Raw genomic sequence first — 56,077 nt, forward strand, 5'->3', positions numbered from 1 at the left:
CCGGTCGGATGCAGGTCAAATGCCTTGCCCCGGCCCGGGCGCGCCCACATATACGCATGACGCAATATCAAAAGGAGACGCGGCATGATGGATCTGACCGCCACGCCCGAGACCCATATCATCGACGGCACCGACGCGACCTTTATGGCCGACGTCGTCGACGCCTCGATGACCACCCCCGTGATCGTGGATTTCTGGGCCCCATGGTGCGGGCCGTGCAAATCGCTGGGCCCGGCGATCGAGGCTGCCGTGACCAAGGCCGGAGGCCGGGTCAAGCTGGTCAAGATCGACACCGATGCCAACCAGCAGGTCGCGGCGCAATTGCGGGTGCAATCGCTGCCGACGGTGTATGCGTTCTGGCAAGGCCAGCCGGTTGACGGATTTCAGGGCGCGCTGCCGCCGTCCGAGGTCGATGCCTTTGTCACCAAGATCGCCGATATGGGCGGAGAGCCCGAGGATGACGGTCTGGCCGGTGCGATCGCTGCGGCACAGCAGATGCTGGACGAGGGGGCTGCGGCGGACGCGGCCGAGACATTTGCCGCGATCCTGCAGGAGGACCCGCAGTCTGCCCCCGCCTATGCCGGTCTGGTCAGTGCCTATCTGGCGCTGGACGACGTGGATCAGGCCGAAGCCATCTTGAACGGTGCCCCCGCCGAGATCAGCCATGATCCCGCGCTTGAGGCGCTGGCAGCACGGATCAACCTGCTGCGCGCGGCGGCCAACGCAGGCCCCGTTGCAGATTTGCAGGCCAAGGTCGCGGCAGATCCCGCAGATCATGCGGCGCGTCTGGAACTGGCCACCGCACTGTCTGCCAAGGGCGAGACTCAGGCGGCGGTGGATCATTTGCTGGAATCGTTCCGGCTGGATCGTGAGTGGAATGATGGCGCGGCCAAGGCCCAGCTGTTTCAGCTGTTCGATGCGCTGGACCCCAAGGACCCGGTTGCGCTGACGGGGCGGCGCAAATTGTCGTCGATGATATTTGCCTAAGGTGCGGTGCAAGCTAGGTCGTCTGACATGATGAACCCATCCGATCTGCCTGACACGATCCCGATTTTTCCGCTGCCGGGCGCATTGCTGCTGCCGCGGGGGCGGATGCCGCTGCACATCTTTGAGCCGCGCTATCTGGCAATGATCGAGGATGCGATGAAAACGTCGGACCGTCTGATCGGGATGGTCCAGCCGTTCGAGGGCCCCGGCAAGGCAAGCAGACTGCACAGCATCGGCTGCGCGGGGCGTCTGAACGCGTTCAACGAAACCGACGACGGGCGGTACATGATCACGCTGGCCGGCGTATCGCGGTTTCGCATCACCAAGGAGGTCGAGGGGTTCCAGCCCTATCGGCGCTGCAATGTGAAGTGGGACGGTTTCGCCCGCGACCTGGGCCCGGCCGAACATGATGACGGTTTTGAACGGGATGTGTTCATGGACATGCTGTGCCGTTATTTCGAGGATCAGGGCCTGAAAACCGACTGGGACCAGCTGGGCGATGCCGAAGACGAATTGCTGATCAATTCGCTGTCGATGCTGTGCCCCTTTCCCCCCGAGGACAAACAGGCCCTGCTGGAAGCACCGTCGTTGACGACGCGGCGCGAAACGCTGGTGACGCTGATCGAATACGCCCTGCGCGGCGGAAGTGCGGAGATGATGCAATGACGGTGTTTGACGGCCGTATGCTGGAGGCGCTGATCTGCCCGCAGACCCAAGGCCCGCTGAGCTATGACGCGCAGACGCAAGAGCTGATCAGCAAACGTGCAGGCTTGGCGTTTCCGATCCGCGACGGTATCCCGGTGATGCTGGTGGACGAGGCCCGCAAGCTGGATTGAGGCTGGCCCAGCGATCAGACCAATCGATCCTGAATGTACAACCCACGGAAGAACACCCTCATGTTGGGCCACCAGTGGGTAAATTCGTCTTGTTCCCATCCGTCCAGCGGATCATCGACATATTCCGAAAAGAAGACGCTGCACACTTTGGGATCGTCCCCCTCGCGGTAGTCGAGGACCATCGCCTGACAGTCACGGCAGGCGATGGCGATCAGGCGCGGATCAAGACGCTGCCAGTCGTGACCCGGCATCTCTTGCACCATGAAATCCCGCAAAGGGGCTGCATCCTCTAGCCGAAGATATTCATGGCCCGCGTGAATGATGCCTTTTGGGTCGTTCAGGCGCGGGTCATCCGGATCGCCCCAGTACAAACGATCGCTCCAGCCGCCGTTGAAATGTGTGTAAACCTGACGCCAGGGCTCTGGCAGGCGGACGCCCAAACGCGTCTCCTGAGCCGCGATCCGTGCCTCGGTCAAACGCGCATCAGGGGTTTCACCGACGGGCCTGAGAAAAACGCCCTGTCGTCGCAATTTCGGATCGGTTTCATTCTCAAAAATCGTGTGCTGGCTGAGGTGGGATTGGAAAATGTTTTGCGGCTGGGCAGATATCACCGGCTGCTGAAGGGACCGGCGGTCCCTTGGTGTCAAAAATTCATCATCAGGCACGCGTGCATCTAGCAGACGTCGATATTGATGTTCCGTGTCGGATGACATGCAGTCCCCTCACCGTGGGCAATAGGCCGGATGTTAACCAGGCAAGGCCTGCGCAGCCACTTGCAAAGGTGCATATTTTCAGGATTTCGGTTCCCCAGAACAAAGACACCCCGCATGCATCTGCGGGGTGTCTTGAAATCAGAGTGCGACTGGCGGACCAACCCGTCAGCTCGACAGGCGGTAGCCGCCTTGTTCGGTGACCAGCAGGCGGGCGTTGCCGGGGTCGGGTTCGATTTTCTGGCGCAAGCGGTAGATGTGGGTTTCCAGCGTATGCGTGGTGACCCCCGCGTTATAGCCCCAGACCTCGTGCAGCAGCACGTCGCGCGGCACCACACCGTCAGAGGCGCGGTAAAGGAATTTGAGGATGTTGGTTTCCTTTTCGGTCAGACGCACCTTGCGGTCGTCCTCGGTCACCAGCAGTTTTTGCGCAGGCCGGAACGAATAGGGCCCCAGCTGGAATACCGCATCCTCTGATTGTTCGTGGGTCCGCAGCTGGCTGCGCAAGCGGGCCAGCAGCACGGGAAACTTGAACGGTTTGCTGACGTAATCGTTGGCGCCCGCATCCAGCCCGTAGATCGTGTCGGCGTCGCTGTCCTGTGCGGTCAGCATGACGATGGGACATTTCACACCCTGCTTGCGCATCAGGCGGCACAATTCGCGGCCATCGGTGTCGGGCAGGCCCACATCAAGGATCACCAGATCATAGAGCTGTTCCTTGACCTTGGTCATGGCGGATGCGCCGTCGTCGGCCTCGAACACGTCGAAATCCTCGGTCATCAAGAGCTGTTCGCCCAGGGCCTCGCGCAGATCGTCGTCGTCATCGACAAGCAGAATTTTCTTTAACTGTGCCATCTTCTACTCCGGTATTACTCAACGTCAGGTGTGGTCCGTCACAAGAACAACAACCAATGCTGCAAATAGTTCACACGGACGTGTGAATTGATGCCCCAATGTTTCAATCTGCCGCAGTTCATCCTAGATCACCAAGGGAACAGAGGATTGCGCGCGATGTCATTGGCACCGGACAATACGGAACGTCTGGCACGGGCGCGTGCCGATCTGCGCATGGGTGTGCCTGTGGTCGTGGCAGGTGCGGGGGTCATGCTGGCCGCCGAAACGCTGGACCCCACCCGACTGGGCGCGCTGCGTGATCTGGGGGCGGCCGTCGCCTTGACCGACTGGCGGGCCAAGACGCTGAAAGTTGCAGCCTATGACGGCGACGTGGCGCGGATCGTTTTGCCATCGGATGCAAATGTGTCGTGGGTGCGAGCGCTGGCCGATCCCAGTGGTGATTTGCGCCACCCGATGAAAGGACCGTTGCGCGGGCTGCGAGAGGGATCACCGCTGCTTGCGCGGGTTGCCGTGGCACTTTGCAAATCGGCGCGGTTGCTGCCCGCGGCGGTTATTGCCGCGCTGGATGACGCGGCAGGCTTTGCCCAGACCCACGGGCTGACGGTGGTGGATGCCGATGCGGCACTGGCCACACAAGAGGCCGCGCTGCGGTCCATCACCAGCGCCCGCCTGCCGATTTCGGTATCAGAGGCAGGCCGGCTGCACGTGTTCCGCCCCGATGACGGTGCAGAGGAACACTACGCCGTCGAAATCGGCAATCCGGATCGCAATGCGCCCGTGCTCGCGCGGTTGCATTCGGCCTGTTTCACGGGCGACCTGCTGGACAGTCTGAAATGCGACTGCGGCCCGCAACTGCGCGCCGCACTGGCCCAGATGGGGTCCGAGGGTGCGGGCGTGTTGCTGTATCTGAACCAGGAGGGCCGCGGGATCGGTCTGGCCAACAAGATGCGGGCCTATGCGCTACAGGATCAGGGGTTCGACACGGTCGAGGCAAACCACCGGCTGGGATTTCACGACGATGAACGCGATTTCCGCATCGGGGCCGCGATCCTGAAACAGATGGGGTTCGGGGCGGTGCGGTTGCTGACGAACAACCCCGCCAAGATCGCCCGGATGGCGGATTCCGGTATACACGTGGCCGAACGGGTCGCCCTGAAGGTGGGCGAGAACGCCCATAACCATGCCTATCTGGCGACCAAGGCGGCAAAATCCGGCCACTTGCTGTGACAGCGGCCGATCTGGTCGTGATGCCGACGCATGTGCGGTTTCGGGGGCGGCGGTTTCCCCGCACCATCGGACGCGGCGGCCTGACCCCTGCGGCGACCAAGGCAGAGGGCGACATGGCCACGCCGCGCGGCGTGCACCACATCGTCGACATGCTCTATCGGGCGGACCGGATGGCGCAGCCTGCGCCCTGGGCCCGCCCCATCGGGCCGCATGATCTGTGGTCGGATGACCCGGCGCATCCCGATTACAACCATCTGGTGCGGGCACCCTATACGCACAGCTGCGAATCCCTGCGCCGCGCCGACCCGATGTATGACCTGATTCTGGTGACGGACTGGAATTACCCCGCTGCCGTGCCGGGACGCGGGTCCGCCATTTTCTTGCATCAATGGCGCGGTCCGGGTCGCCCGACCGCAGGCTGTGTTGCCTTTCGGCGCGATCACCTGCGCTGGATTGCGGCACGGTTAGAGCCTTTCAATCGGCTTGTTATCGCTTAACGCTGGACCTTGGCTGCATAAATTTGCCAAACGAAAGGACATGCGATGAAACCTCAAGGCCAGTTTATGACCGACGCGCAAATCAGCGACCTGCCCTACCGCCCCTGTGTGGGTGTGATGCTGGTCAATACCCGTGGCCATGTCTGGGTCGGCAGCCGGTTGGACCGGGATGCAGACGCATGGCAAATGCCACAAGGCGGGGTCGACCCGGGAGAGACCTGCCGCGACGCGGCCCTGCGCGAGCTGTGGGAAGAAACCGGCGTATCCGACCGTCTGATCACCATCGAGGGTGAAACGGCAGGCCTGATCCGCTATGACCTGCCGCATGATCTGGTGGGCAAGGTCTGGGGCGGCAAATACCGCGGTCAGGAACAGAAATGGTTCCTGTTCCGGTTCCACGGCGAGGACAGCGATATCGACATCGCAACCGAGCATCCCGAATTTTCGGAATGGAAATGGATGCCGCGCGACCAGCTGGTCGCCAATATCGTGCCGTTCAAACGGGCGGTCTATGAACAGGTGCTGGCTGAACTGGGTGCCAAACTGTGAAAGCGATCACCGTGGCGCTGATGCTGGCGGGCACGCAGGCTGCCGCGCTCAGCTGTATTGCGCCCGACCCGCTGGATGCATTTGACCGCGCCAACGCCAGCACCGCCCCCTACCTGCTGCTGACGGGCCGGATCACGCTGAACCAGCCTGCGCCAGACCCGATCACGAAACCCGGTGTCTTTGCCGGGCGGATCGAGGGGGTGGGCCTGTCGCAGACGGGATTCGACGTGCCCTTTGCCGAGGACGTGCGCGTTGCCGTCAGCTGCGCGGGTCCGTGGTGTGGCAGTATTCCAACCAAGGAAGACGTGCTGGTTTTCGTCAACGCCGAGGGTGACGTGCCGACGATCGAGATCGGGGCCTGTGGCGGATGGATTTTCGCGGCACCCGATGCGGCCTTGCAGGACAGGCTGACCGCCTGCCTGAACGACGGGATGTGCGCGCCCGCCGACTAGGGGCACCTTGCACCCGGCGCCCAAGGGCGCGATTGTCCGGCCATGACACAGACATTGCTTTCATTCGGACACGGCTATTCGGCGCAGGCGCTGGAACGGCTGCTCTTGCCGCGCGACTGGCGCGTGATCGGCACCACCCGCAACGCGGACAAGGCCACAGCCTTTCTGTCGCGCGGGGTCGAGCCGCGCCTCTGGCCGGGGGCCGACATGATCCCGGCGCTGGATGCCGCAACGCATCTGCTGATTTCCGCCGCACCCGGCGACGACGGTGACCCGGTGCTGGCGGAACTGCACGACGCGATTGCCGCGCGCGCAGGTCAGTTTGAATGGGTCGGCTATCTGTCCACCACCGGGGTCTACGGCGACCACGGCGGCGACTGGGTGGATGAGAACGCCCCCCTGACCCCCGCCACAAGACGCGGACAAGCGCGGGTCACGGCAGAGGCGGCATGGTCTGCCATTCCCGGTCTGCCGCTGCATATCTTTCGGCTGGCGGGGATCTATGGCCCCGGCAGGGGTCCGTTCGCCAAGGTGCGCAACGGCACGGCACGGCGCATCATCAAGGACGGTCAGGTGTTCAGCCGCACCCATGTCGCGGATATCGCGCGGGTGCTGGCGGCATCCATCGCCCGGCCCAACCCCGGTGCAGCCTACAACGTCTGCGACGATGACCCGGCCCCGCCGCAGGACGTGATCGCCTATGCCGCCGAACTGCTGGGCCTGCCGGTGCCAGAGTCGGTCGCATTCGAGGATGCGGAGATGACGCCAATGGCCCGCAGTTTCTATGCCGAGAGCAAGAAGGTCCGCAACGACCGCATCAAGGACGAACTGGGGGTCGAACTGCTGTTCCCCGACTATCGCAGCGGGTTGCGCGCCTTGCTGGCGCAAGAGGGCTGAGCCTTGAAAACCGCGCGACTGCTGGGCATATCGACGCAAACCACGTGAAGGTCCATCATGTCCCTGCGCACCACCCTTGCCCATCAGCTTGACCGTCGGCTGGTCCAGAATTTCATTCTGGGGGTCATCATTTTCAACGCGGTGCTGCTGGGGCTGGAAACATCCGCGCCCGTCATGGCGCAGGCCGGGCCGCTGATCCTGTTTCTGGATCAGCTGTGTCTGGCGATCTTTGTCGTGGAACTCGCACTCAAACTGTTCGTGCGCGGGCGCGATTTCTGGCGCAGCGGCTGGAACATCTTTGATTTCGTGATCGTGGGCATCGCCCTCATTCCGTCGTCACAGGGGCTGTCGGTGCTGCGCGCGTTGCGCATCCTGCGGGCGCTGCGGGTGATTTCGGTCGCGCCGTCACTGCGCCGCGTGGTCGAAGGTCTGGTGACGGCCCTGCCCGGCATGGCGTCGGTGTTCCTGCTGATGGGTATCCTGTTCTATATCGGCGCGGTCATGGCCACGAAACTGTTCGGCAGCGCGTTCCCCGAATGGTTCGGCACGCTGGGGCACAGCCTGTATTCCCTGTTCCAGATCATGACCCTCGAGAGCTGGTCCATGGGCATCGTGCGGCCTGTGATGGAGGTCTATCCGCTGGCCTGGATGTTCTTTGTTCCGTTCATTCTGGTCACGACATTCGCGGTGGTGAACCTGCTGGTGGGTCTGATCGTGAATTCGATGCAGGACGCCCACGCCGAAGAAGGCAACGCCGCCACCGACGCCTACCGCGACAGCGTCATGGCCAAACTGGAAGACATCGAACGCCGGATCGGCGAACTATCGGACAGGAAATCATCCTGACCCTGAAACTGGTTAAGGTGATTGGCAGATTTTTGGGCTGCGGTGTTCAATCGTGCGATCATCTCGCGTAGGCGCCGAAAATTCGCCGTTTCCCATTCCTAAGACGTGGCATCATGACATCAACAGACACCACATCCGAAACCAGATCACTGCATCTTGCAACAGGGTTCGCCATTGTCGCCGCCGGGGTGATCGGGCTGGACTGGCTGATGCTGGGCGATGGCGGGTCGCTGACGCGCGAGGGCGGGTCGGTCGAAACGATGTCGATGCTGGGCTATGTCTATGCGCTGGTGATCTATGTGTGGCGTGCGCGTCCCGTGTTCTGGCCGGTGCCGGTGATCCTGTTGTTCATGGCCGCCCGCGAAGGCGATCTGGACAAGGCGCTGACAAGCGAAGGCATCCTGAGCACCAAGATCCTGCTGTATGACACCGCGCTGTGGGAAAAATCGCTGGCGGTCGCGATTTGGGTGCTGCTGGTCACAGCGCTGGTCACGCTGACGCGATACCGCGCGCCGCTGTTGTGGCGCGACCTGCGCCGTGGCGCACCCTGGGCGCTGCTGTTTCTGGCGGGACTGTTCATCGCCGCCTTTTCCAAGACGATCGACGGCTTGGGGCGCAAACTGGGCGCCTTCGGTGTCGACGTCGCAACCGAGGTCGTCCAGGGCAGCGGCATCGTCGAAGAGGCATTGGAACTGCTGATCCCGATCCTGTTCGTCATGGCGATCTGCCTGCGGACCCGCAAACCGACCTAAACCGGGTTGCCGCAGGGACGCGCACCGCTAGGTCTGAGCCATGTCCAAGATGCCAGACCTGCCCCCCGACCATATCAGCGGCATCATCGAGATGGCGCTGTCTGACCACGCGAGTTTTGCCGATATTCAGCGCGAATACGGGGTCAGCGACAAACAGGTCAAAACGCTGATGCGCGAAAACCTGAAGGCAGGCAGCTACAAGGCGTGGCGCAAACGCGTGCGGGCATTCGGGGACAGGCGGGCGGTATATAAATAAGCTAGATTTGCGTGAATTCGGTGACAGGCTGTCTGCACCTGCGCAAATTTCAGAAGTCTACGCCAGCAGCATCCAGATCGCGACTCCTGCCAGTATCGCGGCAAACGACAGGTTCAGAAAACGAGCGGTATCCGGGCTACGCCACCGCGCTGTCATGCCGTCGCCAAGGGCGGCATAAATGGAGAACGCCACCGCGTTATTGACCGTGAAAACAGCCGCAATCCAAATAACGGACGCAGTTCGATGCATGTCCGCCGCACCTGCGAATTGGGTGAACATCAAGGCGATGATGAGATAAGCCTTCGGGTTCAGCAGAAGCAGGATCGCACCGTCCATGACGCTTGCAGGCTTTGCTTCGTCATTCCCCGACATCACACCCGCCCGCGCGAGCATCCACGCCAGATACAGAACGTAGGCTGCGCCTGCAAATCGGATGATCGCCAAGAACATCGGCGCTTCGCGCGATATCCAATCGAAGCCGAGCCCGATCCCAATCGTCACAACCAATGTAGCAGCATGGTAGCCAAGATTTGCCGGGACCGTCGCACGAAACCCGAAACGCGCGCCGTTGGCCGCAAAGAACATATTCCCCGGCCCAGGCGAATAGGCCAGCGGTGCAAGGAAAAGGATCAGGGCAATCGTAAGCTGCGTCATGTGCCCGAAGCGATCATAACCTACCGACCATAGCGACCCGAATCTTGCGCCTTTCGCGCATCGCATTCTCAGCGATGGTCCTGTCTGGATCTGACCCTCGGCGGTGTCTGAATTATCCAGACAGGTTGACCATTTTCGGTACGCGCGCATCACGACAGTGCAAACGTCCAAGACGATGCTTTGCCCGTCAGCGCACGCGCAATATCAAGCGCGTTTGCTGATTACCTCGACGCCCATGACATTTAGCACCTTGGCTTCGATATCGGCGGCGTTCAGGCCCGCCATCGCATACATGTCCGCCGGGCTGGACTGGTCGATGAACGTGTCGGGCAGGCACATGGACCGGAATTTCAGGCCCTTGTCGAAAACGCCTTCGTCGGACAGCAGTTGCGCGACGTGGCTGCCAAAGCCGCCCACGGCCCCCTCTTCGATCGTGATCAGCGCGTCGTGATCGGCGGCCAATTGCAGGATCATGTCCCGGTCGAGTGGTTTGGCAAAGCGCGCGTCCGCGATGGTCGGCGTGATCCCACGGGCCGACAATGCCTCGGCGGCGGTCTGGACCTCTGACAGGCGGGTGCCGAACGACAGGATCGCGACGCCGCTGCCCTCCTGGATCATGCGGCCCTTGCCGATTTCCAGCGGCTGCGGGTTGCCGGGCATCTCGACGCCCACACCCTCGCCACGGGGAAACCTGAATGCAATCGGCCCGCTGTCGTGCGCGGCGGCAGTGGCAACCATGCGCACCAGTTCCGCCTCGTCCGACGCGGCCATCACCACGATACCCGGCAGGTTTGCCAGGAATGCCACGTCAAAGCTGCCCGCATGGGTCGCCCCGTCCGCACCCACCAGCCCGGCGCGGTCGATGGCAAAGCGGACCGGCAGACGTTGCAGGGCAACGTCATGCACCACCTGATCGTAACCGCGTTGCAGGAACGTGGAATAAAGCGCGCAGAAAGGTTTCATCCCCCCCGCCGCAAGCCCGGCAGCAAATGTGACCGCGTGCTGTTCAGCGATGCCTACGTCGAAACACCGGCTGGCGTAGCGTTTCATGAATTTGTCCAGCCCGGTGCCGTCGGGCATGGCGGCCGTGATCGCACAGATCCGGCTGTCGGTATCAGCCAGCGCGATCAGCGCATTCGCAAAGACCGATGTATAGGACGGCGCATTGGATTTCGCCTTTTGCACCTCGCCGGTGACAACATCGAATTTACCGCGGGCGTGGCCCTTGTCTGCGGCGGATTCGGCCGGGGCGAAACCCTTGCCCTTGGTCGTGATGGCGTGGATCAGGATCGGGCCGTCGGCGCGCTCCTTGACCGTGCGCAGCACCGCCATCAGCTGATCCATATCGTGCCCGTCGATGGGTCCGACATAGGAAAAACCCAGTTCCTCGAACAATGTGCCGCCCACGGTCATGTGCTTGAGCATGTCCTTGGCGCGTTTTGCACCCTCGCGCAGGGGCGGCGGCAGGAACGACACGGCCCCCTTGGCCGCGGCCTTGAGGTCCTGGAACGGTGCCCCCGCATAGAGCCGCGACAGATAGGACGACATCGCCCCCGTCGGCGGCGCGATCGACATTTCGTTGTCGTTGAGGATCACGATCAGACGCTTGCCCAGATGGCCTGCGTTGTTCAGCGCCTCGTAGGCCATGCCGGCGGACAGCGACCCGTCACCGATGATGGCCACCGCATCACCCACGTCACCGCCCAGATCCCGCGCCACCGCAAAGCCGAGCGCCGCACTGATCGAGGTCGAACTATGCGCCGCACCAAAGGGGTCATAGGGACTCTCTGACCGTTTGGTAAAACCCGACAACCCGTCCTTTTGGCGCAGGGTGCGGATGCGGTCGCGGCGACCGGTCAGGATCTTGTGCGGATAACACTGGTGGCTGACGTCCCAGATGATCTTGTCCCGGGGGGCATCGAACACGGCATGCAGGGCAACGGTCATTTCGACAACGCCAAGGCCCGCACCCAGATGCCCGCCGGTGACGGACACGGCACTGATGGTTTCTGATCGCACCTCGTCGGCCAGCTGCTGCAGCTTGCGGTTCGAGAGATTTTTCATGTCGGCGGGGGATTGCACCGTGTCCAGCAGGGGCGTGTTCGGTCTGTCGGTCATGGTGTCCTCACTTGTCGCGCGCGATGACGAATCGCGCGGCTTCTTTCAAGGTATCGGCGCTGGACCCGTAATCGGTCAATGCGTCACAGGCGTTTTCCACCAGATCATGCGCACGCGCGCGCGCACCATCGAGCCCCAGCAGCGAGACGAATGTGGCCTTGCCTGCGTCCGCATCCTTGCCCACGGCCTTGCCCACTGTGGCCGCGTCGCCCGTTGCGTCCAGCACGTCATCGGCAATCTGGAACGCAAGGCCCAGCGCGTCACCGTAGGCCCGCAACGCACTGATGTCGTCACCCGCGATCCGCGGTCCGGCGCAGGCCGACCATGTGATCAGCGCACCCGTCTTGCCAGCCTGCAACGTCGTGATCGCATCCAGATCCAGCGGCGGACCCGTTTCCGCGGCGATATCCAGCGCTTGCCCCAACACCATGCCGCGCGCGCCCGCCGCCTGCGCCAGGGTCAGCGCCAGGTTGGCGCGCGCTGCGTCAGACACACCCGATCCCGGTTCGCAGACCAGCTCAAACGCCAGTGATTGCAAGGCGTCACCCGTCAGGATCGCCGTTGCCTCGTCCCACTTGCGATGCACGGTCGGCTGGCCACGGCGCAGATCGTCGTCGTCCATCGCCGGCAGATCGTCATGCACCAGACTGTAGGCATGCACCGCCTCGATCGCGGCGGCCGCATGCCCCGCCAGATCACCAACGCCGTGCAGGCGCGCGCCCTCGCGCACCAGAAAGGCCCGCAAGCCCTTGCCGCCCTGCACCGCATAAAGCATCGCTTCGCGCAGCGGCACATCCGCCCCCGGTGCCAGTGCGGTCTCGATCAACCGGATCGCGGCAGAGGCATCAAGCGCCAGTTGGTTGGTGAACATCACGGATCAAGCGGACCCAGACCGGCGGCCTGCCCATCGGGACCGACGGTGATCTTGGCGACCTTTTCTTCGGCCTCGGACAATTTCGCCTCGCAGCGCGCCTTGAGTGCTGCACCGCGTTCATACAGCGCGATACTGTCGTCCAGCGCCACATCGCCACGTTCCAGCTGGCCTACGACGCGCTCCAGCTCCTTGATCGCATCCTCAAAGGTCATTTCGTTCACTGGCGTATCAGCCATCACATCGCTCCCTCAAAACCTTGACATGGGCCGCCGCAGAGGCGCCCAGCGCCGTCAGGTCATAGCCGCCCTCCAGACAGGACACCACCCGCCCGGCGCAGAACGCATCGGCCAGATCACACAGCTGCGCGGTAATCCAGGCAAAGTCGTCCTCGACCAGTTCCAGCCCCGCCAGCGGGTCGGCAGCATGGGCATCGAACCCGGCGGACATCAGGATCAGCTCGGGCTTGAAATCCCGCAGGCGCGGCAGGACGTGATCGTTGATCGCGCGACGAAAACCTGCACCATCCGTGCCCTCGGGCAGCGGGACGTTGACGACATTGTCCGCAACGCCGGTTTCATCCGCGCGACCGGTGCCGGGATACAGCGGACTTTGGTGTGTCGAACAGAACAGGATGCGCGGATCATCCTCGACCAGATCCTGCGTGCCGTTGCCGTGATGCACGTCGAAATCGACGATCGCGACCCGGCCCAGCCCGTGATGATCCAGCGCATGTTTCGCCGCGATCGCCACGTTGCCGAAAAAACAGAACCCCATCGGTGTCGTCTTTTCCGCGTGATGTCCGGGCGGGCGCATCGCGACAAAAGCGTTCTGCGCCAGACCACCCAGCACCATATCGACAGCACGGACCGCACCGCCCACCCCACGCCAGACAGCGGACAGTGTGCCGGGTGACATATGGGTATCGGCATCCAGTGACACCCAGCCGGTCGCGGGTGCAGCATGGCGCAGCGCCGCGATATGCGCATGCGGATGGACCCGCAGCACGTCATCCTCGGCTGCCATCGGTGCGGTGACGCGGTTCAGGTCCATATCCTGCAGGGCCTGCGCCACGGCGTCCATGCGCGCGACCTGTTCGGGATGGCCGGGCGGCGTGACGTGATCCAGACAATCGGGGTGTGTGATCAAGGCTGTTTTCATGACCACAGCAAACCCTGACGCGCGTCAAAGGACAAGTGCATCATCTTGCCAAAAATACTCAAAAACACCCAGCCGGCAATCTGCCGCCGCCATGACGGGCTCAGGCTGCAAGGCGCGCCAGAAAAGACGTGCGCGCGACAGCGCGCTCTGCTGTTTCAAACCGCCTCAGTCGGGCGACAGCATGTAGCCTGCGCCACGCACCGTTTGCAGGTATCGCGGTTGCTTGGGGTCCGGTTCGATCTTGCGGCGCAGGCGGGTGATCTGCACATCCACCGCCCGCTCCTGTGTCTGCCCACCCGACCGGCTCAGTTCCTCGACCAGTTGTTGACGGGTCACCGGTTCGTTCGGGCGCGCGGCAAAGATGCGCATCAGATGACTTTCCGTGGCCGTCAGACGCAGGGGACCGGCGGCATTGCTGATTTCGCCCCGCGTGATGTCGTAGGTATAGCTGCCGATCGTAAGCTCGGTCACCGCGATCGGCTGCGCTTCTTCCTTGGGGGCGCGCCGAAGGATGGCATTGATGCGCAACAACAATTCCTTGGGTTCGAAGGGTTTGGCCAGATAATCGTCGGCACCCGCCTCGAGTCCCGCGATCCGGTCCGCGGTTTCGCCGCGTGCCGTCAGCAGCAGGACGGGCGTGCCCAGCTGCGACCGCAGGCTGCGACAGAAACTGATGCCATCCTCGCCCGGCATCATCACGTCCAGCACGATCAGATCGAATTCCAGCCCCGCCAGCAGGCGGCGTGCATGGGCCGCATCCCGCGCCAAGGTGACCCGGAAACCGGACCGCACGAGGTATTTGCGCAGCAAGTCGCGGATGCGTTCGTCATCATCGACGACCAGCAGGTGCGGTGCATCAACGTCCATCGGGTTGATCCACCATTGCCTGATACTGGCGTCGCATATCGTCGTCCATCATCGCCTCCAGCACCTCTCTGAAACCTGCCACGGCGGCTGGTCCTGCGGCCCGGTAGGCGGCCCGCATCCGTTCACGTTGCGCATCCGAAAGGCTGCGTTCCAGCGCCGCACCTTCTGGCGTCAGATGCAGGTGCCGTTCACGCCGGTCGCGCGCGCCGACGGTAGACGACACAAGACCGTCCGCGATCAGCGTGCGCAGGACACGGTTCAGCGACTGCTTTGTCACCCCCAGGATCGACAGCAGATTGTTGACCGTGGTGCCGGGGCTGCGGTGAATAAAATGGATGGCCCGGTGATGCGCGCGGCCATAGTTCTTTTCGGCCAGAATGCGGTCGGGATCGGCGGTAAAGCCGCGGTAGGCAAAGAACATCGCCTCGATTCCCTTGCGCAGCTGATCATCGGTCAGGAACAGCAGGCTGCGGCCTGCGGGGGCAGTGGTGTCAGAGGCCATGAATCCCAACTTCTCGCGAACTTTTCGCCGTTATAGGGCAATCCAGCGCCGCTGTAGAAGATTTTTAAGACAGCAGATTGCGACCGTGCCCGAAATACGTCAGCCTTGTTGACATGACTGGCAGCACTTGCTACCGAACGCGCATCATTTACGCAATATTATGTCCGAACCGGAACTATTCGCGACATAAACGCAAAACAGAGGGTGGAACATGGAAGGCTCATACGCGGATCACGACGGCAAGATCTGGATGGACGGCAAGCTGGTGGACTGGCGCGGGGCGAATGTCCACGTGCTGACCCATGCGCTGCACTATGCCTCTTCCGTATTCGAGGGCGAGCGTTGCTACAACGGCAAGATCTTTCTGGACCGCGAACATGCGGAACGTCTGCATTTCTCGGCCAACTGCCTTGATTTCCAGATCCCCTACACGGTCGAGGAGCTGATGGCCGCCAAGGCCGAAGTGCTGGCAGCCAACAACCTGACCGACGCCTATGTGCGCGCCTTTGCCTGGCGCGGTGCGGGTCCCGACATGGGTGTCGCATCCGCGCGCAACCCTGTGCAGGTGGCCATCGCGGCCTGGCATTGGGGCAACTACTATGGCGACGCGAAAACCAAGGGTGCCAAGCTGGACATTGCCAAATGGAAACGCCCCAGCCCCGAAACGATCCCGCACCAGGCCAAGGCCGCAGGTCTGTACATGATCTGCACCATGTCCAAGCACGCGGCAGAGGCCAAGGGATGTTCGGACGCGCTGATGTTCGACTATCGCGGCTATGTCGCTGAATGCACCGGCGCGAACCTGTTTTTCGTCAAGGACGGCGAAGTGCATACGCCGCTGGCCGATTGTTTCCTGAACGGCCTGACGCGCCAGACCGTCATCAAGACGCTGCGCGCCAAGGGCGTCACCGTCCACGAGCGTCACATCATGCCCGAAGAGCTGGAAAGCTTTCAGCAATGCTGGCTGACCGGCACCGCGGCAGAGGTCACGCCAGTGGGCCAGATCGGTGACTACAACTTTGAGGTTGGCGCGCTGACGCTGGACATCGCCAGCGACTACGAAAAGCTGGTCCGCGCCTGATCGTCTGACCGGGTACGCCCAGGCCCGCCCCCGCTGCCGGGGGCGGGCCTGTGTATCAGGGGCATGCTGCTTGACGCGGCGCGGTGTCGCACCACTTCGTGATCATCAAGCGAAGGATGCACCATGACCGATGATGACCCCGAATTCCGCCGCGCCGTAGAGGCGAACGAGGCCAAGCGTCAGGCCGCCATGACCGACCGCGAAGAGCAGGCCAGCAACGAACCCGACGAAGAAGAGGCGGTGCGCGAGGCGTCGCACATGTCCGCCAAGCTGGTCTATCAGGTCGTCCGCCGCGAAGGCGACGAGGAACTGAAACGGCCCACTTCGTCACTGTTCTGGTCCGGCATCGCCGCCGGCGTCTGCATCAGCTTTTCCGTGATCGGCGAAGGTATTTTCGGGGCCTATCTGCCGGAATCCGACTGGCTGCCGCTGGTCGAAAGCTTTGGCTACACCTTCGGTTTTCTGATCGTCATCATCGGGCGGATGCAGCTGTTCACCGAAAATACGCTGACAACCGTGTTGCCGTTTCTTGCACGGCCAAGCCGGTATCTGCTGGGCTGTGTTGCGCGGTTGTGGGCGATCGTGGTGGGAGCCAACCTGATCGGCTGTTTCATCGCGGCGATCTTTATCGCCTTTATCCCCGCATTCGAACAAGAGGTCGTTGACGCCATGATCGTGGTGTCGAAACACGCGACGGAACACCCGCCGCTGATCGCGTTCTTCAAGGCGATCCCGGCTGGTCTGCTGATTGCGGCGCTGGTCTGGATGCTGGCCGCGGGCGAGGTGAACAACTTTTTCATCATCCTGATCATGACATGGCTGATCGCGGCGGGTGGGTTCACCCATATCATCGCCGGGTCCGTCGAAATGGCACTGCTGCTGGTCATTGGCGAGATGGGGATCATCCACGCGGTGTTCGGGTTCTGGATACCTGTGTTTCTGGGCAACGTGTTCGGCGGCACGATCGTATTCAGCCTGATCACCTGGGGTCAGGTCCGCGAAGAAGTACGCGCCCGCCGCGCCGATTAATTGTGACCGACGGATCCGGTGACCTTGCGTTGCCGGGTCCGTTGCAGACCCAGATGGCGTTCGCGCAGAATGATCCCGATGCCCGCCGCAATCACGATGGCCGCACCGATCAGCATGGTCCCTGTCGGCACCTCGTCAAAAAACACATAGCCCACGATCAGCGCCAGCAGCATCGAGGTATAGTCAAAAGGCGCCACCAGCGACGCCTCGGCGTAGCGGTAGCTGGAGGTCAGGAAAATCTGACCCAGACCACCCAACAGCCCCGCCACGATCAGCAAGGCCAGCCGGTCAGCCGACGGGACGGTCCAGCCCCACGGCAAGGTCAGCAGCGACAGACAGGTGGCGGTCACGGAAAACCAGAACACGATGGCGGCGGTGGATTCGGTCGCGACCAGCTTGCGCACGAAAACCTGTGCGAGTGCTGCACAGATTGCCCCCATCAGCACCAGAACGGCCCCCAGCGTTTCAGCCGTGCTGGCACTGGCCCCGATGGACAGGCGCGGCGACAGCACGATCAGAACACCCGCCATGCCCACGGCGACGGCAGTCAGACGAAATTTGCCCACCTGTTCGTTCAGGAACATCGCGGCAAAAACGACCACCAGCATCGGCGCGGCATAGCCGATGGCCGTCACCTCTGGCAGGGGCAACAACCCCAGACCCGCAAAGCCCAGACCCATCGCGGTCGTGCCCACCAGCCCACGCCAGACATGACCCATCGGATTGGCGCTGCGCCAGCCTGTGCGCAACTCGTGCCGCATGGCAAGCCAGCCCAGAATCACCGGCAAGGCACAGAGCGAGCGAAAGAATACGGCCTGACCCGGCGGCACCTGATCGGATGCGGCCTTGATCAGCGCGGACATGGCGACGAACAGGCAAACCGAAAGGATCTTGAAGGCGATACCGTGCAAGGGTTGCATATGGCGGGTCCTTTTTCGCCGACCCTACGCCCCGGCGAAACCATCCGAAAGGGGGTCAGGCGGCGGGTCTGACCGCAACCGCGAGGCGCGCCAGCGCATTGCGATAATCCGTCGACACGCTGACAGGCACGTTCACAGCCCCAAGCCGTTCGATCTGAAGCTGGTCGTCCGTATCCAGACCATCGGCGGTGGTCCGCAACACGACGTGCAGGACGCGGCCGGGGTGGCGAATGGCGGCATCGGCATAGATATGCGCATCATGCTGGCCGGTATCGCCGATCAACACCACGGGCAGGTCGGGGTTGGCCGCCATCAGACGGTCCACGGCATCGCCCTTGTGGCTGCCATGGCTGGCCGTGATGAACTGATCCTTGCCGAAACCGTAATCCTTGAGGAATTTCGGGGCCACCGGCAGCCCCGCCCGCGCAAAGACTTCGTCGAGAAAATCGTGAAAATTCCACGGCGAAGAGCTGACGAAATAGACAGGGTTGCGGCCATCTGCATGCAACATCCGCATCAGTTCGACCGCATCGCCAAAGACTTCGCGGCTTTCGACGCTGCCGGTAAAGGACGTCCACAGGTTGCGCAGGGTGGAATAGGCCCCCGTGCGCATCATCGTGTCGTCAATGTCGGACACCACCATCATCTGCGCCGCAGGATCAGCGACCAGCACCGGGCAGGTCGCAGTGACGTCACCTGTGGAGACGGTCACGTCGATCCAGCCGGTCCGGGCGTCGCGCGGCAACAGCAGGGTGAAATACCCTTCGGCATCGGATACTGCCGTCACATCACCGGCGCTGACGGTGACATCCGCCACCTCATGCGTGGCGAACAGACGCAACATCTGCCGCGCATTGGCCAGCCGGCTCCCCCCGCCCGGTGTACGCTCTGACGCGCGCAAGGCCAGAACGCGTCCCCGCGCGATCAGATGTTCGGGCGTGGCATAGCCGTGGTAGGGTTCGATCACCAACCGGGTCAGATCACCCCGGAAAAACACCCGTTCCACAGCGCGTTCCACAGCGGCAGCACCACGCAAGACAAGACGTCTGATCATTGCCCCGGCACGACGCGGATGATGGACCCCGGATCGGCGTCGATCAACACCAGCAATTCACCGTTGTCCAACACTTCGACGTCGCGGATGCGACCGAGGTCGCGCAGCAGGCGCTCTTCGCCCACGACCTGCCCATCCCGCAGTTTCAGGCGCACCAGCGCGCCCGGGTTCAGGCCTGCGATGAACAGATCATCCTGCCAGTCGGCATAATCGCCGTCATAGAATCCGATTCCGCCGGGCGCGATGACGGGGTCCCAGTAATAGACAGGCTGCTCCATGCCTTCACGCACAGCCTCGCCGGACCCGACGGGCGAACCGCTGTAGTTGACCCCATAGGAAATCACGGGCCAGCCATAGTTCAGGCCCGCCTCGGGGCGGTTCAATTCGTCCCCGCCGCGCGGACCATGTTCCATCGTCCACAGGGCACCGTCAGGACCGATGTCCGCCCCCTGCACGTTGCGATGACCGTAGGACCAGATGCTGTCGATCCCGTCTGCCCCGACAAAGGGGTTGTCAGACGGCACGCTGCCGTCGGCATTCAGGCGGATGATCTTGCCGTAGGTCGTGTTGATATCCTGCGCCAGCACGCGGTCAGCGGGGGTGCTGTGTTCACCGGTGGTGATGAATACCTTGCCATCCGCTGTCGGCACGACACGGCTGCCGTAATGCATCGTCGCCTGCGATGGCGGCGTCTGCACAAAGATTTCCTGCACCCCGGACAAGGTATTTTCCGTCAGCGTCGCACGCGCGGCGACGGTGCCCGTGCCGCCGCCATACCGTTTGGCATAGGTCAGATAGATCGTGCCAGTCTGTGCGAAATCGGGCGCAATCGCCACATCCAGCAAACCACCCTGCCCGCGTGCATCGACCTGCGGCACCCCGGCAATGGGGTCGGACAGCGCGCCGTCTGCACTGACCCGGCGCAATGTGCCCGGCCGTTCCGTCACCAGATAGGACCCGTCCGGCAATGCCGCGATACCCCATGGATTCGCCAGACCCTCTGCCATGACGCTGGTCGTGACAGGTGTCGCGGGCAAGGCAGGGGCCCGCGTCTGGCTGGCGAACGCCGGCTGGAAATCGGTGTTGGGTGCACCCTGCTCGACCTGGGCGCAGGCCAGGGTCGGCAGGATCATCATCATGGCAGCAAATCTCATGGTCTCTCCCCGTTCAATCGGGCCGAGGCCCAGTGCGCGGCATCGGCCACAACGGGGTCGGCATCATCCATCAGGGGGGTCAACGCCGACCGCAGGTCAGGGTTCCCCGAATTGCCGATCGCATAGCACACATTGCGCACGAAACGGTCCCGCCCGATCCGTTTGATCGGCGATCCCGAAAACCGCGCGCGAAAGCCCGCATCATCCAGGGCCGCAAGCTCGGCCAGCGGCGGCGCGCGCAGATCGTCACGGGCCGCGAGGCGCACATCCTTGGCGGCAATGGCGAATTTGTTCCAGGGACAGACGGCCAGGCAATCGTCACAACCATAGATGCGGTTGCCCATGCGTGCACGCAGATCCGGATCGACCGGGCCGCGGTGCTCGATGGTCAGATAGGAAATGCAACGCCGCGCATCCAGTTGAAACGGGGCCGGAAAGGCATCTGTCGGGCAAACATCCAGACACTTGCGACAACTGCCGCAATGGTCCTGCTCGGGCGCATCCACATCCAGTTCCAGCGTGGTAAAGATCGCGCCGAGGAACACCCAATTCCCCAGATCGCGCGCCAGCAGGTTGGTATGCTTGCCTTGCCAGCCCAGTCCCGCCGCCTGCGCCAGCGGTTTTTCCATCACCGGGGCGGTATCGACAAAGACCTTGATCTCGGCACCGGGCGACTGGTCGATCAACCAGCGCCCCACCTGCTTGAGCCGCTTTTTCACCACATCATGATAGTCCCGCCCCTGCGCATAGACCGAAATCGCGGCGCGATCACGCTGCTCGAGCACCACCAGGGGGTCGGCATCCGGCGCATAGTTTTCGGCCAACATGATGATGGACCGGGCCTGCGGCCACAGCGCCGCGGGATCACCGCGCCAGGCCATGCGGTCGGCCATCCAGGCCATTTGCCCATGCCGTCCGTCCGCAACAAAGGCCGCCAACCGCTCCGGCAGGCCGGTCGCCGCGTCAGGCCGGCAGATCCCCACCTTGGCAAATCCGGCGTCCAGCGCAAAGCGGCGCAACCGTTCGGTCAGATCAGGGCTTCTTCTGGTCATAAATATCCTGGGGGAGTCCGCAGGACGGGGGCAAAGCCCCCAAAAAGGGTTGGGTGGGCGGGCCCACCCGCCCCCGCATCAAAAATCGAGATCGGCATAATGCGCGGGTGGCAGAAAACCGGGCACCTGATCGGCCAGCAGCGTGCGGAACGCGGGCCGCGACTTGATCTTGGCATACCAATCCTTGACCACCTCGGACCGGTTCCAGTCCACATCGGAAATATAATCGAGGCAGGAAATCTGTGCTGCCGCCGCGAAATCGGCCAGCGTCATCTCGTTGCCGGCCAGCCAGCGCCGTTTTTCCAGCAGACCCGTCATGTAATCCAGATGGAACCGCACCGCGCGGCTGCCGGCCTTGACGTTGGTGCTATCCGGGTATCCCGTGCCCATCACCTTGCGAAAGACCCGTTCCCCCACCAGTTTCACCGTGCATTCGTGATAGAACGTATCGTCGAACCAGCCGACCAGGCGGCGCGCCTCATAGGCGGCGTCGGGATCGCGGGGCAGCAGCGGTGGATTCGGATAGGCCTGTTCGAGGTATTCGCAGATCGCCGTGCTTTCCGACATCAGCTTGTTGCCCAGCCGCAGCACAGGGACCTTGCCGGCCGGATTGCGGCGCAGGAAATCAGGGTCTTTTTCCCAATAGCGTTCCTGCGTCAACTCGACCTCGATCCGCTTTTCCGCAAGGCTCAGACGGACTTTGCGGGAAAAAGGGGACAAGGGGTAATGATACAGCCGGTTCATGGGGTTCTCGCAGGGATATTGGGTCCCACTTCAATGCCGCAAGCGCAGGCCCGGTTCAATCCTCGAAACAGGACGCGCGGCCGTCCGCCTGAATAGTCGCGGCACCGTCCATGATGCTGGCGGTCCGGCTGCGCTGCCAATCCGTCGGATTGGCGGCGTCGCGCCCCTTGGGATCGGGCAGGACCATCGCCAGCCGGGCCGCCTGAAGGTCGGACAGCTCTGCCGCCGAGACACCAAAATAATGCGGCGCGGCAGCCCCGACCCCGAACACACCAGTGTCGAATTCGACCACGTTCAGATAGAGCTCCAGCATCCTGCGCTTGGGCCAGAACGCCTCTGCCAGGGGTGTCCAGATCGCCTCGATGGACTTGCGCACCCAGGACCGACCCTGCCAGAGAAAGACATTTTTCACCACCTGCTGACTGATGGTCGATCCGCCACGGGCGGCTCCCTCTTCCATCGCGGCGCGGATGGCGGTCACGTCCAGCCCCCAATGCAGGCAGAAATTCGCGTCCTCCGCCGCGACAACGGACCGGGCCATGACAGGGGCGATGTCGTCCATTGCGACCCAATGCCGTTCAGTGCCGCCCAGACGCCAGCCTTCGGCCAGTTGGTAGGGCGTCACGGGCGGACCGACCACGCGGTAGGCCAGCGTCGAGACAACGACGAGACCCAACAGCCCCACAAGGCCCAGCGTCACGGCCCGGCGCATACGACGTCCCAGGGCAGGTTTGTCGGTCGTCTTGGTTTTCGCGGATTTCTTTTTCGCCATACCGCATAAGCCACGGCGCGGTGCGCTGGGTCAAGACAAGCGGATGTGCAAACGCCCCGCAGGTGATCCTGCGGGGCGTGCGTTTGGTTCTGCGCTGTGGCGATCAGGTCATTCCGCCGGGATCGCGGTCTCTTCGGCGCTGAGCGGGACGGGCAGGTTGGCCAGCATTTCCTTGGGGCAGACCTGCACAAAGTTGCGCAGTTCGTCGTCCCAATGTTGCAGGATTTCCTGCGCCTTCTTGCTGCCGGTCTCGTCCGCGTGGCGCTGAACAAGGGTCCGCAGCTGATTGGTCCAGTGATCCATCGTGACCGGGCAGGTCACCAGCGTTTCCATGTTCATCAGGTCCGCCGCCGTGCCCTCGGGGTCATACAGATAGGCCATGCCGCCTGTCATACCCGCGCCAAAGTTGGCACCGATCGACCCCAGGATCACCGCAACGCCACCGGTCATATATTCGCAACCGTTGGTGCCGCAGCCCTCGATCACGACATGGGCACCGGAATTGCGCACCGCAAAACGTTCACCGGCGCGCCCCGCCGCGAACAGGTAACCGTCGGTCGCACCATAAAGCACGGTGTTGCCGATGATGGTGTTTTTCGCAGCGACCAGCGGGGATTGCATCGGCGGCCGCACGATGATCGTGCCGCCGGACAGACCCTTGCCCACATAGTCGTTGGCATCGCCGGACACCTCCAGCTTGAGCCCGTGAACGGCAAAGGCACCCAGCGACTGACCGGCGGCCCCCTTGAGTTTCACCGTCAGATGGTCGTCCTGAAGGCTGTTGCGCATCCCGAAACGCTGCACGATGTGCGACGACGTCCGCGTGCCGATGGTACGCAGCGTGTTCTGCACAGCGTATTCCAGCTGCATCTTTTCACCGTCCTTGAGGAAACGTTCCGCGTCCTTGACGATTTCGACGTCCAGCGTGTCCAGGACCGCGTTGCGCGGCTGATGCCGGTCATAGGTGATCCGGTTTGCCCCATCGACAGTAATCAACAGCGGGTTCAGGTCCAGATCGTCCAGATGCGCGGACCCGCGGCTGACCTGCGTCAGCAGATCGGCGCGGCCGATCACGTCCGCAATGCTGCGCGCGCCGATGGATGCCAGGATTTCGCGGACCTCGGTCGCGTAGAAGGTGATGAGGTTCACCACCTTGTCGGCGTTGCCGGTGAACTTCTCGCGCAGGGCTTCGTCCTGTGTGCAGACACCGACCGGGCAGGTGTTGGACTGGCACTGGCGCACCATGATGCACCCCATTGCGATCAGGGCGGCGGTGCCGATGCCGTATTCCTCTGCGCCCAGCATGGCGGCCATGACGATGTCACGACCCGTCCGCAAACCACCGTCGGTGCGCAGCGTGATACGCGACCGCAGGTTGTTCATGGCCAGAACCTGATGCGCCTCGGTCAGGCCCATTTCCCACGGCAGGCCTGCGTATTTGATCGACGTGCCTGGCGACGCGCCTGTCCCGCCGTTGTGACCCGAGATCAGGATGATGTCGGCCTTGGCCTTGGCCACGCCGGCGGCGATCGTGCCGACGCCCGAGGATGCCACCAGTTTCACCGTCACCTTGCAGTGCGGGTTGATCTGTTTCAGGTCGTAGATCAGCTGCGCCAGATCCTCGATCGAATAGATGTCATGGTGCGGCGGCGGTGAAATCAGCGTCACGCCTTTGGTCGAATGGCGCAGCTTGGCGATCAGGTCGGTGACCTTCATGCCGGGCAGCTGACCACCCTCGCCGGGCTTCGCACCCTGGGCGACCTTGATTTCCAGTTCCTCGCAGGCCAGCAGATATTCCGCCGTCACGCCAAAGCGACCGGATGCGACCTGCTTGATCTTGGCAGACCGGTTGTCGCCGTTCGCATCGGGCGTGAAATCATCCGGGCTTTCGCCACCTTCGCCGCTGTCGGATTTCGCACCGATGCGGTTCATCGCGATGGACAGGGTGCGGTGCGCCTCTGGTGACAGGGCACCAAGGCTCATGCCCGGGGTCACGAAACGCTTGCGGATCGACGTGATCGATTCGACCTCTTCGATCGGGATCGGCTTGCCCAGCGGCTTGATCGCCAGCAGGTCACGCAGATGGATCGGCGGGTTCGCCTGAAGCGCCTTGGAATACTGCTGCCACAGGGCATAGGACGATTTCGCACAGGCCGCTTGCAGCATGTGCATGGTCTGCGCTTCCCAGGCGTGCTTTTCCCCCGAACGACGGGATTTGTAGAACCCACCGATGGGCAGGATGTCTGTCGATTGCTTCCAGCCGTGGGCGTGGACCTCTTCCAGCTTGGCCTGGATACCGTTGATGCCGATACCGGAAATGCGCGAATGCATGCCGGGGAAATATTCGGCGCACATGGCGCGCGACAGGCCGACCGCCTCGAAGTTCAGGCCGCCACGGTAGGACGACAGGACGGAAATCCCCATCTTGGACATGATTTTCAACAGGCCCGCGTCGATTGCCTTGCGATAGCGGGCGACGGCCTCGGTCAGGGTCCCCTCGACGAGGCCGCGGTTCACGCGGTCGGCGATGGAATCCTGGGCCAGATAGGCGTTCACCGTGGTCGCACCACAGCCGATCAGCACGGCGAAATAATGCGGGTCGATACATTCGGCAGACCGCACGTTCACCGAACAGAACGTCCGCAACCCCTTGCGGGTCAGGTGCGAATGCACGGCAGAGGTCGCCAGGATCATCGGCATCGCGACCTTTTCGGCGGACTGGTGCGCGTCGGTCAGGACGATGTGCCCTGCGCCGGAGCGCACGGCGTCCTCTGCCTCGGCCCGGATCCGGGCCAGCGCGTCACCAAGGGCATGTTCGCCCGATTCGAATGTGCAATCGATGTGCACGACCGTATCGCCAAACTGTTCGACCATCTTTTCGAATTCGGCGTTCGCGATGAACGGGCTTTCGAGGACGATGATTTCGGTCTGGCTGCTGTCCTGATCCAGCACGTTTTTCAGGTTTCCAAAGCGCGTTTTCAGCGACATCACCCGGCTTTCGCGCAAGCTGTCGATCGGCGGGTTTGTCACCTGACTGAAGTTCTGGCGGAAGAAGTGCGACAGTGGACGGAAGGTTGTCGACAGCACCGCAGAGGGTGTGTCGTCGCCCATCGACGCGATCATTTCCTTGCCGTCCTCGGCCATCGGGGCCAGAACCTGTTCCAGCTCTTCGATGCTGTAGCCGGCGGCGCGCTGGCGGCGGCGCAATTCGTCGCCTTCGTAGATGGCGAATTCTGCCGTCTCGCGGAATGCGTCGGACAGTTCGACGACCTTTTCCACCCAATCCCCAAAGGGTTGGGCCGAGGCCAGGTCGTTCTTCAGCTCTTCGTCATGAAACAGGCGCTGCGTTTCCATATCGACGGCGATCATCTGGCCCGGACCAAGCGCGCCTTTTTCCACGACGCGGGATTCGTCGATCTGGACCATGCCCACCTCGGAACCAGCGATCAGCAGGCCGTCGCCGGTCACGACATAACGCAGGGGGCGCAGACCGTTGCGGTCGAGGCCGCCACAGACCCAGCGGCCATCGGTCATGGCGAGGGCGGCGGGACCGTCCCAGGGTTCCATCACCGCGTTGCAGTAGGAATACATGTCCTGCAACGCCTGCGGCATTTCGGCGGCCTGTTTCGACCATGCCTCTGGGACCAGCATGGTTTTCGCCATCGGCGCGTTGCGACCGGCGCGGACCAGCACCTCGAACACGGAATCCAGGGCGGCGGAATCGGACGACCCTGACGGGATGATCGGCTTGATATCCTCTGCCGCGTCACCGAACGCGCTGGACGCCATACGGATCTCGTGGCTGCGCATCCAGTTCACGTTGCCCTTGAGCGTGTTGATTTCACCGTTGTGCGCCAGCATGCGGAACGGCTGCGCCAGCGACCACTGCGGGAAGGTGTTGGTGGAATAGCGCTGGTGATAGATGGCAAAGGCGGATTCAAACCGTTCGTCCATCAGGTCGGGGTAAAAGGTCGCGACCTGTTCGGCCAGCATCATGCCCTTGTAGATGATCGACCGGGTGGACAGGCTGCAGATATAGAACCCGTTGGCACCGCTGGCGGTCACGGCCTTTTCGATGCGACGGCGGACGATATACAATTCGCGCTCGAACGCTTCTTCGTCGATGCCGGGGCGGCAGCGGACGATGATCTGTTCGATTTCGGGGCGGGTGGCGTTGGCCTTTTCGCCCAGCACTTCGGTGTTCACGGGGACATGACGCCAGCCATAGATGTAATGACCCATGCGCAGCACTTCGGATTCGACGATCGTGCGGCAGCGTTCCTGGCTGGCAAAGTCGGTGCGCGGCAGGAAAATCTGACCCACGGCGATGCGTTCGCCCGGTTGCGGTTCGTGGCCGGTGCGGCGAATCTGGTCCTCAAAGAAGGGGGCCGGGATCTGGATGTGGATACCCGCACCGTCACCCGTCTTGCCGTCGGCATCGACAGCACCACGGTGCCAGATCGCCTTGAGCGCGTTGATCCCCTTTTCGACGACATCGCGGCTGCGCTCGCCTTTGATCGACACGACCAGGCCGACCCCGCAGGAGGAGTGTTCGTCGTCATCGCGGTACAGGCCGTTTTCAGCCATCCATGCGCGCTTGGCTTCTTCGGCAGCCACCCAGGCGTCATCATAGGTTGTCATGAAATCTCTCCTTGAATGGGGGCAATCAGTTGCGACAGCATCACGCCGCAATCGTGTTTGGGGTTGGCAGACAGGAAACCGGGTTCACCGGGAAAGATGAATTCGACCGGACTGTCGTTTTTGTCGTAGGCATCGCCGGGCACCGTGACGCGGCCCGTGCCGCCGATGAACATGCGCCAGTCGTCGCTGACGTATTCGTTCCCGGCCGAGGACCACAATTCGGTGCCGTCGGCGGCATAGGCGGTGATCTGGTAGGCGGTGCGCCGCAGGGTCACGTCATCAATCGTCACCACCTCGCCGGTCAGCGTATCCTCGCCCACATAGCGGGTGGGACCGACCTGATCGGACAGCGTGGTAAAGTCATAGCTGTCGCGCCCGGTTTCCAGCAGTTCTGTCAGGGACGCAGGGTCGGCCGGGCTGGATTCCAGCTGTTCGGAATGACCCGTGAACGGATGGAAACTGTCCAGCCATTGCGCCTCTTTATCGGTGCTGCCGGCGTAGGTCAGGCCGTCCTCGCTCAGGCTGACGCGCCGTTTGACACCCTCGGCATCGCCCGAACAGGTGAAATGATGTTCCACCGAACAGCTGCGCGACTGGATTGTCACAAAGGCATCGCAACCTGCGGGCAGGCTGAACGTGTCCGGGGCCTGTGCTGTGACAGGCCCGGCCAGGACGCAAAGCAATGCGCCCGTGCGGATCATTCTGCGGCAACCGCGTCAGATTGCGACAGGTAGTCCAGGATCGCGGTGGCGCAGTCGCGCCCGTCGCGAATTGCCCAGACCACGAGGCTGGCACCGCGCACGATGTCGCCCGCCGCAAAGACACCGTCCAGCGATGTCTTTCCGGTGGTGAAATCCGCCTTGACCGTGCCCCAGCGCGTGACCTCCAGACCTTCGACACCCCACAGGGCCGGCAGGTCCTCGGGTTCAAAGCCCAGCGCCTTGACGACCAGATCGGCCTCTTCGACGTAATGGGCACCCGCGATCAGTTCCGGGCTTTGGCGGCCGGTGGCGTCGGGCTGACCCAGACGCATCTTGTCCACCACAACGCCGCGCAGCGGGCCACTGATGGGGGCTGGCGTGTCCACATTCATCTGGGCGGCGTCATCGACGAACATCTTGGGCGCGGACAGCCAGACGAATTCGACGCCTTCTTCTTCGGCGTTCTGCACTTCGCGTTGCGAACCGGGCATGTTCTGCTTGTCGCGGCGATACAGGCATTTGACCGATGTCGCGCCCTGACGAATGGCCGTGCGGACGCAGTCCATGGCCGTGTCGCCACCACCGATCACGACGACCTTTTTACCCGATGCGTTCAGTTCACCACTGTCGAATTCGGGCACCGTGTCACCAAAGCTGACCTTGTTCGAGGCCGTCAGATAGTCGATCGCGCGGACGATGCCGTCGGCCTCTGATCCCGGATTGTCCAACTCGCGTGTTTTATAGACGCCGGTGGCGATCAGCACTGCGTCATGTTTGCCACGGATCGCGTCAAAGGTAATGTCCTCACCCACATTGCAGTTCAGGCGGAATTCGACGCCACCATCCTCGAGCTGGGCCATCCGTTTCATCACGACGTCTTTTTCCAGCTTGAACCCGGGGATGCCGTAGGTCAGCAGGCCGCCCCCGCGGTCATAGCGGTCATAGACGGTGACCTGCACGCCCTGACGGCGCAGCATGTCGGCGGCAGCAAGGCCGCCGGGGCCTGCACCGATGATACCGACAGATTCGCTGCGTTCGGCGTGGGGACGGATCGGTTTGACCCAGCCTTCCTCGAATGCGGTGTCGGTGATGTATTTCTCGACCGACCCGATGGTCACCGTGCCGTGGCCGGATTGTTCGATGACGCAGTTCCCCTCGCACAGGCGATCCTGCGGACAGATGCGACCGCAGATTTCCGGGAATGTGTTCGTCGCCTGAGACACCTCATAGGCCTCTTGCAGGCGGCCCTCGGCGGTCAGGCGCAACCAGTCGGGGATGTTGTTGTGCAACGGGCAATGCGACTGACAGTATGGCACGCCGCACTGGCTGCACCGGCTGGCCTGCTCTGCGGCCTTGGCGGTCGCATATTCGGCGTAGATTTCGCCGAAATCCTTGTTGCGCAGGTCAGGCGGACGCTTTTCGGGCATGTCACGGCTGACAGTGGTAAACTTCAACATCTTTTCGCCGGCCATGGTCACACTCCGCATCTGTATGTCTTTTGCAGCGTCTTACGCGAGGCTCATCACAATGAAAAGTCAGCAGTGCTGTCCTATTAATGAATTTTTCACCGGCTCAGCACCGAGGTAGGCGAAAAAGCACCGGAAATTAGGTCCGATGCGATACCTATCTTCGGTCTGGCGACATTGCCCGCGTCGGCTAATGTGGCGACGAATCATGAATGGCGGACAAAGGTGACTGCGCAATGACGCTCTTTACTCTGGTGCTGGTGGCCTTGATCCAAGGCGTGACCGAATTTCTGCCGGTCTCGTCCTCGGGGCATCTTGTGCTCTTGCCTTTGTTGACGGGCGAACCCGCGCAGGGATTGGCCATCGATGTGGCGGCGCATCTGGGCACATTGGTCGCCGTTGTCCTGTTTTTCTGGACCGATGTGCGCATGGCGCTGTCAGGGCTGTCGCGCCTGATCCGGGGCAAGGTCGACACGCAGGGCGCATGGCTGGCGCTGTGCCTGATGGTTGCGACGATCCCGGTCATCCTTGCGGGACTGATTCTGAAGGTCACCGGACTTGCTGATCTGATCCGCGACAGCATGGTTGTCATCGCACTCGCGTTTATCGTCTTTGGCATCGTGTTGTATCGCGCCGATCAGACGAACCCGGAAACACGGACGGCACCCCAATGGACGATGAAACACGCCGTCATCATGGGATTGTGGCAGGTCGTCGCACTGATCCCCGGCACATCGCGGTCTGGCATCACCATCACGGGCGCGCGGACATTGGGCTATACCCGAACCGATGCAGCACGGCTGTCCATGCTGATGTCCATTCCGACGATCCTGGCATCAGGGTCGTTGCTGGCGCTGGATGTGATCGGTGACACCACACCGGGCCTGTGGTCCGATATCGCAATCGTGGCCGGGCTGTCCTGCGTCGCGGCCCTCGCCGCATTGACGCTGATGATGCGCCTGCTGCGGTCGGTCAGCTATACGCCCTATGTGGTCTACAGGGTCGCACTGGGTGCGATCCTGCTGATCATTGCTATGACTGGCGGAGGTTCTTTGCCGAGTTCTTGATCGCGGCATACTGACCCGACGGGCGGAACCGCCACAGATAGTCGGGCAGCACCGATTCCAGCGACGTGGGCGTCAGCCCCAGATCGGCAAAGCCACGCGCACCGTCGGACACCACGTTGTCAATCGCAAGGTTCTTGACCTGATCGGTCGTCAGCGGGGCCGGGGCGAGACCAAAGGTCACCTTGTTCAGCAGACCGAATGCAGCGGCCATGATGCGCGCCATGAAAAACGGGATGTTCATGACCATGTTGTTGCGGTTGATGGTCTGCAGCATCTGGCGCATCAATTCGCGGAACGACGCCACATCCGGGCCGCCCAACTCAAAGACGCCGGCGACCGATGGATCGCGCAGGGCCACGGAAACCGCACTGGCCACGTCATCAACGTATACGGGCTGGAACAACGTATCCGCACCCACCACCGGCAAAACCGGACCCATCCGGGACATGCCCGCAAAGCGGTTAAAGAATTCGTCCTCTGGTCCGAACACGATCGAGGGGCGCAGGATCACGGCACCGGGCTGATGTTCCAGCAACGCCTGTTCGCCCAGCGCCTTGGTCTTGGCATAGTCACTGTCCGCATCTGCATCGGCACCGATGGCGGAAATCTGCACCATCCGGTTGATGCCCTCTTGGGCGGCAATCCGGGCGATCCGGCCCGGGGCCTCGGCCTGAAGCGCCTTGAATGTGTTCTTACCCTTTTCGGCAAGCACACCCACGCAATTCACGACCGCATCGGCACCGCGCGTCACCGCGCGCACGGAATCATCGTCGCGCACGTTGCAGAACACGGGTTCGACCTGTCCGACCACACCATAGGTGCGCACGAACATCGCCTCGTTCGGGGTGCGGCAGGCCACGCGGATGCGCCACCCGTCCTGAGCCAGCCTGCGCGCGATGTAACGACCGACAAAGCCGGATCCACCGAAAATCGTAACGAGCTTGGACATGGGACGCCTCTTTTGCAGTACCCCGCCGATGTAAACTGCACCCCGCCCACGAGCAAGACGAAAGGCGCTGCGGCAAAATCGTGAGTGTGACGCAAAAAGGGGGGTTTACAGTCCCCCACACTCCTTCTAAATCGCCCTTCACGTGACCTGCCCAGGTGGCGGAATGGTAGACGCGCTAGCTTCAGGTGCTAGTACTGGCAACGGTGTGGAGGTTCGAGTCCTCTCCTGGGCACCACTTAAATCCAAATAGTTGAACGATAACAGCAATCTGGGCTAGGTGGCCTGCCGTCTATCCCCCTCTGCATCCCCCTTTCTGCATCCGCTGACGGCCTGTTGTTCGTCATGGGTTCAGCGGAATCGATGCACCCAGTCCATGATGCTGCCAAGGGCGTGCGCTTCGAGTGCGTCGTATTCTCTAACCAGACGCCAGTAGGTCGCGCGATGCATCCCCTTTGGGCGTCCCCAGTTCGATCCGTTGAAAATCCCGACAGGCCAGCCCAGCCTTTCGCGTAGCTTGTCGGCACGGCGCGCGGCACGGTCGCGTGCGCTTTCATTTTCGGATGGGTAGGCCAAACCGTGACAGTGCCGACAGGCAAAGACAGCGCCGCCATAGAGTGTGGCGACCCTACGACCGCACCCTCGCGCTGGGCACAGGAACCACGCGCGGGTGCCGCCAAGGTGGCACGGGGTCCAGTCGATCTGCACAGGGTAATCCATATCCCGCCAGTCACCGCCGTTTGTTCTGGTCCGATAGGTCAGGACAACATGCCCCGCCGCCGCCCTGACCATGATATCGCCCATCCTCTGCCCAGCGCGCGACCACGCGAAAGAGCAGGTGCCGTTGCTTTCCAGCCAGCCATTGCGGGCTAGCTTGCCAATTTGCAGCGCCCGCATATCGTGGATTGTGGATCTGGTCCCGCATCGCAGGTAGGTGCCGCTTCCTATGCCGCCCATGTGTTTCATCCTTTTCGTCCAAATCGACTGGCAAGTTAGGGCGATTAATCAAAGCACCGGACCCGCTTTTTTGTCTCCAAACTGACGGCATGGAAAACTACGACCAGCTCCGGTTTTCTTTTCGTCGTCGTCAGGCTTTGCGATACCCCCCCCATACGCTTAAAGCCCCCGTTCATCGCGCCCCGTAAAACCATGTGCCTATGGCTAGATGTAGATATGTCCTAATGAGTGTGCCGCTTGGCAGGCCGCAAATGGCGCTGGGCGTCACAGTTATTGTGCGTGAATGTCCAAGGCCCGGAACCATGCACAAAATCAGTGACAAGGTATGCATGGCATTTGTGCGAGGCTTCTAAATTTTGAATAGAATTTAGTGAGCCTAACTTATAGCCTTCACTAAACGTAGGTTCGCGGGGCATGCCATGAGACAAATCGCATTTGCGTCAGCGTTGATGACAGTTCCCAGCCACGGCGCAACCCAAGAGCTTGTTACTGGCAATGATATCCTAAACGCATGTCGGACGATGAGCGACAGCATTGCGGTGGAGGCAGGCTTTTGCGTAGGTCACATCATCGGAACTTGGGAAGGTGCCAAGTTCGGTGCAGCAAGTGTCTTAAGTGCCGCTATGCCGGAAGCGACGGCTAGTGAACTTGAATCCGCCGTAAACAACTTTCTGAACGTGTGCCTTCCGTTAGAGTTCGAGTCGGGCCAGATGGTCGATTTATTCATGGTGCGCCTAGAGGAGCGTCCCGCAAGCAGACACGAAAGCGCCCGCTCTCTGCTGGTTGCGATGCTAAGCGAAACCTATCCCTGCGTTTGAAGTCGCCTCCGGCCCAACCCCTCGCGCGCGTTTTGTTTTTTGGCTGTCCACTTAGTCCCGACCGGGTCGGCTATTCGGTACAATACATGCGGGGGTTTTCCATTGCTTGAACGCCATAGACGCCTTGCCTCCGTTTACCGTGCGGGCCTCTGCCAGCGCCCATGTGGACGCGCGACCGACGCCTGACGGGCCTAGGTGCGGGGCACGGGTCATGTGGATCAACCCGCGTTCCTCTAGCATCTTGAACCACGGCCCGACCGTGTTGCGGTGGACGTTCAACGCAACCGCCGCGTCACGGTGGCTTAGGAATATGTCGCCATTGTTCGCACCGTTGTAGCGCCGTTTCAGTTCGAGGTAGAGCGCGCGGGGGCCGGGGGGCAAGGTTGCCCATGCCCCCTGTGCTTGAAACCATTCCTCTAGGCGGACGTGACGACCGCCGCCGCCTTTGGCGTATCGTGCCTTGCCACCCATCAGCGTTTGTCCTGACAGTCGCAGCCAACCATGACGCGCAAGGCGACCACAGGGCACCCACAGCCCCCCAGGTCGATCCATACGGCCTGTGCGGTGCCGTGTGCGACCTTGCGGGCCATGATGTGCCACTTTCCATTATGCCGGATAAGGCGCGTGTGTTTGTCAGTCATGCTTGCCCCCATAGTGCAGGGCCGCGACAAGGCGGGCTTGTGATGGTGTCATGCCATAGCGACGGCACAGGCGACGGATGCTTGCGGGGGTCATTGCACACCCCCTTTGCCCAGCGCGCGCGCCGATCTGGGAAAACGTAGCTTGGTCCGGTCTGCATCCGCTTTCAGGGAATAGTGGGCCACGTTCTGCGGTCCGATGTATTCGACATGGATAGGCCAGCCGTAGCGGTGCCGCAGGCGATGAATGATTGCTGCCAACCGCCAGCCGTCCACCTCTTTGATTTCGGTGCGATGGTTGATGGTCTGGTTTGCCAGTAGCGCCTTGCAGGTCCAGAACACCTGCGAGTCGCTGGAGTAGGTTAAATCGTGTGTCATGATGTCGTGCCTTTCAGTTGAAAGAGCAGGACGCCGGGTCTATGGTGTGTCTGCTAGAACGGTGCACCACCCCCAGCGCCTGCGGTTATCCGCAAGTGCGGGGGTGTTGTTATTTCTGAGTCTTGGTCAGCGCCGCGTCGATATCGGCCTCGTTCCAATAAAGTCGCGCACCGAATTTGATCGGTTGCGGCAAACGGCCCAGCGCGATGTCGCGGTAAACGCTGGATCGGCTACGACCTCCGATCTTCGATTGCAGGTCAGAGAAAGAGAGGAAACGCATCTTGATGCTCCGTGGTTATTCACAGAGCCAACATGAGCAGATTGATCGATTAGCGCATGTTACAAACCAACTTCGCTTTTTCCCTCGATGGAAGAATAAGCCATAGACATTGCTAACACATCGGCGCGAAACGTAGCGAGGCGGCTTTCCCAGTTTTGGCGCTCGGATGGCATATTCGGCCTGTAAGTTAGCTGTAGTGCATCGACATCCCCAATGAATGAGAAGCCATCTCGCAGCTTGCGCTTGCTAGGGTGCACCAGAATATTTTTAACTTCGGAGTATTTTGTTGAACGTCCACACCAACTGAGGCTTTCGGCAACCGCATCACAAGCACTCAGGGTTGGACTACCTTCGTCATTTCGAGTGCGAGTAAGGCCAAATTTTTCTGATACGCAGTTCACCAAAAGCCAAATAAAATATGTTTCTAAGAAGATTTTCTTTGCGGGCCGATTGGCGAGGGTCGGCCTTTTAAGTGAGCCCAGTAAAATTTTGGAAGCAAAATCTCTGAGAGGCGGTGGCATTTCAGCGCCACTAGAGAGCAACTCAGCAGATAATTTTGCGCAAACATCGAACGCTTCCGCATTACGATCCGCTAGTTCTACAATGATGGTAGCAATCTGCGACTTTATCTCAAATTCTACGCTTTCAAGTCTTGCCGCATTTGTGAATGATTCCATCTTAATACAAGCATTCGCGACACCTGAAGCGCGGATCAAGAATGCATCCATCACAGACGATTCTGGTAGAGCAAATGACCCATTTTTTATCAAGTCATCAACTTCGTCACAGACGAACATCGTAGCCGCACGAAAATTATCCATGTGCCCTTAAACCTCGCAAGACATTGGTTTCAAGTGAAACCATCCGGCTCCATCGTTCCATCAGCGCCCTCCGTTGCTCCAAGAAGTCTGTCCGACGATACGCCCGTTCAACTGCACCGCCCGTGGTGTGGCCTAGGCAAGTCTCTGCCACGTCATGCGGGGTTTGTGTTGCCTCTGCCGTCCAGTCGCGGAATGATGACCGGAACCCGTGAGGACGCTCTGACAGGCCGCGCCGATCCATCAGGGCAGTCATGGTCATGTCGGATATGACGCCACGCTTGGCCCCCGGAAACAGGAACCCGTCACGGGCGAATTTGCGGGCCTCTGCTATCACGCGCTGGGCCTCTGCCGACAGCGGCACCCGAAAATCAGACGTGGCCCCCAGACGGCCTTTCATCGCCGCTGCGGGGATGGTCCAGATATCGCCGTCGATCTGGTCAACGTGCAGATTGCGCAACGGGCCGGACCGCACCGCCGTCAGGATAAGCAGCCGCAGGGCCAGTTCCGTCACGCTGCCCCCCAGCGACTGATAGAAGGCGGGCACGTCGCGCCAGTTCATCGCGGGGACATTCGTGACCGTGTGCCGTTGTTTGCCCAAGAGCGCCTTGGCCTTGTCCGTCGCTTGCAGGTCAACGTCCAAGCCCAGCGCCGCCGCATGTTTCAGGACAATGCCCAGACGGTTCATTGCTTTGCGCGCGGTTTCCGCCTTGGTGTGCCAGATGGGGGCCAACGTGTCGCGTATGTCGCGTTGGTCAATATCGGCAACGGGGACGCGGCCCAGCTTTGGCAGGACGTGCAGTTCCAGCGGGGAAAACCAGCGGCCTGCCGTGCCATCGCCTTTCAGTTCGGCCTTGCGGCTTTCAAAGGCGTCCAGCGCGATATCTGACAGCATATGGATATTGCGCGCCGCCTCGCGCTGCTGGCGTTCACGTTCCTTGATGGGGTCCAGCCCTTGCCGCGCGACCGCGCGGGCCTTTTCCGCCGCCTCTCTCGCTGCTTTCAGTGATACGCTGGGGAAAGACCCTAGGCCCATCTCGCGCCGCCTGCCGTGGACCGTCACACGCAACACCCATTGCGCGCCGCCGTCCTCGCGCTTTACCAGCCAAAGCCCAGCGCCGTCCGCATGTTTGCCCACGGGAGCGGCCTTCACCCCGGATGCGCTTAGGCGGTTCGTCGCATGTGCCATATTTCGTCCACCTCTCTATCCCCCTCAACATATGGTATGCCGTGGGGTGTTGTGAAGTGCCGTGATACAGTGAATGACTTGAAAAGCGTTGAAAAACAGGGGTGCGCGGTTGCGGTGGTGCATCAAGATATAGGGATTAGATGCGTCTCCTGGGCACCACGATTTCCCCTCAGACAAACGCATCCCTTCGGGGGCCCGCGGTGATCGTTGGAATGACGCCAGCCGGGGGTTAGGCTATGGTATCGTGCCAGAGGATTTACCGTGCCACTCAGTCTGCTGACGACCCATTTCGAGATCGTTTTCCTGACGCTGTTCGTGCTGCTGGCAGCTGCATTCATGTTGCAGCAACGCAGAACGCCGCAGTCGACCGCCGCATGGTTGCTGGCGCTGGTCGTGCTGCCCTACCTGACTGTGCCGATTTTCATTGTGCTGGGGTTTCGCAAACGCCCGGGCAAGGACAACAGCATCCAGTTTCGCGACATCGATGCCGCTGACCCGGTCGACGGCTGGGACAGGACACTGCGGTGTTATGACCTGCCGCCCGCCACCGCCGGGCATGATCTGACGCTGCTTGATCGCCCGCACACCGCCCGAGAGGCACTGACCGACCTGATCGCAGGGGCGCAGCACCGGATCGACGCATTGTTCTACATCGTCGCGAACGACCCGACGGGTACGGATTTCGTGGCGCAATTGACCCGGCGCGCAACCGAGGGCGTGCAGGTCCGGCTGCTGATCGACCGGCTTGGGACATTGCGACCGCCGACCAAAGCGTTGCGCGCACTGACGGCCGCTGGCGGTCAGGTGGCCTATTTCTCTCCTTTTACGCAGCGACCGCAGCGCGGACACATCAACCTGCGCAACCACCGCAAGATGCTGATCGCGGACGGGGTGCGGGTGTTTTCGGGTGGCATGAACATCGCGCGTAGTTATCTGGATGACACGCCGGAGTCCTGGGTCGATCTGGCCTACGTTCTGACTGGCCCGGCGGTGACAAGCTTTGGCGATGTCTTTGCATCCGACTGGTCCGTGGCGGCCACGCAGATCGACCCCACCGGCGGTGCCGCGGACAGCCACGGTGCCGCGGTCGTGCAGCTGGTCCCGTCCGGTCCGGACCTGCCGCACGACGGTTTCCACGATTCGCTGGTGAACGTCATCCACCGCGCCCGCGACCGGGTCTGGATCGCGACCCCCTATTTCCTGCCCACCGACAGCCTGTCCGAGGCGCTGGCGGTTGCAGCGCGGCGGCGGGTCGATGTCAGGCTGCTGCTGCCGCGCAAATCGAACCAGATGATCGCCGATTTCGCACGCGGCGCCTATCTGCGTGAATTGCAGGAGGCAGGCGTGCAGGTCCTGCTGTTCGAGGACGGCATGATGCACGCCAAGGCAGGTGTGATCGACACCAACGCCTATGTCGGGTCCAGCAATTGCGATGTGCGGTCCATGTTACTTAATTTTGAAACGACACTGGTATTGCATGACGACGCCAGTGCGGCGCTGATTGCGGATTGGTTCACGGGACTGTCGGACCGCTGCACGGTCGGCGTCGCAGAGGCCGGAACGCTGCGCCGCATCGCAGAGGGATTTTTCCGCATCGGGGCACCCGTGCTATGACCGAGGACAGGCCGATCAGGCTGCTGAGCTACAACATCCGCAAGGCGCTGGGCACCGACCGCAGGCGCGATCCCATGCGGATCATCCGCGTCCTGTCACACACCCAGGCCGATATCGTCCTGCTGCAAGAGGCCGATCTGCGGCTGGGCGACCGTCCTGCCGTGCTGTCCGAGGACGCGCTGGGCGATATCGGCCTTGTGCCGCTGGCGGTCGCGGACACCGACGTCAGCATGGGCTGGCATGGCAATGCCATCCTGCTGCGCACGGATTGGGCGGCACGGCAGATCACCCGCATCCCCCTGCCCGGAGTCGAACCACGCGGTGCCGTTTCTGCTATCATCGACACGCCACAGGGACCGCTGCGCGTGATCGGTCTGCACATGGGCCTGTTGCGGCGGTCGCGGGTGGCGCAACAAAATGCGATTCTCGCATGGATCGCGGACCAGCCCGACATCCAGACGATCCTTGCCGGTGATCTGAACGAATGGACGCTGCACCGCGGCCTTGGCCCCTTTGCCAAGAGCCACAGCCTGCACGCGCCCGGTCGCAGCTATCATGCGCGCTGGCGGCTGGCACCGCTGGACCGCATCGCAGTGGACCGGCGGCTGGACCTGATCGACACGGGCATGATCGACACGAAACTGACCCGTGCGGCCTCGGACCACCTGCCGATCTATGCCGATCTGGAACCCGGATCGCTGCGCGGGGTCTGATCCGCCAAGGCCAAAGGGGGTTGAGCGAGGCGCCACAGCGTCCTATCTGACAGCGAACCCAAGGAAAGCGAAACCACCATGGCCAACCATCTGTATCAAAACGATCTGCCCGACGGGCTGGATCTGGGACCGGTGGTTGCCATCGACTGCGAAACGATGGGCCTGAACCCGCACCGTGACCGCCTGTGCCTGATCCAGATGTCCGGCGGCGACGGCGACTGCCATCTGGTCCAGGTCGCCAAGGGCCAGACCGAGGCCCCGAACCTGTGCCGGATGCTGGCCGACCCAAAGATCTTGAAACTGTTCCATTTCGGGCGCTTTGACATCGCCGCGATGGAACATGCATTCGGCACGCTGGCCGCACCCGTCTATTGCACAAAAATCGCGTCCAAGATGGTGCGGACCTTCACCGACCGCCATGGGCTGAAATACCTGCTGCAGGAACTGGTCGGGGTCGATATTTCCAAACACCAACAGCAAAGCGACTGGGGGGCCGAAACCCTGACCGAGGCGCAGTTGAACTATGCCGCGTCCGATGTGCTGTACCTGCATCAGTTGCGGGACGAGCTGAACCTGCGGCTGGAACGCGAAGGCCGCATGGATCTGGCGCAGGCCTGTTTCGATTTTCTGCCGACGCGGGCGAAACTCGATCTGGTCGGCTGGCCTGAAACAGACATCTTTTCGCACTGATGTCCGGGGCAGATTCATTCCAGGCCGTGGGCCGCCGGGTTATCGACGCAGAGGCCACGGCGCTGACGACGCTGTCGCAGTCGCTTGGCGCTGATTTCGACGCCGCCGTCGCCCTTTTGCTCAAGGCCACGGGACGAATCATCATCTCCGGCATGGGCAAATCGGGCCACATCGGCAAGAAGATCGCCGCGACGCTGGCCAGCACCGGCACGCCCGCGCATTTCGTCCACCCCGCCGAGGCAAGCCACGGTGACCTTGGCATGCTGGCGCGGGGCGATGTGGTGATCGTCCTGTCCAATTCGGGTGAAACCCCGGAATTGTCCGATATCGTGGCCTATACCCGCCGCTATGACATCCCGCTGATCGGTGTCGCCAGCCGCGCGGAAAGCACGCTGTGCCGTCAGGCTGACATCGCGCTGATCCTGCCGCAACTAGGCGAGGCCTGCGGAACCGGCGTGGTACCGACGATTTCGACGACGATGACCCTGGCACTGGGCGATGCGCTTGCCATCGCCTTGATGGAACACCGTAAGTTCACGCCGGAAAATTTCCGCGACGTGCATCCCGGCGGCAAGCTGGGCGCGCGCCTGTCCAAGGTCGCTGACCTGATGCACACCGGCGACGCGCTGCCGCTGGTCAGCGCAGACACCCCGATGGGAGAAGTGCTGCTGACCATCAGCCAAAAGGGATTCGGCGTCGCAGGAATCGCCAGCGCTGACGGCGGGCTGGCCGGTGTGATTACCGATGGTGACCTGCGTCGCCACATGCAGGGCCTGCTGGACCATACTGCATCCGAGGTAATGACCCCGAACCCCACGACCGTGCCCGCGGGTGCACTGGCCGAACGCGCCGTCGGGGTGATGAATGACCGCAAGATCACCTGCCTGTTCGCTCTTGATACCGATGGTCGCATTGCGGGCATTCTGCATATCCATGACTGCCTGCGCGCGGGCGTCGCCTGAACCATGACACGGGATATCAGCCTCCATACTCAGGTGGTGGGTTGGCTGCGCATCCTGCTGCCGTTGGGCGCGCTGATCCTGCTGTCCACGCTGTTTCTGATCGCGCGCGGCGATCCGGCAGAGACTGAAATTCCGTTTGCCCAGATCGACGCCGTGGCGGATGAACAGCGGATCGGCGCACCCAGGTTCACCGGACTGACCGACACGGGCGACAGCATCGCGCTTACCGCGACCTCGGCCCAGCCCGGTGCGGCAGATCCCGACCTTGTGGACGTGACGCGGCCCCGGCTGGCGCTGGACGGTTTGGACGGCACATCGGTCAGGGTAACGGCGGGCAACGGCACGATGAACACCGCCGCACAGAAGGCGACCCTGACCGGGCTTGCGCGGCTGGACCTGTCCACGGGATATTCGATGGAAACAGCCGGTCTGAACGCCGACCTCGCGACCGGGGTCATCACGTCCGACGGGGCATTGGCGATCAAGGCACCTTACGGTGATTTGACGGCGGGGCAGGCTCGGATACAGTTGAGCGGCGACGGACAGGGCACGCAGCTGCAATTCAGTGACGGCGTGCGGCTGGTGTTCGTGCCGCAGCAAACGGGCGAGGAATGACCATGAAACGAATGACCGCCCTGATCTGCGCCCTGCTGGCCGGACCCGCATTGGCGCAGACCAACATCAATCTGGGCGGCATTTCAGCCGATCCGAATGCCCCGGTCGAGGTGACGGCGGATAGCCTGAACGTGGACCAGGACGCCGGCACGGCCGTGTTCAGCGGCAATGTGGTGATCGGCCAAGGCGATTTGCGCCTGTCCGCGCCGCAGGTCAATGTCACCTATGGCGCTGACAGCGGTGACATCACCCGGTTGCAGGCCAGCGGCGGTGTGACATTCGTCACCGCAACCGAAGCGGCAGAGGCGCAGACAGCCGATTACGACCTGCAGGCCGGCACGCTGACGCTGAACGGTGACGTGCTGCTGACCCAAGGCGCATCGGCGCTGTCATCGCAAACCATGGTCGTCGACCTGAACACAGGGCGCGCACAGATGTCGGGCCGGGTCAGCACCGTGTTCCAGCAAGGCGGCAACTGATGAAGGACCTCGCCGCGCCAGACGGTGATCGCGGGCTTCGGGTGCGCCACCTGCGCAAATCCTATCGCAAGCGGCCCGTGATTCGTGATGTGAGCCTTGATTTGGGCCAGGGCGAGGTCGTGGCCCTGCTGGGCCCGAACGGGTCGGGCAAGACGACCTGTTTTTACCTGATCGCCGGTCTGATCCGGCTGGAAGGCGGGCAAGTCAGCGTCGATGGCGAGGATGTCACGACATTGCCGATGTACCGCCGGGCCAACCGCGGCATCGGCTATCTGCCGCAGGAAATGTCGATTTTTCGCGGATTGACGGTCGAGGACAACATCCTCGCGGTGCTGGAAATCGCCGAACCCGACAAGAAACGCCGCCGCGACAAGCTGGAACGCCTGCTGTCGGAATTTTCGATCAGCCACCTGCGCAGGGCGCCCTCGATCGCGCTGTCCGGCGGTGAACGCCGCCGCGCCGAAATCGCGCGTTGCCTTGCGGCAGGGCCAAAATACGTGCTGCTGGACGAACCCTTTGCCGGGGTGGATCCGATCGCGGTCGCGGAAATCCGCGGATTGGTCGCAGATCTGAAAAACCGGGGAATCGGCGTTCTGATCACCGACCACAACGTGCAGGAAACGCTGCAAATCGTTGATCGCGCTTATATTTTGAATGACGGAAAGGTTCTGATGTCCGGCACCGCCGAAGACGTCGTCAAGGACGAGAACGTGCGCCGCGTCTACCTGGGCGACAGCTTTCGCGTGAATTGATACGCCATTGACACAAGGGTGGTTTCGGCGCTTCATTCAAGGGATGACGATGAATGGATCCCTTTTCTTTTTCGTTCCCACCGCGTCTGAAAAGGACCGGTTCGGCGGATCAGGCAGACCATTTTCTTCATTTTTCACCCGCAGAAACGACATCGGTGCCACCGCCTGAGGGCGCGGTGCCTGCACGCCTGCACGTCCATCCAAGGAGAAGACCATGCGCTATCAAATCAGTGGCAAGCAAATCGACATCGGCGAGGCGCTGCAAACCCACGTGCAGACCGAGATGGGTGAGACGCTGTCAAAATATGCGGGCCGCCCGACCGAGGCGATCGTGGTTTTTTCCAAAACCGGCCATGAATTCGTGGCCGAGGCCGTCGTTCATCTGTCGACGGGCCTGACGGTGCAGGCCACTGCACGTGACGCTGAAATCTATGCCGCTTTTGACGCCTGTTGCGAAAAAATGGACAAGCAACTGCGCCGCTACAAGCGCCGGTTGAAAGACCATCACAGGGACCGTCCCGATCCGGTTGAAATCTCTGGAGGCGGCGCGTATATCCTCGCCGCAACAGCAGATGACAACGACGAGACAGAGCAGACCAGTGACGCACCCGTGATCGTGGCAGAGACGGAAGCCAAGATCCCGTCATTGTCTGTCGGTGAAGCGGTCATGCAAATGGAACTCGCAAGCAGCCCGGTGCTGGTTTTTCGCAACGAAAAACACGACCGGATCAATGTAGTTTATAGACGGGAAGACGGAAACATTGGATGGGTCGATCCTCACACACGTGGGGACTAATCCGTCGGCCGTCCTGGGGAATTGTGATGCAGCTCGCAGAAATCTTGCAACAAAGCGCGATCAAGACCCTTGGCGGATGTTCCAGCAAGAAACGGCTGTTTCATGAACTGGGCGTGCTGGCGGAGCAGACCTACAGTGTCCCCGCCAGCGACGTCACCGAGGCCCTGATCGAGCGTGAGGGGCTGGGACCGACCGGTGTCGGACATGGCATCGCCCTGCCCCATGCGCGGCTGAACCAGGTCGAGGCCGTGCGCGGCGTTTTCCTGCGGCTGGAAAAACCCCTGAACTTTGACTCGATCGACCGGCAGCCGGTCGATCTGGTGTTCGCGCTGCTGGCCCCGTCAGAGGCGGGTGTCGATCACCTCAAGGCGCTGGCACTGGTGTCGCGGACCCTGCGCAACCCCGATGTCTGCGCCAAGTTGCGCGCGAACGTCGAACCGGCGACACTGCATATGATCCTGACCGAAGCGACCGCGTCACAAGCCGCCTGATCAGCGCAGGCTGCCGAACCCAAAGGATTCGTAATCCTTGCCATAGGCATCGCGGGCCGCGGCCTCGATGTCTGCGTCGTAAATCGCCGCGAGGCGGGCGGCGTAGGGATCTGTGACTGTCGGCACCTCTGGCATCGTGTCGTGACCGACCTGCCCGGCCAGTCGCGCCAGGTCACCACGCAGAGCGGTTTCGCGGACGATCACATCCGGCAACCCGAAATCCGACATGGCCTGCAACAGCGACAGCTGTGACGCCCATGCGGCATCCGTACGCACCGCCGTCTGCGCGGACAGGTTGTTGCGCAGGAATTTCAAAAAGGCGAGGAACGCGATCTTGTGCGCGGCCATGGTGTAGGTCGGATGGGTTTCGGGCTGGGGCCCGCCATCCGGCACGTCGACCCCGTGCACCTTGCGCAGGGTGCCGCGAATTTCGGTGAAACTGCCCTTGCCGTTGAACACGATCCGTTCGCAAAACGCGGTATGGGCCCAGATCACCGGGTGCCTGATCACGGTAAACTTGCGATGCGTGGGGTTGCCGCGCAGCCATTCGCGCAACGTTTTCTGACTGAAGGACTGCAACAGATCATCGACCGGAACCTTGTCCAGACGCGCCAACCAGTCGGAAATCGCAGCGGTGGGGCCAGATTTCAGGGGCATGTACAACAGCGGGCTGTGCGCCGCCGCGATATACGTCGGAATCATCGGTCCACGGCGCGGTTCGAAATTCGGCGTGCGGGTCAGATTGAACCGGTCCAGACGCGCAAGGGTGGTTTCCATTGCATCGAAATTCGCGACCTTGTCCGCCATCGGCATCGGGTTCTGTTTCTTCAGCTTCTTGTTCAGGGCGGTGATCTGGCTGTCGACCCCCAGCCAGAGCGTGAGGCCGTTCATCACCTCGACATCGTGCAGGTCCTCGTAGGCGACATAGAACGCGGTCTGGCCCGTGCGCTGCAGCGTGTTCATCAGCCTGACCTGAAAGCCCTGCAAATCAGTCAGGTGACGTTCGAATTCGGCGGGATCGAACCGGATCTGACTGGTTTTTGCGTGGGTCGCATTGGTCAGTTTCCACTGCCCCGTGGCCGTCGCGATTTTCCAACTGACATAGCTGTCGGCGGGATTGCGGGTCAGAATGATCTTGGCGCAGCGCGGATCGGTCAGCGCAATGTCCAGCACCCTGGGGTCGTGATCGTTAAAGAAACGAAACCCGTTCAGACCGGGGGCGGCGATCACGGCGTCGATCAGTTTCCGGGGATCGTCCTCGCGTTCGCGCTGCGTGATGCCCAGCACATTTTCGGTGTCGGGATACCCGATGAAATGTGGGTTGAACGCCTCGCCCAGACAGGAAATGCCGTCAAAACTGTTCAGGTTTGCCTCGAGGAAATTGGACCCCGTCCGCATTTCCGCGAACAGGATAAAGTAGTCGTATTTTGACACGTTATTTCACCAGATAGGGTTTGCGCGGCTTTGGCGACTGGTTCAGCGGTGCAGCCTCGACCGGGAAATCGCCCATGAGGTAGGGGTGCATCCCCTGGTTTTTCAGGTTTTGCAGGAATTGCCCGAAACCGGTCAGGTCATGCATCCGCGGTGCCTCAGTCAGGCGGCGTGTGGTTTTTCCGGTCATCTCGTCAACGATGGTCTGAAGCGATTCCATCGGCGTTTCGATGAATTCGGCCATGGTCCAGATCCGCACCCGGGCCTTGGTCCAGGGGGACCGCAGCACGCTCAGGTGATCGTTTTCAATCTTTTGCAGGCGTGCCGCCTCGTGACGCAATTCGGCAAAGTTGCGGTTCGACTGGAACAGCGGGACCGCCCATGCGCCCGAAATGACCGACACCTGCGCATTGCCATCCTTGGCCAGCATCCAGTTGATGTTCTGGCTGTCACCGGGTCCGTATTGAAACGCCTGACGTTCGCCACGGGTGTTCCAGATCAGGTTGGTCAGGAACATCTGCGGGCTGTGGTCGCGCATCGGTGCGCTGTCGGACAGCGCGCCGTTGAAACAGGCCTGCCGTCCATCAAACTGCACCCGGTCAGGCGCATACAGGTGGCCATGCACCCGTGCGCCCGAAATCTTGGCCAGCCAGGGTTCGAAATTTTCAAACAGTTCGGTAAACCCCTGAAAGACGGAATATGGCGCTGCCGTGATCCCGTTTTCCCAGTCCTGATTGGGCCAACGGCTTTGCATGTACAGGCCGCGACGGCCTTGCGTGCGCCGCTCCACGGCCTTGGCAAAGATGCGGTCAATCTTGCCCGGATTGGGTTCCGCGCCTTTCATCGTGGCGGCGTCATCCGACAGGAATGCCTGATAAAGCCGGTCTGCATGCGGCCAGATCTTGCGGGCCACGAAACAATCGGACCGCCGCAACAATTGCAGGTGATCGTCGTAAAAGATGTGCGGTTTGCCCTGAAAGTCGAATTTTGACAGCGTCAATGATCGGCTTTCGATGTTGAACGAATAGCTACGGGCGAGGGTCTGGAAATAGCTTTCGTCAGGAATCCAGACCCGCGAAAAGTATTTGTCATACAGCGGGCGATCGGGGTCCTGCAGGATCGCGGACAGGGTCTGCCGGGTCAGGCACCACCACTGCGACCCCATGTGCGGGACCAGCCCGTCCGGGATCTTGCGGCGGAAACCGATTGCGCGCTGGAATGCCACGTATTTGTCGAACATGTAGCGATTGGTCCGCCACGAAAACGGGAACCGCAGCGTGAAACGTTCCTGATCCAGCCCGCCGACCGTCCAGGGCACGTCGGCGGTTGTCGCGCTTTCGATGAAATCGGTACGGGGCCGGCTGTCGAGATAGCGGCGCAATTCGCGCACGGGGCGCAGCGGCATGCACGACCCCGAGGCCAGATAGACGTGGCGCACATCGGCAAAGCTGCTCAGCATCACTTCGGCAGCGGATTGCGTGCCTGCCACAATGCCCCATGTGCCCCATTCGCAGCGATGGCGTTTGCAGAACTTGATCATGTCCACATCCGCCAGGGCTGCGCGAAAGATCTTGAACCGGGCGTCGCTGACATGCTTGTCCACGTGGATCACCACGGGACAGCCGCCGCTGACCCAGTGCCGCGCCACCTGTTCCGCGCGGTCAAAGGCGGTGTGCACCAGCATGATCACACCCAGCGTCATGCCCAGTTCCCCTTGGACATAAGCCCCAAAATTTCGAGCTGCCGCCAATTGATATAACGTTCCGACCACGTGCACCAAAGGTCAGGTGAATCGTCACTGGCGTAGGCGCGATATTCCAGACTGTTGGCGTAGTGCTGCTTGCGTTCCATTTCCTCCTTGGCCTTGTCGGAAAAGGTCGAGAGGAACTTGGTATGCAGCAAGGCACCAGAGGCCTTTTCGCCGCCCCATTCGTCGTAAACGAGGTTGAGGCCGCGCGGCAACAGCATGTGGGTCGAACTGACGTAGGCGTAGCGGCGGTTCCATTTCACCAGCGGGATCTTGTTCAGCGCGGGCGCGCGTTCGGGTTCACCGGCAAAGAACGTGCGCGACCGTGGGCCACCCTGAATCCACAAATTACCGAACCGCGGGTTGCGGTTGATGGTATAATTGCCGCTGTCGAACCATTCCGCGATCTGTAGCGGGTCAGCACCACGCTTGTATGGCAGATCATCGACCCGTCCCTTGGGATACATGTCGACCAGCATCGCACCGAACGATTTGATCGACGATGCGTCCAGCCAGTCGGTCAGGGCACGCAGTGGCCGCGTGTCGCAGAACGGATAGACCAGCAATTCATCGGGATCGACCACCAGCGTCCAATGACCGTGCCCGTATTTGCACTGAAGCCAGTTCAGCCAGTCCACGCCGAAACGGGCGCGTTTGTAACTGGCGTCGGTGCGGAACAGGGTGACATCCGGCTGGTCGCGCAGGAATTCACCACCGCCATCCGTGCTGGCGTTGTCCACCATGATGAAATGGTTGACCCCCAATCGGCGGTAATATTCCAGAAAGTAGGGTAACCTGATGTTTTCGTTGCGAAAGGTCGAATAGACGATGATATCGTCAGGTTTGATCTGCGATGTGCGGTTGGCGACTGATTTCAGCTCCCGACGCTTGCGAATAGCGCGGACAAGCCAACGCTGCCGCTGGACCCTCAGCTTGTAGGACTCCCACGCACCCACCGCGAACCTTTCACCATCCGAAACGACGCCAACACTACGGCGCTGACGTTAACACAGTATCAAAATGTTGCTTCCATGACGGCGCGTCGCGCCTTGTTGTACGGCGTGCCGGCGCATGATCCAGAAGCGTCCTGATCTCTACGTTCCATTCATAGCGATCAGAGGGGTTCAGGTAAACGGGCCAGTCACCCATCGCCTCGCGGCAGGCCGCAAGGTCGGCGCAAATGACCGGCACGCCCAGCGCCGCCGCCTCGATCGGGGGCAGGCCATAGCCTTCGGCAAAGGAGGGAAACAGCAGCCCCTGTGACCCGGCCAGCAGCGCGGCGATGGCACCATCGCTCAGATCCTGAACTTCTGTGACGTGGGGCACCCCCTCGTCCAGTCTGCGGAACACGTCCTCGTTCAGCCAGCCACGGCGACCGCAGATCAGCAGGTCCGGCGCGCCGGGCCCCCATTCCTGCCAGATATCCAACAGCAGCGCATGGTTCTTGCGGGGTTCGATCGTGCCGACAACCATGAAATAGGGGCGCACCGGCGACAGACGATAGGGGATTTCCTCGGGGGCTGGGCTGGGCGGTGTCACACCCAACGGGGCCACAACCACATTCAGCTGACCCGCACGCGGTCCGGCATGGCGGTGCAGGTCATGCGCCGCAGCCTGTGTCGTGCAGATCAGCTGATCGGCGTGGTTCAGCGCGGCTGTCAGCATCTTGCGAAACCGCGGCACAGACTTGGGGCGCTGCATGTCGGGGTAATCCAGCGGGATCGTGTCGTGGATCAAGACAGTGACCCGCGACCCATCGTGGTTCGACAGCGTGCGCAACAGCTGCCCGGTCAGATTGCTGTGGCCCACGTTGTAATACGACAAGCCGCCGCCCAGCCGGTCGAGCATGCGGCCCAGCCGGTGTGGCCTGCAACGGTCCACCGCCCGCCACCGCACAAAGGTCTGACCACGACGCGCGGCAGGGGTCAGGTTTCCGTTCAGGCGCGACAGGAGGTCAGGCAGATCGAATGCCCCGGTGCGGCAGGCTGCGGCAAAGGCCGTCAGCCCCTTGCGATCCAGCAGGGCCAACCCGAGCGCCGTCCGGGCCAGCCCGTAGACAGGCGTCTGTGTGTCCGCAAGGAATGCGTCCACATAGGCCAATTCGACGCGATCCACGCCTGTCGGAGTCAAACCAGCCCGGGACACAAGACGAGAGATGTCCAGCAGGCGGGTTCGGGGCATGTCAGGAATCGGCAACAACGCGTTTGAGGTAGGCGCGGAAATCATCGCCCAGCTCTGCATTCGCGAGGGCAAAAGCGACGGTGGCCTCCAGATAGCCGGCCTTGGACCCGCAATCGTAGCGCTGACCCTCAAACCGGTAGCCGAAAACGTCGCGGTTCTGGGTGATCTCGGCGGCGATGGCGTCGGTCAATTGCACTTCGTTGCCGGACCCGCGCCCGATGTCGTTCAGGTTCGACATCACATCGGGTGTCAGGATGTAGCGGCCGATCACCGCCAGGTTCGACGGCGCGGTGCCTGCCGCGGGTTTTTCGACCATACCCTTGGCACGGACCAGACGGTCATCCTGGATCACGGCCTTGTCGTCCACGTCCAGAACGCCATAGGATTTCGTCTGCTCGGGGGCGACTTCCATCGTGGCGACCATCGACCCGCCGCATTCGTTGTAGGCCTCTACCATCTGCGCAAGGCAGGATTTGTCCCCGGCGATCACGTCATCCGGCAACATCACCGCAAAGGGTTCGTTCCCGATCAGGCGTCGTGCACACCAGACGGCGTGGCCCAGCCCCATCGCCTTGTGCTGGCGGATATAGGCGATGGCACCACTTTCCATGTTGGTGGATTTCAGTGTTTCCAGCAGTTCCAGCTTGCCGTCCTTGCGCAGACGGTTTTCAAGCTCTGGCGCGTTGTCGAAATAATCCTCGAGCGCGTTCTTGCCGCGCGCGGTGACGAAAATGAATTCCTTGATTCCCGCCTCGCGTGCCTCGTCGATGGCGTATTGCACCAGCGGGCGGTCGACCAGCGTCATGATTTCCTTGGGCACGGCCTTGGTGGCCGGCAGAAATCGCGTTCCCATGCCAGCTACGGGAAAGATCGCTTTGGTTACTTTTTTGCGCATTTGGGCCTCGGAAATGAATATTCTGGCAAGTCAGGATAGCGTCTAGGCCAGAGAAGCAATAAATCCAAGACAAGTTGTTTTAATTTACATTCGACTTTGACACCTGCGGCACACGCAGATCATGGACGCGCTGCGCCTCGCGCAGGGAACGCGCACGGGCCGTCACGAACGTCAGGATCGGCGCATCCCTGTCTGATCGGCCGAATTGCCCGCCGGATTGTTCCCAGACGCCCGCATCAGTGAACCGGACCCGATGAAACAGGGCCGAGAACGAAAACAGATATAGCGTCACGACGGCCCCGCCGCTGACCCGCGCGCGCGCCTCATCCCGCAAGCGCGACGCCTGCCAGAACCGTCCTGATATGACATCGTGTGGCCGCACCGTCGTGGGAAAACGCAAACGAACCCGGGGGTCCTCGACAAGCGCAATCTGCCCCAACGGGCGGGCCATGCCAGCCGCCCAGCCCGCATCAAAGGTCGCGAGGATTCGGCGCACATCCCCCGGCATCATGTGCCCGGCAACCATATGGCCCAAGAGGCGTCTGCGTTGTTCGGCGCGATGCAGAACGCGGGACGGGTTGCGGGTCGGACCGTGTTTGCGCAGGAACACCGCAAGGCTGGCACCGATCTGGAACAGATTGCGCGGCACACGCCCGGCCGTGCGGCGTGGGCTGGCGGCATAGCCGTGATGCACCTGCGCCAGCGGCACCAGCGCCGTGACCGCACCGCGTGCAGCCAGTCGCAGGTTCACGTCCGTCTCATCCAGATAGAATTCAAAGGCAGGATCGAAACCGCCGATCGCCATCAACGCGTCGCGGCGCACGGCCATGTTCGTGCCTTCGGTCTTGGCCGCGCGACCCACAGACCCCTGCACCAGAACCGGACGGGTCCCCTTGACCGGCAGCGGCACGGCCTGCCCGTCACCGAACACCATCCGCCCGCGCCACTGGAAACTGATCCCGTTGCGACCGCGCACGAAACCACCCGCAACAGTGACGCTGCCGTCCTGCATCGGGGCCAGCAGATGCGACAGCCAGCGCGGTTCGGGCACCGCGTCGTCGTCGATGAATGCAATCAGATCACCCGTCGCCTGTGCCACGCCTGCGTTGCGCGCAGCCGAGATGTTGGGAGTCTCGAACGGCACAAGACGGATCGCATCTGCCAGACCTGACGACGCCACCGCAGCAGCAGATGTGGCATCGGCAACCACGATCACCTCGACGTCCGGGTAGTCGATCTGCGCCAGACCCGCGAGGCAGCGCCGCAGCGCGTCGGGTCGGCCGTGGCTGACAACGACGACGCTGGCAGGCAGCATGTTAGTCCAGTCCCATTTTTGCCAGCATCGCCTCGATCCGGGGAACATCCTCTGGGTTGTTCAGTTCCCAGAATTCGCGCCCCTTGGCCGCGACCTTGACGCATAGCACGCGCTGCGCCTGTTCCAGAAACCGCAGTTGTTCCAGCCCTTCGAGGGTTTCCAGCGGACCGGTGGGCCAGGTCATGTAGGCCCGCAGCGCATCGGGGCGGTAGGCATAGACGCCCACGTGATGCCAGACGGGCGTCATGGCGTCGTCGGCATAGGTTTCACCCCGGTAAGGGATCACTTCCTTGGAAAAATACAGCGCGTTCATCGCCGCGCCGAATACGGCCGTCGTCCCGCCGACACGGCCCGACTGACGGTCCTCGAGGAACCCGCGCAGTGCTGCCCCTTCGGTTTGCAGAACAGGCGTGGCGACCATCGCGTCAGGGTTCGCGCGCAGGCCGGCGACCAGTTCCTTGACGAACCATGCGGGCGTCAGCGGCGCGTCGCCTTGCAGGTTGACGACGATTTCGGGATTGCCCAGCGCGTCCAGTGCCGCGGCACAGCGTTCGGTGCCATTGGCGCAGGACACGGGCGTCATCACGACCTCTGCGCCGAAGGCCTGAGCCGCGTCGCGGATGCGGTCGTCATCGGTGGCGACCACCACACGGTCTACGCCCGAAACCGTCATCGCGGCATCCCAGCTGCGACGGATCAGGCTGCGCGCAGTCCCATTGGCACCGCGCAGATCCACCAACGGTTTTCCCGGATAACGGGTCGAGGCATAGCGGGCGGGAATGACGATGACGACGCTCATGATGTCAGCAGGTCCACGTCGGGCGAATAAGCGATAAAGAACGGGTTGGCGAAACCGTCCTTGCCGTATTGCAGCGGCTGGTGATTATCGAACCGCACCACGCGGCCGCCAGCGCCGTTCAGCACCGCATGACCGGCAGCGGTGTCCCACTCCATCGTGCGACCCAGACGGGGATACAGGTCGGCCTCTCCGGTCGCGATCAGGCAGAATTTCAGCGAGGACCCCGCGGATTTCATGTCCTTGACCATGTACAGGTCGATATAGTCGTCGGTCGCCTGATCGCGGTGCGATTTCGATGCCACCACCAGCAGCGCATTGTTGTCGGGACGCGACACGCTGATGGTTTCGACCTCACCCACGGTGTCCTTGTCGAATGGTCCCAGTTCCTCGACCGTGGTGCCGTCGGCCTGCGTATAGAACATGCGGCCCTTGGCGGGGGCATAGACGACGCCCCGGATCGGCGCGCCATCGACCACATAGGCGATGTTCACGGTGAAATCGCCCCGGCGCTTGATGAATTCCTTGGTGCCGTCCAGCGGATCGACGATCAGGAACGTGCTGGCGGTCTCTCCGTGCGTTTTTGACTGTTCCTCGGTGACCAGCGCCACATCGGGAAAGGCCGCGCGCAGGCCCGCGCTGATGATCGCGTCTGCCGCCTCGTCCGCCGCCGTCACGGGGCTGTCGTCGGATTTGGAACGGACCTCGAAATCGGGGCTGTCATAGATTTCCATGATACGGTCACCCGCCTCGAGCGAGAGGCGGCGCATAACAGCCGTCAGCTTTTCAAAATCCATGGTCATACTTTCTTCGCAATCCTGGGTCACACGTTGAATTGATTGATGAACAATGCTGCGGCCCTTATGCTGTGGCGGCAGACGGACGGCAAGAATTTCGTCAACAGACCCGCAAGGCAGTGAAATGTTTCAACCCGATCTTCGCAGAACACGGACACGCACCGTCTTTGGGATGATGGAATTGATCTATCACAGTGCCGTCCGCGACATCCGCAAGAGTCACCGCAACGCGCTGATGGGTCTGGTTCTGAACATTTTCCAGACCGTGCTGTTCGTGCTCAGTTTCTATGCGATGTTCATGCTGCTGGGGATGCGGGGGGCAGCTGTGCGTGGTGATTTCCTGCTGTACATCATGTCGGGTATTTTCCTGTACATGAGCCATACCAAGGCGATGAACGCGATCGTCCAGTCCGAAGGCCCGGCCAGCGCGATGATGCAACACGCGCCGATGAACACGGTGATCGCGATCTGCGCATCGGCCTTGTCGGCGCTGTATCTTCAAATCCTGTCGATCCTCGTGGTGCTGTTTTTCTACCATGTCCTGTTCACGCCCGTGTATATCCACCAGCCGATCGGCGCGCTGGGCATGGTGATTCTGGCGTGGTTTTCTGGCTGCGCCGTGGGCACCATTTTCCTGGCCATCAAACCCTGGATGCCTGAATTCGCGAAAATCGGCAGTTCGATCTACGGTCGCGTGAACATGATCGCCAGCGGCAAGATGTTTCTGGCCAATGCCCTGCCTGCGTCGATGCTGGCGATGTTCGACTGGAACCCGCTGTTTCACTGCATCGACCAGATGCGGGGTTTCGTGTTTGAAAACTATCACCCCTATAATTCCAATGTCGGCTACCCGATCAAGGTTGCGATTGTCCTGCTGGTGCTGGGCCTGCTGGGTGAATTCTATACGCGGCGTCAGGCCTCTGCTTCGTGGAACGCAGCACGCTGATTGCTGACGCACCGGCATGAGGGCCGTGCAAAAAATCTAGGCAATTGGTGCGACACCCCCGGTTGCAGGCCCCCGAACCCCCTCCTATATACGGCCAGTCGGTGTGACGGGCAGAGCCCTGCACCCAAAACCAATCGGGCGCAGGTGCCGCAATGGGTCTGCGCCTCTCAAACCGCCTGATGTTAAAGGGATTTGAACCATGGCCAAAGTGATCGGTATCGACCTCGGTACGACCAACTCCTGCATTGCCATCATGGATGGCAGCAAACCCCGCGTGATCGAAAACAGCGAAGGTGCCCGCACCACGCCGTCGATCGTCGCGTTCACGGATGACGAGCGCCTTGTGGGCCAGCCGGCGAAACGCCAGGCCGTCACCAACCCCGAAAACACGATTTTCGCCGTCAAGCGCCTGATCGGTCGTCGGTTCGACGACAGCGATCTGGCCAAGGACAAGAAAAACATGCCGTTCGACGTGGTCGACGGCGGCAACGGTGACGCATGGGTATCCGCCAAGGGCGAGAAATACTCCCCGTCGCAGATCTCTGCATTCATCCTGGGCAAGATGAAGGAAACCGCCGAGAGCTATCTGGGCGAAGAGGTCACGCAGGCCGTCATCACCGTGCCCGCCTATTTCAACGACGCCCAGCGTCAGGCCACCAAGGATGCGGGCAAGATCGCGGGCCTCGAGGTGCTGCGCATCATCAACGAGCCGACCGCCGCCGCCCTGGCCTATGGTCTGGACAAGAAAGACACCAAGACGATCGCCGTCTATGACCTGGGTGGCGGTACGTTCGACGTGACTATCCTGGAAATCGACGACGGCCTGTTCGAGGTGAAATCCACCAACGGTGACACGTTCCTGGGTGGTGAAGATTTCGACATGCGGATCGTCAACTACCTCGCTGACGAGTTCAAAAAAGAGCATTCCGTCGATCTGACCAAGGACAAGATGGCGCTTCAGCGTCTGAAGGAAGCTGCCGAAAAGGCCAAGATCGAACTGTCCAGCTCTTCTTCGACAGAGATTAACCAGCCCTTCATCTCGATGGGGTCCAACGGCCAGCCGCTGCACATGGTCATGAAACTGACCCGTGCGAAGCTGGAAAGCCTCGTGGGCGACCTGATCAAGAACTCCATCAAGCCGTGCAAGGACGCGCTGAAGGATGCCGGCCTGTCGGTCGGTGACATCGACGAGGTCGTTCTGGTCGGCGGTATGACCCGCATGCCGAAGGTGAAGGAAGAAGTCGCCAAGTTCTTCGGCAAGGAAGCCCATCAGGGCGTGAACCCCGACGAAGTCGTCGCCATGGGCGCCGCCATTCAGGCCGGCGTGCTGCAAGGTGACGTCAAGGACGTGGTCCTGCTCGACGTGACCCCGTTGTCGCTGGGCATCGAGACGCTGGGTGGTGTCTTCACCCGTCTGATCGACCGCAACACGACGATCCCGACGAAAAAGTCGCAGACGTTCTCGACCGCCGAGGACAACCAGAACGCCGTGACCCTGCGCGTGTTCCAGGGTGAGCGCGAGATGGCCGCCGACAACAAGATGCTGGGTCAGTTCAACCTCGAAGGTATCCCGCCCGCACCGCGCGGCATGCCCCAGATCGAGGTCACCTTTGACATCGACGCCAACGGTATCGTGTCCGTGGGTGCCAAGGACAAGGGCACTGGCAAGGAACAAACGATCACCATCCAGGCGTCCGGCGGTCTGTCCGACGAGGACATCGAGGAAATGGTCAAGGACGCAGAGGCCAACGCCGATGCCGATAAGGAACGCCGCGAGCTGGTCGAAGCCAAGAACCAGGCAGAGAGCCTGATTCACTCGACCGAAAAGTCGATGGAAGAGCATGCGGACAAAGTCGACCCTACCACGATCGAGGCGATCGAACTGGCCATTGCCGCGCTCAAGGACGATCTGGAAAAGAACGATTCCGCCAAGATCAAGTCCGGCATCCAGAACGTCACCGAATCCGCGATGAAGCTGGGCGAGGCCATCTACAAGGCCAGCCAAGAGGCCGAGGATGGCGGATCGGATGAACCAAAGGGGGCCGATGCGGATGACGACATCCTCGACGCCGACTTTGAAGATCTGGACGACGAAAAGCGCAACTAAGGCATTCG

The 56,077-nt window shown here is 61.8% G+C and carries 60 protein-coding genes and 1 tRNA gene; 27 read left to right on the plus strand and 34 right to left on the minus strand.

The features are described from left to right. Positions 1-84 precede the first annotated feature (84 nt). From AN189_RS00865 to AN189_RS18665, 3 genes are read left to right on the plus strand one after another with little or no spacing between them, the layout of a single operon-like run. Entirely contained in the window at positions 85-987 is a 903-nt protein-coding gene (locus tag AN189_RS00865) for a co-chaperone YbbN (RefSeq protein ID WP_056029587.1), read from the plus strand. A gap of 27 nt (positions 988-1,014) precedes the next feature. After that, entirely contained in the window at positions 1,015-1,653 is a 639-nt protein-coding gene (locus AN189_RS00870; protein ID WP_056029590.1) for an LON peptidase substrate-binding domain-containing protein, read from the plus strand. After that, positions 1,650-1,823 (plus strand): Trm112 family protein, encoded by a 174-nt coding sequence (locus tag AN189_RS18665; protein WP_083484199.1) that lies wholly within the window; start codon positions 1,650-1,652, stop codon positions 1,821-1,823. Before AN189_RS00870 ends, AN189_RS18665 begins: the two co-directional genes overlap by 4 nt. A 14-nt stretch (positions 1,824-1,837) precedes the next feature. On the opposite strand, the gene AN189_RS00875 is transcribed toward AN189_RS18665, so the two are convergent. Continuing rightward, entirely contained in the window at positions 1,838-2,353 is a 516-nt protein-coding gene (locus tag AN189_RS00875; RefSeq protein WP_172794829.1) for an SMI1/KNR4 family protein, read from the minus strand. Between the two features lie 348 nt (positions 2,354-2,701). Further along, on the minus strand, positions 2,702-3,388 hold the full coding sequence (locus AN189_RS00880; protein ID WP_056029596.1) for a response regulator transcription factor: 687 nt from the start codon (positions 3,386-3,388) through the stop codon (positions 2,702-2,704). 156 nt (positions 3,389-3,544) lie between these two features. Here AN189_RS00880 and ribA point away from each other — a divergent pair, with 156 nt between their 5' ends. The 8 genes from ribA (at position 3,545) to AN189_RS00920 (ending at position 8,864) form a co-directional block, all read left to right on the plus strand. After that, entirely contained in the window at positions 3,545-4,615 is a 1,071-nt protein-coding gene (ribA, locus tag AN189_RS00885; protein ID WP_056029599.1) for a GTP cyclohydrolase II, read from the plus strand. Then, positions 4,612-5,112, plus strand: coding sequence for a L,D-transpeptidase (locus tag AN189_RS00890; protein WP_157057334.1), 501 nt, complete (start codon positions 4,612-4,614; stop codon positions 5,110-5,112). Before ribA ends, AN189_RS00890 begins: the two co-directional genes overlap by 4 nt. Positions 5,113-5,178: 66 nt before the next feature. Next, the gene (locus AN189_RS00895; RefSeq protein ID WP_056030643.1) at positions 5,179-5,661 is read left to right on the plus strand and encodes an RNA pyrophosphohydrolase; all 483 of its coding nucleotides are present in this window, start codon (positions 5,179-5,181) and stop codon (positions 5,659-5,661) included. Further along, on the plus strand, positions 5,658-6,113 hold the full coding sequence (locus tag AN189_RS00900) for a hypothetical protein (RefSeq protein ID WP_056029602.1): 456 nt from the start codon (positions 5,658-5,660) through the stop codon (positions 6,111-6,113). The genes AN189_RS00895 and AN189_RS00900 overlap by 4 nt, the downstream gene beginning before the upstream one ends. A gap of 42 nt (positions 6,114-6,155) precedes the next feature. Then, positions 6,156-7,010 carry an SDR family oxidoreductase gene (locus tag AN189_RS00905; RefSeq protein WP_056029605.1) on the plus strand — a complete coding sequence of 285 codons (855 nt, stop codon included), beginning with the start codon at positions 6,156-6,158 and terminating at the stop codon, positions 7,008-7,010. Between the two features lie 57 nt (positions 7,011-7,067). Further along, complete coding sequence (locus AN189_RS00910) at positions 7,068-7,856, plus strand: ion transporter (RefSeq protein ID WP_056029607.1); 789 nt, start codon at positions 7,068-7,070, stop codon at positions 7,854-7,856. 113 nt (positions 7,857-7,969) lie between these two features. After that, positions 7,970-8,608, plus strand: a complete 639-nt coding sequence (locus AN189_RS00915) for a hypothetical protein (RefSeq protein WP_056029610.1) — start codon at positions 7,970-7,972, stop codon at positions 8,606-8,608. A 40-nt stretch (positions 8,609-8,648) separates the two neighbouring features. After that, positions 8,649-8,864: a DUF2805 domain-containing protein gene (locus AN189_RS00920; protein WP_056029612.1), complete on the plus strand. Its 216-nt coding sequence runs from the start codon at positions 8,649-8,651 to the stop codon at positions 8,862-8,864. A 57-nt stretch (positions 8,865-8,921) separates the two neighbouring features. Here the strand turns inward: AN189_RS00920 and AN189_RS00925 are convergent, their stop codons facing one another. The 7 genes from AN189_RS00925 to AN189_RS00955 all read right to left on the minus strand — a co-directional run bounded on the left by AN189_RS00925 (position 8,922) and on the right by AN189_RS00955 (position 15,037). Continuing rightward, positions 8,922-9,518: a LysE family translocator gene (locus AN189_RS00925; RefSeq protein WP_056029614.1), complete on the minus strand. Its 597-nt coding sequence runs from the start codon at positions 9,516-9,518 to the stop codon at positions 8,922-8,924. A 204-nt stretch (positions 9,519-9,722) separates the two neighbouring features. Further along, positions 9,723-11,636, minus strand: coding sequence for a 1-deoxy-D-xylulose-5-phosphate synthase (gene dxs / locus AN189_RS00930; protein ID WP_056029617.1), 1,914 nt, complete (start codon positions 11,634-11,636; stop codon positions 9,723-9,725). 7 nt (positions 11,637-11,643) lie between these two features. After that, positions 11,644-12,507 (minus strand): polyprenyl synthetase family protein, encoded by an 864-nt coding sequence (locus AN189_RS00935; RefSeq protein ID WP_056029620.1) that lies wholly within the window; start codon positions 12,505-12,507, stop codon positions 11,644-11,646. Continuing rightward, positions 12,507-12,746: an exodeoxyribonuclease VII small subunit gene (locus AN189_RS00940; protein ID WP_056029623.1), complete on the minus strand. Its 240-nt coding sequence runs from the start codon at positions 12,744-12,746 to the stop codon at positions 12,507-12,509. The genes AN189_RS00935 and AN189_RS00940 overlap by 1 nt, the downstream gene beginning before the upstream one ends. Continuing rightward, complete coding sequence (locus AN189_RS00945) at positions 12,739-13,668, minus strand: histone deacetylase family protein (protein WP_056029626.1); 930 nt, start codon at positions 13,666-13,668, stop codon at positions 12,739-12,741. The genes AN189_RS00940 and AN189_RS00945 overlap by 8 nt, the downstream gene beginning before the upstream one ends. Positions 13,669-13,833: 165 nt before the next feature. Beyond that, a complete protein-coding gene (locus AN189_RS00950; protein WP_056029629.1) occupies positions 13,834-14,535 on the minus strand; it encodes a response regulator in 702 nt (233 codons plus the stop codon). Continuing rightward, entirely contained in the window at positions 14,525-15,037 is a 513-nt protein-coding gene (locus tag AN189_RS00955) for a MarR family winged helix-turn-helix transcriptional regulator (protein ID WP_056030646.1), read from the minus strand. The genes AN189_RS00950 and AN189_RS00955 overlap by 11 nt, the downstream gene beginning before the upstream one ends. 211 nt (positions 15,038-15,248) lie before the next feature. On the opposite strand from AN189_RS00955, the gene AN189_RS00960 reads away from it, so the two are divergent. Together AN189_RS00960 and AN189_RS00965 are read left to right on the plus strand one after the other, a co-directional pair. Beyond that, positions 15,249-16,118: a branched-chain amino acid aminotransferase gene (locus tag AN189_RS00960; RefSeq protein ID WP_056029632.1), complete on the plus strand. Its 870-nt coding sequence runs from the start codon at positions 15,249-15,251 to the stop codon at positions 16,116-16,118. Between the two features lie 123 nt (positions 16,119-16,241). Continuing rightward, positions 16,242-17,147 carry a formate/nitrite transporter family protein gene (locus AN189_RS00965; RefSeq protein ID WP_253279520.1) on the plus strand — a complete coding sequence of 302 codons (906 nt, stop codon included), beginning with the start codon at positions 16,242-16,244 and terminating at the stop codon, positions 17,145-17,147. Here the strand turns inward: AN189_RS00965 and AN189_RS00970 are convergent. From AN189_RS00970 to AN189_RS01010, 9 genes are all read right to left on the minus strand, one after another. Further along, positions 17,144-18,067: a DMT family transporter gene (locus AN189_RS00970; protein WP_056029635.1), complete on the minus strand. Its 924-nt coding sequence runs from the start codon at positions 18,065-18,067 to the stop codon at positions 17,144-17,146. The genes AN189_RS00965 and AN189_RS00970 overlap by 4 nt on opposite strands. A gap of 55 nt (positions 18,068-18,122) precedes the next feature. Next, on the minus strand, positions 18,123-19,121 hold the full coding sequence (locus AN189_RS00975) for a phosphatase domain-containing protein (protein ID WP_056029638.1): 999 nt from the start codon (positions 19,119-19,121) through the stop codon (positions 18,123-18,125). After that, on the minus strand, positions 19,118-20,275 hold the full coding sequence (locus AN189_RS00980) for a PQQ-dependent sugar dehydrogenase (protein ID WP_056029641.1): 1,158 nt from the start codon (positions 20,273-20,275) through the stop codon (positions 19,118-19,120). Before AN189_RS00980 ends, AN189_RS00975 begins: the two co-directional genes overlap by 4 nt. After that, positions 20,272-21,327 carry a tRNA epoxyqueuosine(34) reductase QueG gene (queG, locus tag AN189_RS00985; protein ID WP_056029644.1) on the minus strand — a complete coding sequence of 352 codons (1,056 nt, stop codon included), beginning with the start codon at positions 21,325-21,327 and terminating at the stop codon, positions 20,272-20,274. Before queG ends, AN189_RS00980 begins: the two co-directional genes overlap by 4 nt. A 78-nt stretch (positions 21,328-21,405) precedes the next feature. Next, positions 21,406-22,071 (minus strand): glutathione S-transferase family protein, encoded by a 666-nt coding sequence (locus AN189_RS00990; protein ID WP_056029647.1) that lies wholly within the window; start codon positions 22,069-22,071, stop codon positions 21,406-21,408. Between the two features lie 55 nt (positions 22,072-22,126). After that, positions 22,127-22,783, minus strand: a complete 657-nt coding sequence (mtgA, locus tag AN189_RS00995; protein ID WP_253279536.1) for a monofunctional biosynthetic peptidoglycan transglycosylase — start codon at positions 22,781-22,783, stop codon at positions 22,127-22,129. Positions 22,784-22,951: 168 nt separating this feature from the next. Then, positions 22,952-27,484: a glutamate synthase large subunit gene (gene gltB, locus AN189_RS01000; RefSeq protein ID WP_056029653.1), complete on the minus strand. Its 4,533-nt coding sequence runs from the start codon at positions 27,482-27,484 to the stop codon at positions 22,952-22,954. After that, the gene (locus AN189_RS01005; RefSeq protein ID WP_056029656.1) at positions 27,481-28,185 is read right to left on the minus strand and encodes a hypothetical protein; all 705 of its coding nucleotides are present in this window, start codon (positions 28,183-28,185) and stop codon (positions 27,481-27,483) included. The genes gltB and AN189_RS01005 overlap by 4 nt, the downstream gene beginning before the upstream one ends. Continuing rightward, the gene (locus AN189_RS01010; RefSeq protein ID WP_056030651.1) at positions 28,182-29,657 is read right to left on the minus strand and encodes an NAD(P)-dependent oxidoreductase; all 1,476 of its coding nucleotides are present in this window, start codon (positions 29,655-29,657) and stop codon (positions 28,182-28,184) included. Before AN189_RS01010 ends, AN189_RS01005 begins: the two co-directional genes overlap by 4 nt. Before the next feature lie 230 nt (positions 29,658-29,887). Between AN189_RS01010 and AN189_RS01015 the strand changes: the two genes are divergently transcribed. Next, positions 29,888-30,718 (plus strand): undecaprenyl-diphosphate phosphatase, encoded by an 831-nt coding sequence (locus tag AN189_RS01015; RefSeq protein WP_056030654.1) that lies wholly within the window; start codon positions 29,888-29,890, stop codon positions 30,716-30,718. On the opposite strand, the gene AN189_RS01020 is transcribed toward AN189_RS01015, so the two are convergent. After that, the gene (locus tag AN189_RS01020; protein WP_056029659.1) at positions 30,684-31,667 is read right to left on the minus strand and encodes a complex I NDUFA9 subunit family protein; all 984 of its coding nucleotides are present in this window, start codon (positions 31,665-31,667) and stop codon (positions 30,684-30,686) included. The genes AN189_RS01015 and AN189_RS01020 overlap by 35 nt on opposite strands. Positions 31,668-31,816: 149 nt before the next feature. Here AN189_RS01020 and AN189_RS01025 point away from each other — a divergent pair. Beyond that, positions 31,817-31,902, plus strand: a tRNA-Leu gene (locus AN189_RS01025). A gap of 113 nt (positions 31,903-32,015) precedes the next feature. Here the strand turns inward: AN189_RS01025 and AN189_RS01030 are convergent. Next, positions 32,016-32,468 (minus strand): hypothetical protein, encoded by a 453-nt coding sequence (locus AN189_RS01030; protein ID WP_216597714.1) that lies wholly within the window; start codon positions 32,466-32,468, stop codon positions 32,016-32,018. A gap of 602 nt (positions 32,469-33,070) precedes the next feature. Between AN189_RS01030 and AN189_RS01035 the strand changes: the two genes are divergently transcribed. Beyond that, on the plus strand, positions 33,071-33,439 hold the full coding sequence (locus AN189_RS01035; protein WP_056029663.1) for a Rap1a/Tai family immunity protein: 369 nt from the start codon (positions 33,071-33,073) through the stop codon (positions 33,437-33,439). A 51-nt stretch (positions 33,440-33,490) separates the two neighbouring features. Here AN189_RS01035 and AN189_RS01040 read toward each other — a convergent pair whose 3' ends face one another. The 5 genes from AN189_RS01040 to AN189_RS01060 form a co-directional block, all read right to left on the minus strand. Beyond that, the gene (locus AN189_RS01040; RefSeq protein ID WP_056029666.1) at positions 33,491-33,910 is read right to left on the minus strand and encodes a helix-turn-helix domain-containing protein; all 420 of its coding nucleotides are present in this window, start codon (positions 33,908-33,910) and stop codon (positions 33,491-33,493) included. Positions 33,911-34,170: 260 nt separating this feature from the next. Continuing rightward, positions 34,171-34,455 carry a hypothetical protein gene (locus AN189_RS01050; RefSeq protein ID WP_056029670.1) on the minus strand — a complete coding sequence of 95 codons (285 nt, stop codon included), beginning with the start codon at positions 34,453-34,455 and terminating at the stop codon, positions 34,171-34,173. Between the two features lie 109 nt (positions 34,456-34,564). After that, positions 34,565-34,735 (minus strand): AlpA family transcriptional regulator, encoded by a 171-nt coding sequence (locus AN189_RS01055; protein WP_056029673.1) that lies wholly within the window; start codon positions 34,733-34,735, stop codon positions 34,565-34,567. Positions 34,736-34,794: 59 nt separating this feature from the next. Beyond that, the gene (locus AN189_RS19035; protein ID WP_157057336.1) at positions 34,795-35,556 is read right to left on the minus strand and encodes a hypothetical protein; all 762 of its coding nucleotides are present in this window, start codon (positions 35,554-35,556) and stop codon (positions 34,795-34,797) included. Then, positions 35,549-36,742, minus strand: a complete 1,194-nt coding sequence (locus AN189_RS01060) for a site-specific integrase (protein ID WP_056029676.1) — start codon at positions 36,740-36,742, stop codon at positions 35,549-35,551. Before AN189_RS01060 ends, AN189_RS19035 begins: the two co-directional genes overlap by 8 nt. Positions 36,743-37,003: 261 nt before the next feature. On the opposite strand from AN189_RS01060, the gene AN189_RS01065 reads away from it, so the two are divergent. The 7 genes from AN189_RS01065 (at position 37,004) to lptB (ending at position 42,567) form a co-directional block, all read left to right on the plus strand. Further along, entirely contained in the window at positions 37,004-38,356 is a 1,353-nt protein-coding gene (locus tag AN189_RS01065; RefSeq protein WP_056029679.1) for a phosphatidylserine/phosphatidylglycerophosphate/cardiolipin synthase family protein, read from the plus strand. After that, positions 38,353-39,069: an endonuclease/exonuclease/phosphatase family protein gene (locus AN189_RS01070; protein WP_056029682.1), complete on the plus strand. Its 717-nt coding sequence runs from the start codon at positions 38,353-38,355 to the stop codon at positions 39,067-39,069. Before AN189_RS01065 ends, AN189_RS01070 begins: the two co-directional genes overlap by 4 nt. 78 nt (positions 39,070-39,147) lie before the next feature. Then, positions 39,148-39,759 carry a ribonuclease D gene (locus AN189_RS01075; protein ID WP_056029685.1) on the plus strand — a complete coding sequence of 204 codons (612 nt, stop codon included), beginning with the start codon at positions 39,148-39,150 and terminating at the stop codon, positions 39,757-39,759. Continuing rightward, the gene (locus AN189_RS01080; protein WP_056029688.1) at positions 39,759-40,721 is read left to right on the plus strand and encodes an SIS domain-containing protein; all 963 of its coding nucleotides are present in this window, start codon (positions 39,759-39,761) and stop codon (positions 40,719-40,721) included. Before AN189_RS01075 ends, AN189_RS01080 begins: the two co-directional genes overlap by 1 nt. 3 nt (positions 40,722-40,724) lie before the next feature. Continuing rightward, a complete protein-coding gene (gene lptC / locus AN189_RS01085; protein WP_056029691.1) occupies positions 40,725-41,336 on the plus strand; it encodes an LPS export ABC transporter periplasmic protein LptC in 612 nt (203 codons plus the stop codon). Between the two features lie 2 nt (positions 41,337-41,338). Next, positions 41,339-41,815: a lipopolysaccharide transport periplasmic protein LptA gene (gene lptA, locus AN189_RS01090; protein WP_056029693.1), complete on the plus strand. Its 477-nt coding sequence runs from the start codon at positions 41,339-41,341 to the stop codon at positions 41,813-41,815. Further along, complete coding sequence (gene lptB, locus AN189_RS01095) at positions 41,815-42,567, plus strand: LPS export ABC transporter ATP-binding protein (RefSeq protein WP_056029696.1); 753 nt, start codon at positions 41,815-41,817, stop codon at positions 42,565-42,567. The genes lptA and lptB overlap by 1 nt, the downstream gene beginning before the upstream one ends. 36 nt (positions 42,568-42,603) lie before the next feature. Here the strand turns inward: lptB and AN189_RS19320 are convergent, their stop codons facing one another. Beyond that, positions 42,604-42,783, minus strand: coding sequence for a hypothetical protein (locus tag AN189_RS19320; protein WP_056029699.1), 180 nt, complete (start codon positions 42,781-42,783; stop codon positions 42,604-42,606). Between AN189_RS19320 and raiA the strand changes: the two genes are divergently transcribed. Then, positions 42,782-43,363: a ribosome-associated translation inhibitor RaiA gene (raiA, locus tag AN189_RS01105; RefSeq protein WP_056029702.1), complete on the plus strand. Its 582-nt coding sequence runs from the start codon at positions 42,782-42,784 to the stop codon at positions 43,361-43,363. The two genes, AN189_RS19320 and raiA, sit on opposite strands and share 2 nt — an antisense overlap. A 26-nt stretch (positions 43,364-43,389) precedes the next feature. Continuing rightward, positions 43,390-43,854, plus strand: coding sequence for a PTS sugar transporter subunit IIA (locus tag AN189_RS01110; RefSeq protein WP_056029705.1), 465 nt, complete (start codon positions 43,390-43,392; stop codon positions 43,852-43,854). Here AN189_RS01110 and AN189_RS01115 read toward each other — a convergent pair whose 3' ends face one another. From AN189_RS01115 to cysQ, 8 genes are all read right to left on the minus strand, one after another. Further along, positions 43,855-45,288 (minus strand): nodulation protein NodH, encoded by a 1,434-nt coding sequence (locus AN189_RS01115; protein ID WP_157057338.1) that lies wholly within the window; start codon positions 45,286-45,288, stop codon positions 43,855-43,857. Position 45,289: 1 nt separating this feature from the next. Then, a complete protein-coding gene (locus tag AN189_RS01120; protein WP_056029708.1) occupies positions 45,290-46,987 on the minus strand; it encodes a beta-1,6-N-acetylglucosaminyltransferase in 1,698 nt (565 codons plus the stop codon). Then, positions 46,984-47,988, minus strand: coding sequence for a glycosyltransferase family 2 protein (locus AN189_RS01125; RefSeq protein WP_056029711.1), 1,005 nt, complete (start codon positions 47,986-47,988; stop codon positions 46,984-46,986). The genes AN189_RS01120 and AN189_RS01125 overlap by 4 nt, the downstream gene beginning before the upstream one ends. A 34-nt stretch (positions 47,989-48,022) precedes the next feature. Next, positions 48,023-49,213, minus strand: a complete 1,191-nt coding sequence (locus AN189_RS01130; protein ID WP_083484200.1) for a glycosyltransferase family 1 protein — start codon at positions 49,211-49,213, stop codon at positions 48,023-48,025. A 1-nt stretch (position 49,214) separates the two neighbouring features. Beyond that, positions 49,215-50,108 carry a UTP--glucose-1-phosphate uridylyltransferase GalU gene (gene galU, locus AN189_RS01135; RefSeq protein ID WP_056029717.1) on the minus strand — a complete coding sequence of 298 codons (894 nt, stop codon included), beginning with the start codon at positions 50,106-50,108 and terminating at the stop codon, positions 49,215-49,217. Between the two features lie 79 nt (positions 50,109-50,187). Next, the gene (locus AN189_RS01140; RefSeq protein WP_056029720.1) at positions 50,188-51,423 is read right to left on the minus strand and encodes a glycosyltransferase family 2 protein; all 1,236 of its coding nucleotides are present in this window, start codon (positions 51,421-51,423) and stop codon (positions 50,188-50,190) included. A gap of 1 nt (position 51,424) precedes the next feature. Next, a complete protein-coding gene (gene kdsB / locus AN189_RS01145) occupies positions 51,425-52,222 on the minus strand; it encodes a 3-deoxy-manno-octulosonate cytidylyltransferase (protein ID WP_056029723.1) in 798 nt (265 codons plus the stop codon). Further along, a complete protein-coding gene (gene cysQ, locus AN189_RS01150) occupies positions 52,219-53,016 on the minus strand; it encodes a 3'(2'),5'-bisphosphate nucleotidase CysQ (protein WP_056030664.1) in 798 nt (265 codons plus the stop codon). The genes kdsB and cysQ overlap by 4 nt, the downstream gene beginning before the upstream one ends. 124 nt (positions 53,017-53,140) lie before the next feature. Between cysQ and AN189_RS01155 the strand changes: the two genes are divergently transcribed. Both AN189_RS01155 and dnaK read left to right on the plus strand, forming a co-directional pair. Beyond that, positions 53,141-53,962, plus strand: a complete 822-nt coding sequence (locus AN189_RS01155; RefSeq protein WP_056029726.1) for an ABC transporter permease — start codon at positions 53,141-53,143, stop codon at positions 53,960-53,962. Positions 53,963-54,161: 199 nt separating this feature from the next. Then, entirely contained in the window at positions 54,162-56,069 is a 1,908-nt protein-coding gene (gene dnaK / locus AN189_RS01160) for a molecular chaperone DnaK (RefSeq protein ID WP_056029729.1), read from the plus strand. Positions 56,070-56,077: the final 8 nt, after the last annotated feature.

The sequence above is a fragment of the Loktanella sp. 3ANDIMAR09 genome (assembly GCF_001420005.1).
Classification (GTDB): Bacteria; Pseudomonadota; Alphaproteobacteria; order Rhodobacterales; family Rhodobacteraceae; genus Loktanella.

Coding starts and splice junctions, on each gene's coding strand:
- cysQ (WP_056030664.1), bottom strand. CDS start 53,016: ATGGATTTTGAAAAGCTGACGGCTGTTATGCGCCGCCTCTCGCTCGAG.
- AN189_RS19320 (WP_056029699.1), bottom strand. CDS start 42,783: ATGGTCTTCTCCTTGGATGGACGTGCAGGCGTGCAGGCACCGCGCCCT.
- AN189_RS00970 (WP_056029635.1), bottom strand. CDS start 18,067: ATGCAACCCTTGCACGGTATCGCCTTCAAGATCCTTTCGGTTTGCCTG.
- AN189_RS00940 (WP_056029623.1), bottom strand. CDS start 12,746: ATGGCTGATACGCCAGTGAACGAAATGACCTTTGAGGATGCGATCAAG.
- AN189_RS18665 (WP_083484199.1), top strand. CDS start 1,650: ATGACGGTGTTTGACGGCCGTATGCTGGAGGCGCTGATCTGCCCGCAG.
- AN189_RS01140 (WP_056029720.1), bottom strand. CDS start 51,423: ATGCTGCCTGCCAGCGTCGTCGTTGTCAGCCACGGCCGACCCGACGCG.
- AN189_RS00960 (WP_056029632.1), top strand. CDS start 15,249: ATGGAAGGCTCATACGCGGATCACGACGGCAAGATCTGGATGGACGGC.
- AN189_RS00955 (WP_056030646.1), bottom strand. CDS start 15,037: ATGGCCTCTGACACCACTGCCCCCGCAGGCCGCAGCCTGCTGTTCCTG.
- mtgA (WP_253279536.1), bottom strand. CDS start 22,783: ATGCGCCGGGCCGTGACGCTGGGCCTTGTGGGGCTGTTGGGTCTCGTC.
- AN189_RS00915 (WP_056029610.1), top strand. CDS start 7,970: ATGACATCAACAGACACCACATCCGAAACCAGATCACTGCATCTTGCA.
- lptB (WP_056029696.1), top strand. CDS start 41,815: ATGAAGGACCTCGCCGCGCCAGACGGTGATCGCGGGCTTCGGGTGCGC.
- AN189_RS00920 (WP_056029612.1), top strand. CDS start 8,649: ATGTCCAAGATGCCAGACCTGCCCCCCGACCATATCAGCGGCATCATC.
- AN189_RS00980 (WP_056029641.1), bottom strand. CDS start 20,275: ATGAGATTTGCTGCCATGATGATGATCCTGCCGACCCTGGCCTGCGCC.
- AN189_RS01080 (WP_056029688.1), top strand. CDS start 39,759: ATGTCCGGGGCAGATTCATTCCAGGCCGTGGGCCGCCGGGTTATCGAC.
- AN189_RS00965 (WP_253279520.1), top strand. CDS start 16,242: ATGACCGATGATGACCCCGAATTCCGCCGCGCCGTAGAGGCGAACGAG.
- lptC (WP_056029691.1), top strand. CDS start 40,725: ATGACACGGGATATCAGCCTCCATACTCAGGTGGTGGGTTGGCTGCGC.
- AN189_RS01005 (WP_056029656.1), bottom strand. CDS start 28,185: ATGATCCGCACGGGCGCATTGCTTTGCGTCCTGGCCGGGCCTGTCACA.
- AN189_RS00865 (WP_056029587.1), top strand. CDS start 85: ATGATGGATCTGACCGCCACGCCCGAGACCCATATCATCGACGGCACC.
- AN189_RS01075 (WP_056029685.1), top strand. CDS start 39,148: ATGGCCAACCATCTGTATCAAAACGATCTGCCCGACGGGCTGGATCTG.
- AN189_RS01020 (WP_056029659.1), bottom strand. CDS start 31,667: ATGTCCAAGCTCGTTACGATTTTCGGTGGATCCGGCTTTGTCGGTCGT.
- galU (WP_056029717.1), bottom strand. CDS start 50,108: ATGCGCAAAAAAGTAACCAAAGCGATCTTTCCCGTAGCTGGCATGGGA.
- ribA (WP_056029599.1), top strand. CDS start 3,545: ATGTCATTGGCACCGGACAATACGGAACGTCTGGCACGGGCGCGTGCC.
- AN189_RS00945 (WP_056029626.1), bottom strand. CDS start 13,668: ATGAAAACAGCCTTGATCACACACCCCGATTGTCTGGATCACGTCACG.
- AN189_RS01030 (WP_216597714.1), bottom strand. CDS start 32,468: ATGGGCGATATCATGGTCAGGGCGGCGGCGGGGCATGTTGTCCTGACC.
- AN189_RS01050 (WP_056029670.1), bottom strand. CDS start 34,455: ATGACACACGATTTAACCTACTCCAGCGACTCGCAGGTGTTCTGGACC.
- kdsB (WP_056029723.1), bottom strand. CDS start 52,222: ATGAGCGTCGTCATCGTCATTCCCGCCCGCTATGCCTCGACCCGTTAT.
- AN189_RS00950 (WP_056029629.1), bottom strand. CDS start 14,535: ATGGACGTTGATGCACCGCACCTGCTGGTCGTCGATGATGACGAACGC.
- dnaK (WP_056029729.1), top strand. CDS start 54,162: ATGGCCAAAGTGATCGGTATCGACCTCGGTACGACCAACTCCTGCATT.
- AN189_RS01015 (WP_056030654.1), top strand. CDS start 29,888: ATGACGCTCTTTACTCTGGTGCTGGTGGCCTTGATCCAAGGCGTGACC.
- queG (WP_056029644.1), bottom strand. CDS start 21,327: ATGACCAGAAGAAGCCCTGATCTGACCGAACGGTTGCGCCGCTTTGCG.
- AN189_RS01070 (WP_056029682.1), top strand. CDS start 38,353: ATGACCGAGGACAGGCCGATCAGGCTGCTGAGCTACAACATCCGCAAG.
- AN189_RS00905 (WP_056029605.1), top strand. CDS start 6,156: ATGACACAGACATTGCTTTCATTCGGACACGGCTATTCGGCGCAGGCG.
- AN189_RS01060 (WP_056029676.1), bottom strand. CDS start 36,742: ATGGCACATGCGACGAACCGCCTAAGCGCATCCGGGGTGAAGGCCGCT.
- AN189_RS00870 (WP_056029590.1), top strand. CDS start 1,015: ATGATGAACCCATCCGATCTGCCTGACACGATCCCGATTTTTCCGCTG.
- AN189_RS01155 (WP_056029726.1), top strand. CDS start 53,141: ATGTTTCAACCCGATCTTCGCAGAACACGGACACGCACCGTCTTTGGG.
- AN189_RS00880 (WP_056029596.1), bottom strand. CDS start 3,388: ATGGCACAGTTAAAGAAAATTCTGCTTGTCGATGACGACGACGATCTG.
- AN189_RS19035 (WP_157057336.1), bottom strand. CDS start 35,556: ATGGATAATTTTCGTGCGGCTACGATGTTCGTCTGTGACGAAGTTGAT.
- AN189_RS01040 (WP_056029666.1), bottom strand. CDS start 33,910: ATGGGTGGCAAGGCACGATACGCCAAAGGCGGCGGCGGTCGTCACGTC.
- gltB (WP_056029653.1), bottom strand. CDS start 27,484: ATGACAACCTATGATGACGCCTGGGTGGCTGCCGAAGAAGCCAAGCGC.
- AN189_RS01130 (WP_083484200.1), bottom strand. CDS start 49,213: ATGCCCCGAACCCGCCTGCTGGACATCTCTCGTCTTGTGTCCCGGGCT.
- AN189_RS01010 (WP_056030651.1), bottom strand. CDS start 29,657: ATGGCCGGCGAAAAGATGTTGAAGTTTACCACTGTCAGCCGTGACATG.
- AN189_RS00895 (WP_056030643.1), top strand. CDS start 5,179: ATGACCGACGCGCAAATCAGCGACCTGCCCTACCGCCCCTGTGTGGGT.
- AN189_RS01110 (WP_056029705.1), top strand. CDS start 43,390: ATGCAGCTCGCAGAAATCTTGCAACAAAGCGCGATCAAGACCCTTGGC.
- AN189_RS01120 (WP_056029708.1), bottom strand. CDS start 46,987: ATGACGCTGGGTGTGATCATGCTGGTGCACACCGCCTTTGACCGCGCG.
- AN189_RS01035 (WP_056029663.1), top strand. CDS start 33,071: ATGACAGTTCCCAGCCACGGCGCAACCCAAGAGCTTGTTACTGGCAAT.
- AN189_RS00975 (WP_056029638.1), bottom strand. CDS start 19,121: ATGATCAGACGTCTTGTCTTGCGTGGTGCTGCCGCTGTGGAACGCGCT.
- lptA (WP_056029693.1), top strand. CDS start 41,339: ATGAAACGAATGACCGCCCTGATCTGCGCCCTGCTGGCCGGACCCGCA.
- AN189_RS00935 (WP_056029620.1), bottom strand. CDS start 12,507: ATGTTCACCAACCAACTGGCGCTTGATGCCTCTGCCGCGATCCGGTTG.
- raiA (WP_056029702.1), top strand. CDS start 42,782: ATGCGCTATCAAATCAGTGGCAAGCAAATCGACATCGGCGAGGCGCTG.
- AN189_RS00925 (WP_056029614.1), bottom strand. CDS start 9,518: ATGACGCAGCTTACGATTGCCCTGATCCTTTTCCTTGCACCGCTGGCC.
- dxs (WP_056029617.1), bottom strand. CDS start 11,636: ATGACCGACAGACCGAACACGCCCCTGCTGGACACGGTGCAATCCCCC.
- AN189_RS01055 (WP_056029673.1), bottom strand. CDS start 34,735: ATGCGTTTCCTCTCTTTCTCTGACCTGCAATCGAAGATCGGAGGTCGT.
- AN189_RS00910 (WP_056029607.1), top strand. CDS start 7,068: ATGTCCCTGCGCACCACCCTTGCCCATCAGCTTGACCGTCGGCTGGTC.
- AN189_RS00990 (WP_056029647.1), bottom strand. CDS start 22,071: ATGAACCGGCTGTATCATTACCCCTTGTCCCCTTTTTCCCGCAAAGTC.